At 71.2% G+C, this 56,975-nt stretch carries 49 protein-coding genes (1 of these 49 only partly in view); 21 read left to right on the top strand and 28 right to left on the bottom strand.

Going from position 1 to position 56,975, the window contains the following annotated elements:
* Positions 1-853, top strand: partial view of an acyl-CoA dehydrogenase gene (locus tag ACTWQI_RS07240; protein ID WP_443268516.1) — the 3' portion only. 974 nt of this gene lie to the left of the window's left edge; 853 of the gene's 1,827 nt are visible here — the last part of the coding sequence; the start codon falls outside the window, past its left edge; its stop codon occupies positions 851-853.
* A 202-nt stretch (positions 854-1,055) separates the two neighbouring features.
* Positions 1,056-2,186: a hypothetical protein gene (locus ACTWQI_RS07235; protein ID WP_443268514.1), complete on the top strand. Its 1,131-nt coding sequence runs from the start codon at positions 1,056-1,058 to the stop codon at positions 2,184-2,186.
* A 170-nt stretch (positions 2,187-2,356) separates the two neighbouring features.
* Here ACTWQI_RS07235 and ACTWQI_RS07230 read toward each other — a convergent pair whose 3' ends face one another.
* Positions 2,357-4,828, bottom strand: a complete 2,472-nt coding sequence (locus ACTWQI_RS07230; protein WP_443268512.1) for a SpoIIE family protein phosphatase — start codon at positions 4,826-4,828, stop codon at positions 2,357-2,359.
* Positions 4,829-5,212: 384 nt separating this feature from the next.
* Here ACTWQI_RS07230 and ACTWQI_RS07225 point away from each other — a divergent pair, with 384 nt between their 5' ends.
* From ACTWQI_RS07225 to ACTWQI_RS07200, 6 genes are all read left to right on the top strand, one after another.
* Positions 5,213-6,895 (top strand): LuxR C-terminal-related transcriptional regulator, encoded by a 1,683-nt coding sequence (locus ACTWQI_RS07225; protein WP_443268689.1) that lies wholly within the window; start codon positions 5,213-5,215, stop codon positions 6,893-6,895.
* Between the two features lie 136 nt (positions 6,896-7,031).
* Positions 7,032-8,417, top strand: a complete 1,386-nt coding sequence (locus tag ACTWQI_RS07220; RefSeq protein ID WP_443268510.1) for an FAD-binding oxidoreductase — start codon at positions 7,032-7,034, stop codon at positions 8,415-8,417.
* A gap of 82 nt (positions 8,418-8,499) precedes the next feature.
* Complete coding sequence (locus ACTWQI_RS07215; protein WP_443268508.1) at positions 8,500-9,852, top strand: M18 family aminopeptidase; 1,353 nt, start codon at positions 8,500-8,502, stop codon at positions 9,850-9,852.
* Position 9,853: 1 nt separating this feature from the next.
* A complete protein-coding gene (locus ACTWQI_RS07210) occupies positions 9,854-11,734 on the top strand; it encodes a BTAD domain-containing putative transcriptional regulator (RefSeq protein ID WP_443268506.1) in 1,881 nt (626 codons plus the stop codon).
* Positions 11,735-11,814: 80 nt separating this feature from the next.
* A complete protein-coding gene (locus ACTWQI_RS07205) occupies positions 11,815-12,525 on the top strand; it encodes a DUF4232 domain-containing protein (RefSeq protein ID WP_443268504.1) in 711 nt (236 codons plus the stop codon).
* 123 nt (positions 12,526-12,648) lie between these two features.
* Positions 12,649-12,879 carry a hypothetical protein gene (locus tag ACTWQI_RS07200; protein WP_443268501.1) on the top strand — a complete coding sequence of 77 codons (231 nt, stop codon included), beginning with the start codon at positions 12,649-12,651 and terminating at the stop codon, positions 12,877-12,879.
* 15 nt (positions 12,880-12,894) lie between these two features.
* On the opposite strand, the gene ACTWQI_RS07195 is transcribed toward ACTWQI_RS07200, so the two are convergent.
* Positions 12,895-14,751, bottom strand: a complete 1,857-nt coding sequence (locus tag ACTWQI_RS07195) for an NHL domain-containing thioredoxin family protein (protein WP_443268499.1) — start codon at positions 14,749-14,751, stop codon at positions 12,895-12,897.
* 63 nt (positions 14,752-14,814) lie between these two features.
* Positions 14,815-15,615 carry a carbon-nitrogen family hydrolase gene (locus ACTWQI_RS07190; protein ID WP_443268497.1) on the bottom strand — a complete coding sequence of 267 codons (801 nt, stop codon included), beginning with the start codon at positions 15,613-15,615 and terminating at the stop codon, positions 14,815-14,817.
* 159 nt (positions 15,616-15,774) lie between these two features.
* Between ACTWQI_RS07190 and ACTWQI_RS07185 the strand changes: the two genes are divergently transcribed.
* Positions 15,775-16,602 carry a maleylpyruvate isomerase family mycothiol-dependent enzyme gene (locus ACTWQI_RS07185; RefSeq protein ID WP_443268495.1) on the top strand — a complete coding sequence of 276 codons (828 nt, stop codon included), beginning with the start codon at positions 15,775-15,777 and terminating at the stop codon, positions 16,600-16,602.
* An 89-nt stretch (positions 16,603-16,691) separates the two neighbouring features.
* Here the strand turns inward: ACTWQI_RS07185 and ACTWQI_RS07180 are convergent, their stop codons facing one another.
* The 3 genes from ACTWQI_RS07180 to ACTWQI_RS07170 form a co-directional block, all read right to left on the bottom strand.
* Positions 16,692-18,266, bottom strand: coding sequence for an alpha/beta hydrolase (locus tag ACTWQI_RS07180; protein WP_443268493.1), 1,575 nt, complete (start codon positions 18,264-18,266; stop codon positions 16,692-16,694).
* A 260-nt stretch (positions 18,267-18,526) separates the two neighbouring features.
* A complete protein-coding gene (locus ACTWQI_RS07175; RefSeq protein WP_443268491.1) occupies positions 18,527-19,828 on the bottom strand; it encodes an MFS transporter in 1,302 nt (433 codons plus the stop codon).
* Positions 19,825-20,484, bottom strand: a complete 660-nt coding sequence (locus ACTWQI_RS07170) for a GntR family transcriptional regulator (RefSeq protein ID WP_443268489.1) — start codon at positions 20,482-20,484, stop codon at positions 19,825-19,827. The genes ACTWQI_RS07175 and ACTWQI_RS07170 overlap by 4 nt, the downstream gene beginning before the upstream one ends.
* Positions 20,485-20,508: 24 nt before the next feature.
* Between ACTWQI_RS07170 and ACTWQI_RS07165 the strand changes: the two genes are divergently transcribed.
* Positions 20,509-20,652: a hypothetical protein gene (locus ACTWQI_RS07165; RefSeq protein ID WP_443268487.1), complete on the top strand. Its 144-nt coding sequence runs from the start codon at positions 20,509-20,511 to the stop codon at positions 20,650-20,652.
* 95 nt (positions 20,653-20,747) lie between these two features.
* Here ACTWQI_RS07165 and ACTWQI_RS07160 read toward each other — a convergent pair whose 3' ends face one another.
* From ACTWQI_RS07160 to pdhA (ACTWQI_RS07150), 3 genes are read right to left on the bottom strand one after another with little or no spacing between them, the layout of a single operon-like run.
* On the bottom strand, positions 20,748-22,310 hold the full coding sequence (locus ACTWQI_RS07160) for a dihydrolipoamide acetyltransferase family protein (RefSeq protein WP_443268485.1): 1,563 nt from the start codon (positions 22,308-22,310) through the stop codon (positions 20,748-20,750).
* Positions 22,311-22,334: 24 nt separating this feature from the next.
* Entirely contained in the window at positions 22,335-23,315 is a 981-nt protein-coding gene (locus tag ACTWQI_RS07155; protein ID WP_443268484.1) for an alpha-ketoacid dehydrogenase subunit beta, read from the bottom strand.
* 1 nt (position 23,316) lies between these two features.
* Positions 23,317-24,483 carry a pyruvate dehydrogenase (acetyl-transferring) E1 component subunit alpha gene (gene pdhA, locus ACTWQI_RS07150; RefSeq protein WP_443268482.1) on the bottom strand — a complete coding sequence of 389 codons (1,167 nt, stop codon included), beginning with the start codon at positions 24,481-24,483 and terminating at the stop codon, positions 23,317-23,319.
* A 512-nt stretch (positions 24,484-24,995) separates the two neighbouring features.
* On the opposite strand from pdhA (ACTWQI_RS07150), the gene ACTWQI_RS07145 reads away from it, so the two are divergent.
* On the top strand, positions 24,996-26,021 hold the full coding sequence (locus ACTWQI_RS07145; RefSeq protein ID WP_443268687.1) for a phosphotransferase: 1,026 nt from the start codon (positions 24,996-24,998) through the stop codon (positions 26,019-26,021).
* Positions 26,022-26,084: 63 nt separating this feature from the next.
* On the opposite strand, the gene ACTWQI_RS07140 is transcribed toward ACTWQI_RS07145, so the two are convergent.
* On the bottom strand, positions 26,085-27,683 hold the full coding sequence (locus tag ACTWQI_RS07140) for a protein kinase domain-containing protein (RefSeq protein WP_443268480.1): 1,599 nt from the start codon (positions 27,681-27,683) through the stop codon (positions 26,085-26,087).
* A 326-nt stretch (positions 27,684-28,009) separates the two neighbouring features.
* On the opposite strand from ACTWQI_RS07140, the gene ACTWQI_RS07135 reads away from it, so the two are divergent.
* Entirely contained in the window at positions 28,010-29,719 is a 1,710-nt protein-coding gene (locus tag ACTWQI_RS07135; protein ID WP_443268478.1) for a protein kinase domain-containing protein, read from the top strand.
* A gap of 109 nt (positions 29,720-29,828) precedes the next feature.
* Here the strand turns inward: ACTWQI_RS07135 and ACTWQI_RS07130 are convergent, their stop codons facing one another.
* The 9 genes from ACTWQI_RS07130 to pdhA (ACTWQI_RS07090) all read right to left on the bottom strand — a co-directional run bounded on the left by ACTWQI_RS07130 (position 29,829) and on the right by pdhA (ACTWQI_RS07090) (position 39,979).
* Positions 29,829-30,395 carry a bacterial proteasome activator family protein gene (locus ACTWQI_RS07130; protein ID WP_443268476.1) on the bottom strand — a complete coding sequence of 189 codons (567 nt, stop codon included), beginning with the start codon at positions 30,393-30,395 and terminating at the stop codon, positions 29,829-29,831.
* 113 nt (positions 30,396-30,508) lie between these two features.
* Positions 30,509-31,138: a hypothetical protein gene (locus tag ACTWQI_RS07125; RefSeq protein WP_443268474.1), complete on the bottom strand. Its 630-nt coding sequence runs from the start codon at positions 31,136-31,138 to the stop codon at positions 30,509-30,511.
* Between the two features lie 354 nt (positions 31,139-31,492).
* Positions 31,493-32,470: an NAD(P)H-quinone oxidoreductase gene (locus tag ACTWQI_RS07120; RefSeq protein WP_443268685.1), complete on the bottom strand. Its 978-nt coding sequence runs from the start codon at positions 32,468-32,470 to the stop codon at positions 31,493-31,495.
* Between the two features lie 16 nt (positions 32,471-32,486).
* Positions 32,487-33,557, bottom strand: coding sequence for a potassium channel family protein (locus ACTWQI_RS07115; protein WP_443268472.1), 1,071 nt, complete (start codon positions 33,555-33,557; stop codon positions 32,487-32,489).
* Positions 33,541-35,244, bottom strand: coding sequence for a molybdopterin molybdotransferase MoeA (locus ACTWQI_RS07110; RefSeq protein ID WP_443268470.1), 1,704 nt, complete (start codon positions 35,242-35,244; stop codon positions 33,541-33,543). The genes ACTWQI_RS07115 and ACTWQI_RS07110 overlap by 17 nt, the downstream gene beginning before the upstream one ends.
* Positions 35,241-36,194 (bottom strand): NTP transferase domain-containing protein, encoded by a 954-nt coding sequence (locus ACTWQI_RS07105; RefSeq protein WP_443268468.1) that lies wholly within the window; start codon positions 36,192-36,194, stop codon positions 35,241-35,243. Before ACTWQI_RS07105 ends, ACTWQI_RS07110 begins: the two co-directional genes overlap by 4 nt.
* A 109-nt stretch (positions 36,195-36,303) precedes the next feature.
* Positions 36,304-37,722 (bottom strand): dihydrolipoamide acetyltransferase family protein, encoded by a 1,419-nt coding sequence (locus tag ACTWQI_RS07100; protein WP_443268466.1) that lies wholly within the window; start codon positions 37,720-37,722, stop codon positions 36,304-36,306.
* Positions 37,722-38,774: an alpha-ketoacid dehydrogenase subunit beta gene (locus ACTWQI_RS07095; protein WP_443268464.1), complete on the bottom strand. Its 1,053-nt coding sequence runs from the start codon at positions 38,772-38,774 to the stop codon at positions 37,722-37,724. The genes ACTWQI_RS07100 and ACTWQI_RS07095 overlap by 1 nt, the downstream gene beginning before the upstream one ends.
* Positions 38,771-39,979 (bottom strand): pyruvate dehydrogenase (acetyl-transferring) E1 component subunit alpha, encoded by a 1,209-nt coding sequence (gene pdhA, locus ACTWQI_RS07090; protein ID WP_443268462.1) that lies wholly within the window; start codon positions 39,977-39,979, stop codon positions 38,771-38,773. The genes ACTWQI_RS07095 and pdhA (ACTWQI_RS07090) overlap by 4 nt, the downstream gene beginning before the upstream one ends.
* Positions 39,980-40,177: 198 nt before the next feature.
* Here pdhA (ACTWQI_RS07090) and ACTWQI_RS07085 point away from each other — a divergent pair, with 198 nt between their 5' ends.
* Positions 40,178-40,666 (top strand): Lrp/AsnC family transcriptional regulator, encoded by a 489-nt coding sequence (locus tag ACTWQI_RS07085; RefSeq protein WP_443268460.1) that lies wholly within the window; start codon positions 40,178-40,180, stop codon positions 40,664-40,666.
* Between the two features lie 155 nt (positions 40,667-40,821).
* Complete coding sequence (locus ACTWQI_RS07080; RefSeq protein ID WP_443268458.1) at positions 40,822-41,232, top strand: VOC family protein; 411 nt, start codon at positions 40,822-40,824, stop codon at positions 41,230-41,232.
* A gap of 104 nt (positions 41,233-41,336) precedes the next feature.
* Here ACTWQI_RS07080 and ACTWQI_RS07075 read toward each other — a convergent pair whose 3' ends face one another.
* Both ACTWQI_RS07075 and ACTWQI_RS07070 read right to left on the bottom strand, forming a co-directional pair.
* Positions 41,337-41,933 (bottom strand): TetR/AcrR family transcriptional regulator, encoded by a 597-nt coding sequence (locus ACTWQI_RS07075; protein WP_443268456.1) that lies wholly within the window; start codon positions 41,931-41,933, stop codon positions 41,337-41,339.
* 2 nt (positions 41,934-41,935) lie between these two features.
* The gene (locus ACTWQI_RS07070; protein ID WP_443268454.1) at positions 41,936-43,453 is read right to left on the bottom strand and encodes a 3-hydroxyacyl-CoA dehydrogenase; all 1,518 of its coding nucleotides are present in this window, start codon (positions 43,451-43,453) and stop codon (positions 41,936-41,938) included.
* 159 nt (positions 43,454-43,612) lie between these two features.
* Here ACTWQI_RS07070 and paaN point away from each other — a divergent pair, with 159 nt between their 5' ends.
* A complete protein-coding gene (paaN, locus tag ACTWQI_RS07065) occupies positions 43,613-45,313 on the top strand; it encodes a phenylacetic acid degradation protein PaaN (protein ID WP_443268452.1) in 1,701 nt (566 codons plus the stop codon).
* A 24-nt stretch (positions 45,314-45,337) separates the two neighbouring features.
* Here the strand turns inward: paaN and ACTWQI_RS07060 are convergent, their stop codons facing one another.
* The 3 genes from ACTWQI_RS07060 to ACTWQI_RS07050 all read right to left on the bottom strand — a co-directional run bounded on the left by ACTWQI_RS07060 (position 45,338) and on the right by ACTWQI_RS07050 (position 48,008).
* Positions 45,338-46,000 carry a TrmH family RNA methyltransferase gene (locus ACTWQI_RS07060; RefSeq protein ID WP_443268683.1) on the bottom strand — a complete coding sequence of 221 codons (663 nt, stop codon included), beginning with the start codon at positions 45,998-46,000 and terminating at the stop codon, positions 45,338-45,340.
* Positions 46,001-46,089: 89 nt separating this feature from the next.
* Positions 46,090-47,328: an HTTM domain-containing protein gene (locus tag ACTWQI_RS07055; RefSeq protein WP_443268682.1), complete on the bottom strand. Its 1,239-nt coding sequence runs from the start codon at positions 47,326-47,328 to the stop codon at positions 46,090-46,092.
* 5 nt (positions 47,329-47,333) lie between these two features.
* Complete coding sequence (locus tag ACTWQI_RS07050; protein ID WP_443268451.1) at positions 47,334-48,008, bottom strand: DUF5819 family protein; 675 nt, start codon at positions 48,006-48,008, stop codon at positions 47,334-47,336.
* A 182-nt stretch (positions 48,009-48,190) separates the two neighbouring features.
* Between ACTWQI_RS07050 and paaA the strand changes: the two genes are divergently transcribed.
* The 6 genes from paaA (at position 48,191) to ACTWQI_RS07020 (ending at position 53,170) form a co-directional block, all read left to right on the top strand.
* Positions 48,191-49,150: a 1,2-phenylacetyl-CoA epoxidase subunit PaaA gene (gene paaA / locus ACTWQI_RS07045; RefSeq protein WP_443268449.1), complete on the top strand. Its 960-nt coding sequence runs from the start codon at positions 48,191-48,193 to the stop codon at positions 49,148-49,150.
* Entirely contained in the window at positions 49,147-49,437 is a 291-nt protein-coding gene (paaB, locus tag ACTWQI_RS07040) for a 1,2-phenylacetyl-CoA epoxidase subunit PaaB (protein WP_443268447.1), read from the top strand. Before paaA ends, paaB begins: the two co-directional genes overlap by 4 nt.
* Positions 49,434-50,153: a 1,2-phenylacetyl-CoA epoxidase subunit PaaC gene (paaC, locus tag ACTWQI_RS07035; protein WP_443268445.1), complete on the top strand. Its 720-nt coding sequence runs from the start codon at positions 49,434-49,436 to the stop codon at positions 50,151-50,153. The genes paaB and paaC overlap by 4 nt, the downstream gene beginning before the upstream one ends.
* An 11-nt stretch (positions 50,154-50,164) precedes the next feature.
* Complete coding sequence (gene paaD, locus ACTWQI_RS07030; protein WP_443268680.1) at positions 50,165-50,707, top strand: 1,2-phenylacetyl-CoA epoxidase subunit PaaD; 543 nt, start codon at positions 50,165-50,167, stop codon at positions 50,705-50,707.
* Positions 50,708-51,811 carry a 2Fe-2S iron-sulfur cluster-binding protein gene (locus ACTWQI_RS07025; protein ID WP_443268443.1) on the top strand — a complete coding sequence of 368 codons (1,104 nt, stop codon included), beginning with the start codon at positions 50,708-50,710 and terminating at the stop codon, positions 51,809-51,811.
* Between the two features lie 204 nt (positions 51,812-52,015).
* Positions 52,016-53,170: an acyl-CoA dehydrogenase family protein gene (locus tag ACTWQI_RS07020; protein WP_443268441.1), complete on the top strand. Its 1,155-nt coding sequence runs from the start codon at positions 52,016-52,018 to the stop codon at positions 53,168-53,170.
* 109 nt (positions 53,171-53,279) lie between these two features.
* Here the strand turns inward: ACTWQI_RS07020 and ACTWQI_RS07015 are convergent, their stop codons facing one another.
* The 4 genes from ACTWQI_RS07015 to ACTWQI_RS07000 form a co-directional block, all read right to left on the bottom strand.
* On the bottom strand, positions 53,280-53,624 hold the full coding sequence (locus ACTWQI_RS07015) for a rhodanese-like domain-containing protein (protein WP_443268439.1): 345 nt from the start codon (positions 53,622-53,624) through the stop codon (positions 53,280-53,282).
* A 75-nt stretch (positions 53,625-53,699) separates the two neighbouring features.
* The gene (locus ACTWQI_RS07010; RefSeq protein ID WP_443268437.1) at positions 53,700-54,560 is read right to left on the bottom strand and encodes a hypothetical protein; all 861 of its coding nucleotides are present in this window, start codon (positions 54,558-54,560) and stop codon (positions 53,700-53,702) included.
* Positions 54,561-54,595: 35 nt separating this feature from the next.
* Complete coding sequence (locus ACTWQI_RS07005; RefSeq protein ID WP_443268435.1) at positions 54,596-56,107, bottom strand: DUF2252 domain-containing protein; 1,512 nt, start codon at positions 56,105-56,107, stop codon at positions 54,596-54,598.
* 186 nt (positions 56,108-56,293) lie between these two features.
* Positions 56,294-56,947, bottom strand: coding sequence for a response regulator transcription factor (locus ACTWQI_RS07000; RefSeq protein ID WP_443268434.1), 654 nt, complete (start codon positions 56,945-56,947; stop codon positions 56,294-56,296).
* Positions 56,948-56,975 lie beyond the last annotated feature (28 nt).

The raw sequence follows: 56,975 nt of genomic DNA, 5'->3' as shown, positions 1-56,975 counted from the left end.
GCAGGGCCCGGACCTGGCCGCCTTCACGGACAAGACCGCGCCGCGCGTCACCATCACGCACCACCCGGACGTGCGCCGCTCGCTGATGACGCAGAAGGCGTACGCCGAGGGCATGCGGGCCCTCGTCCTCTACACCGCCTCCCTCCAGGACGAGATCCTGATCAAGGAGGCCGCGGGCGAGGACGCCTCCGCCGAGAACCGCCTGAACGACCTGCTGCTGCCGATCGTGAAGGGCTACGGCTCGGAGAAGTCGTACGAGCAGCTGGCCCAGTCGCTGCAGACCTTCGGCGGCTCGGGCTACCTGCAGGAGTACCCGATCGAGCAGTACATCCGGGACGCCAAGATCGACACCCTCTACGAGGGCACCACCGCCATCCAGGGCCAGGACTTCTTCTTCCGGAAGATCGTCCGCGACCAGGGCCAGGCGCTGACCACCCTCTCGGAGGAGATCAAGAAGTTCCTGGCCGACGCCACGGGCGGCGAGGAGCTCGCCCAGGCCCGCGAGGAGTTGGCCGAGGCGGCGGTGGACCTGGAGGCGATCGTCGGCGCGATGCTGACGGACCTCGCGGCCACCGAGAAGGACGTCAAGTCGATCTACAAGGTCGGCCTGAACACCACCCGTCTACTGATGGCCTCCGGCGACGTCGTGGTCGGCTACCTGCTGCTCAAGGGCGCGGCCGTCGCCGCCGAGAAGCTCGGCTCGGCCTCCGCGAAGGACGTCCCCTTCTACCAGGGCAAGATCGCCGCGGCGAAGTTCTTCGCGCACGACATCCTCCCGGGTGTCTCCGTGCAGCGCCGCCTCGCCGAGTCCATCGACCAGTCCCTCATGGAGCTGGACGAGTCCGCGTTCTGAATCGAGCCGAATCGAGCCGAACGCGATGGGCCCACCCTCTGGCCGGGGGTGGGCCCATCGTGGTTCGCGCCGGCTCAGGCGGCGGGCCGGAGCCCGGCGGTCCGCACAACCGTCGTGTGCGGTGACGAGTCTTCTCTGGGGTGACCATTCGACAGGGGCATTGCGTCGATCACGCTCGACGCCGCCCAGGGGGAGGACCGCAATGAGAACCAACACCCGTATCAGGACGACTGTGTTAACGCTGGTCGCGGTCGCGACCATGCTCGTCGCCCCATCCGCAGGTGCCTCACCGGCCACCGCGCGGGCGACCGGAGAGTCCCTCCACTGGGAGATCTCCTCGGCGGGCACCCTGTCATCAGGGGCCCACCTCAGCTCGGTGGCCTCGGCGGGCAGGCACGCGGCCTGGGCCGTGGGACACCAGAGGTTCGACGGGGTGGCCGACGGTGTCGTCCTGAAGTGGAACGGCAAGGAATGGAGCCAGGACCGCACGGCCGGCCTGCCGCAGGTCGATTACTGGCACTCGGTGAGCGCCGTGTCGCCCTACGACGTCTGGGTCTACGGCTGGAGCCAGACCGAGGAGACGGCGGCGCATTACAACGGATGGCGCTGGCAGCGCATCGACCTGCCGGAGCTGCCCGACGGAGCGATCCACGGCTTCTCCGAACTCGCCGCGGTGCACGGCCGCACCTGGCTCGCCGGCGACCACCGGATCAGCACGTATGCCAACGGGACCTGGCGCACGACCGACCTGGGCTCGGGCTTCGGCGTCACGGACATCCACGCCCGGTCGGCGTTCGACGCCTGGGCGGTGGGCGGATACTCCCGGGTCGGGGAGAAGTCGCGGCCGGTGGCGCTGCACTGGAACGGCAGGACCTGGAGCGAGGTGTCGCTGCCCGACGTCCGGCTGCGCCTGGCGAACGTCTACGCCGAGTCCCGCCACAGCGTCTGGGTGAGCGGCCACACCACCCCGATCGGCGATGACGGCTACCAGCCCAAGGTGCTGCACTGGAACGGAAAGACCTGGCAGGACGTCACGGGGCCGGTGGAAGGCCTGGCCCCCCAGGCGCTCAGCGGAGACCGCCACGGCAGGATCTGGCTCAGCGGCGACCCCGCCGGCTGGGAGGGCCCGCCGGTCTTCTGGCGCTACGACGGCAGGCGGTGGACCCGGATGCCCGGGGCGACGGTCCCCGGCGGCGAGACCCAGAGCTACACCGTCACCGACCTCGCCCCGATCGGCCACACCGGCCGGCACTGGGCCGTCGGCAGTTACGAGCTCCTCGACGGCCAAGGCGGCGCCGACAACTACGAGTTCATCCAGCGCGCCACGCGCTGACATCCGTCCCGCGCGGACCCGCGGTCCCGGCGCTGCGAGCACCATCCGGGGTGCGGGTCCGCTGCGTCGCAGACGACCTCCCGGCCGCCCGCCCTCTCCCAGCTACCGCTGGGTGTCGAGGAGTTCCTGACGGCCCGCCGGGGAGGACGGCGCTGATCCGGATCAGCTGCTCACCAGCCGGCGGCCAGGTTCACGCCGCCGATGCCGCGCGACCCCGGCGTGGCGGACAGCGGTTGCTCGGCCCAGATGGTCTTGCCGTCGTGCACGTAGCGGGTGCCCCACCGCTCTGCGATCTGAGCCACCAGGAACAGTCCGCGCCCGCCCTCGTCGGTGCTGCGGGCCTGACGCAGATGGGGGGAGGTACTGCTGGTGTCCGAGACCTCGCAGATGAGGTTGCGGTCGCGGATCAGCCTGAGCCTCAGCGGCCCGCCGCCGTACCGGTACGCGTTGGTGATCAGCTCACTGACGATCAGCTCGGTGGTGAAGACCATCTCCTCCAGCCCCCACTCGGTGAGCTGGGACGTCGCCACCGACCGGGCATGGGCGGCCGCGGTCGGCTCGGCGGGCATCTCCCAGGTGGCCACCGCGTGTTCGGCCAGGACTTGGGTCCGGACCATGAGGAGCGCGACGTCATCGTTCGGCTGGTGGGGCAGCAACGTACCCTCCACCGCCTTGCACGTCGCTTCCAAAGAGCGTGCAGGACCGCTCAGCACGCCGCGTAGCCGCGCCAGCCCCTCGTCCAGATCGCGGCGCCGGCCCCTGACGAGCCCATCGGTGTACAAGGTCAGCAGGCTGCCCTCGGCCAGTTCCAGTTCGGCGGTCTCGAACGGCAGCCCGCCGAGGCCGAGCGGCGGGCCTGCGGGCAGATCGGGGAAGTCCACCTGTCCGTCCGGCGTCACCATCGCGGGTAGCGGGTGGCCTGCGCGGGCGAGGGCACAGCGCCGGGAGATCGGGTCGTAGACCGCGTACAGGCAGGTCGCACCGACGATCTGCGGGGAACTTTCGTGCCCCTGTTCCTGCTCGGTGGCCAGCCGGTCCACGAGATCGTCCAGGTGGGACAGGACCTCGTCCGGAGGCAGGTCGAGGTTGGCCAGAGTGTGCACGGCCGTACGCAGCCGGCCCATCGTGGCCGCGGCGTGAATGCCGTGCCCGACCACATCGCCCACGACGAGCGCGACGCGGAGCCCGGAGAGCGGAATGACGTCGAACCAGTCGCCGCCGACGCCTGCGGTGACATCGGCCGGCAGGTACCGGTGGGCGATCTCGACGGCCGGATGATCCGGCATCTCGCGCGGCAGCAGGCTGCGCTGCAGGGCGAGCGCCGCCTGGTGCTGCTGGGTGTAACGGCGGGCGTTGTCGATGCAGACGGCGGCGCGGGAAGCGAACTCCTCCGCCAGCGTGAGGTCGTCCTCCTCGAACGGCTCGGGCTGCCGCCACCGCCACAGACTCACCACACCCAGGACGAGCCCTCGCGCGACCAGCGGGACCGCAATCAGCGAGTGGACCCCCAGGTCGAGGAAGCTTTCGGCCCGTTGCGGGTCGACGGATTGCCACCCGACAGGAATCCTCAGCTCCGGTTCGAGGATCGGGCGCCGCTGGGCCAGACTCCGCGCCCGCGCGGAGTCCGCGGGGAAGTGCACGACCTGGTCCACCGGATACATCACCCGCAACGCCTCGGGCGAGACGGCTCGGACAGCCATCCGGCACACCGGTCCGGACGCCTCCCGGGCGGGCTCCTCGCCACGGGTCACCGGCTCGAGCAGGTCCACGGAGACGCAGTCCGCGATGCCGGGCACCGCCACCTCGGCCAGCTCGCGCGTGGTCCGGGCTACGTCGAGGCTGGTCCCGATGCTGGCGCTGGCCTCGTTCAGCAGCGCCAGCCGCCGGCGGGCCTGGTAGCGGTCGGTGACGTCCTCGACCATCTGGGCAACCCCGAGGGTCCGGCCGGAGGAGTCCTCCATCCGGAACGCCGAGACGGACACGATCAGCTCCCTCTCGGGGTCGTGCCGCAGCCGGCAGGTCTGTTCGGTGAAGATCAAGGGATCGCCCGTCTCGAGCACCCGCCGCAGCCCCGACTCCACCGTCTCCGCGTCCTTACGGACGATGAAATCGCCGGTGCGCAGTCCGCGGTACTGGTCGGCCGGGACCCCTCCGAACCGGGCGATCGCCTTGTTCACCCGCAGGATGCTCAGGTCGGGAGCGAAGAGAGTGAAACCGATCGGGGCCCGGCGGAACATCCCTTCGATGGCCGACCGGTCCGTCTCCCACTGGAGCACCTCCTCCGCCGGGGCGCCGACGAGGAACCACTCGAGGCCGGCCTCCGTCCGCACGACCGCCCGGGCGCGGAAACCCAGCTCCACCCGGCTGCCGTCGCGGTGCCGGACCGGCACGATCCCGAACCAGCCCCGGTCGCGTACGCAAGCCGCCGCCGCTTCCCTGACGACGCCCTCGTCGCGGGGGTCCACCAGGACATCGCCCGCCGGCCGACCCAGCACCTCCTCGGGCGGGTAGCCGAGCAGTGACTCGGCCAGCTCGCTCCAGCCGACGACCCTCCCCTGGTCGTCCAGCACCGCCGAGGCCGCACGACGCAGTGCGAAGGGGTCGTCCGGCCCTTCGCTGAACGTCGTCACCGGTGTGTCCATCACCTACCACCCTCGTACCACCCGAGTGGAATCGCGCCTCGGCGCCGTGCGGTGCTCGTCGTGATCCACCCCGGTCCCCACCAGTATCGTCCAGGTGAAAGCACCCCGCGTCCGCTCGGGCGCACCCACCGGCAACAGCCGCGGCGCCCGCAGGAGCCCACACCAGGGCTCGCGACCCTACCTCCAGCCGGCGACCGCTGCCGGCGTATGCGTGGGCCCGTCCCATCGCAGCCGGGCCTGCGGCCTCCGTTCGCCGACAGCTCGGCGGCGACAGTCGGCACGTCGCCGCGGCGGCAGCGGCCGCCCGCCAAGGACGGGACGAGGGGTTGAGCCCACGGTGCCGCTCCTATCCTGGTGGAGAGGGAGCTGCACGTGACTGAGCAGATGTCCGGAACCGGGCGGATCCCGGGAATCCGGCAGGCGAGGGACGCAGTCGCCCGCGAGGCGTGGAGCGAAGCGTACGAGCTGCTCTGCGGCCTCGACCCGGCACTCCTCGGCCCCGACGATCTCGACGCGCTCGCCGACGCCGCGTGGTGGACCAGCCGAGTCGACGAGTCCGTCGTGGCGCGGACGAAGGCCTACGCCGGGTATGTGACGGCGAACGCCGGGCGCCAGGCGGGATACACCGCGTGGATGCTCTTCTACGAGCACCGGCTCGCGGGACGTACGGCCGCTGCCGCTGGCTGGCTCCGCCGGGCCCGGCAGCACCTCAACGGCGAGCCCGAGTGCGTCGAGCAGTGCTATCTCGCCTGGACCGAGGCCGAGGAGGCGCAAGAAGGGGGTGCTTTCGACGAGGCGATGGCCTGCGCCCGCCGGATGGCGGGCATTGCGCGGCGCTGCGGCAGCGCGGACCTGCTCGCCATGAGCATGCAGGTCCAGGCGGGCGTGCTGATGTCCGAGCACCGGGTCGCCGATGGTCTCGCGCTGCTCGACGACACCTTGTGCTCCGTCACGGCGGACGAGCTCAGCTCGTTCTTCACCGGCTGGACCTACTGCCTGGGGCTCCAGCAGTGCATGGCGGCCGCCGATCTCGAACGGGCCGCCCAGTGGACCGAAGCCGCCATGGCCTGGTGCGCGTCGATGCCCGAGGCGAACAACTTCCGGGGGCTGTGCCGGGTGCACCGGGTGGAGGTGCTCGAACTGCGCGGAGCCTGGTCGCAGGCCGAGACCGAGGCCGCCCTGACGTGCCGGGAACTGCTGCCCTACGAGGCCCGCATAGCCGCGGATGCGATCTATCTGACGGGAGAGATCCAGCGCCGCCGCGGGGACCTGGCCGCGGCCGAGGCGTCGTACGACCGCGCGCACGAGCTCGGCCGGGACCCGCAGCCCGGCCTGGCGCTGCTGCGCCTGGCGCAGGGCAAGGCGGACTCCGCCGCCGCAGCGCTGCGGCTCGCGCTGGCCGGTGAGAGCACCGGCGCAGGCCAGGACGCGGGCCCCGGGATCCTCGATCGCTGCCGACTGCTCGCCGCCCAGGTCGAGATCTCGCTCGCGCTGCGACAGCTCGGGACCGCCCGCGCGGCGGCCGACGAGCTGGCGGCGCTCGCCCGGGAGTGGCGGGAGCGGCGGAACGCCGGGACCACCGTGCCGCACGCGACAGCGGCGGCCGCCGACGGCGCGGTCGCGTTCGCCGAGCACGACCTGGATCGGGCGCTGCCCCGGCTCCACCGGGCACTGGGCCTGTGGCTGGAGCTGAGAGTCCCGTACGAGGCGGCGCAGGTCCGTATGACGCTCGCCGCCGCCTGCCGGACCGCCGGGGACCATGAAGGAGCGCGACTGGAACTCCAGGCCGCACGGGCGGCCTTCGAACGACTCGGCGCGGGTCCCGACGCGCGACGGGCGGCGGCCCTGCTGGGTGACGTGCGCCGCCGGCAGCCGGGCGGGCTCACGCCGCGGGAGGTCGAGGTGTTGCGGCTGGTCGCCGCGGGCCGGACCAACCGGAGCATCGCCACCGAGCTGGTGATCAGCGAGCACACCGTCGCCCGGCACCTCAACAACATCTTCGCCAAGCTGGACGTCTCGTCCCGCGCCGCCGCCACGGCGTACGCCTACACGCACGGCCTGGCCTGATCCCGGCCACATATGGGTCGTTCCGCCCATGCCCCGGACCGGCGAAATGGGTCGTCCACGCGATGAGGCCAGTGGTGCCCGGGCCTACAACGGACCTGTACCCGTTCTCCGACGACGCGGAAAGCCGGTGTCCGCCATGACGACCTACCTGCCGACCTTCGACGACAACCTGCTGGAGCGACTGCGAGGGGCCGTACGCGGCGACATCATCGAGCCCGACGACCCCGGCTACGACGAGGCCCGCAAGGTCTACAACGCTATGCACGACAAGCGGCCGGCGATCATCGTCCGGGCTGTCGACGCGGGCGACGTCATCGCCACCGTGGACTTCGCCCGGGAGCAGAATCTGCTGCTGGCGGTGCGCGGCGGCAGCCACAGCGTCCCCGGCCACGGCACCTGCGACGGCGGCGTCGTCCTCGACCTCGGCCGGATGCGCGGCATCCGGGTCGACCCCGAGGCACGTACCGTACGGGCCGAGGGCGGTTGCACCTGGGCAGACGTCAACCACGCCACGCACGCCTTCGGCCTGGCCACCACGGGCGGGGTGGTCTCAAGCACCGGCATCGGCGGGCTGACCCTCGGCGGCGGCATGGGCTATCTGGCCCGGCGCTGCGGTCTGTCCTGCGACAACCTGGTCTCGGTCGACCTGGTCACGGCCGACGGGCGGTTCCTCACGTGTACCGAGGACCACCATCCCGACCTGTTCTGGGCCGTTCGCGGCGGCGGCGGCAACTTCGGAGTCGTCACCTCCTTCGCATACCGGCTGCACCCTGTGGCCGACATCCTCGGGGGGCCGACGTTCTACCCGCTCGACGGCGATGTGATGCGGGGCTACCGGAGGCTCATCGCCGAGTCCGAGGAGAACCTCGGCGCCCTGCTCGTCGTCACGCTCGGCCCGCCGCTCCCGTTCCTGCCCGAGCGCTGGCACGGGCGCCCGGTCTGCGCAGTGATCACCTGCTGGACCGGCTCCGAGGCCGAGGACGACCGGGTCCGCGCCCGCCTCGCCGAGATCGGCCCGATCGTCGGGCAGCACGTCGGCCGCATTCCGTACCCGGTGATCAACACTCTCTTCGACGCGCTGCTGCCCGCCGGCCTGTACCACTACTGGAAGGGCCACTTCAGCCGGGGCCTGCCCGACCCGGCGATCGATGCGCACCTGACCTACGGCGCGACGATCCCGAGCCTGGAGAGCGCAACCGTGATCTTCCCGATCGACGGTGCCTGTCACCGGGTCGGGCCGGAGGAGACCGCGTTCGTCTACCGCGACTCCGACTTCGCGACCGCGCTCAGCCCGGCCCTCACCACCCGCGCCGACTGCGAGGCCACCATCGACTGGACGCGCGACTACTCCTCGGCACTCCAGCCGCATTCCGCGGAGGGCGGCTATGTGAACTTCATGGACCAGGACGACCAGGACCGGGTCCGGGTCAACTACCGGCAGAACTACGACCGCCTGACCGAGCTCAAGCAGCGCTACGACCCCGGCAACCTCTTCCGCCTGAACCACAACATCCGGCCGTGAGGGGCGGCCACGACCCGGCCCCGGGAGGCTCCCGCGGCGTCCGAGCGCCCCAGGGCGGGCAGCCCGTCTCTATGCTGGTCGCATGAGCGTGCACGCCCGCTTCGACCGCGGCCACACCGACGACCTGACCGCCTTCCTCGCCGAGAGCCCCTCGCCGTACCACGCCGTGGCGAGCGTCGCCGAGCGCCTGGAGAAGGCCGGGTTCCGGCAGGTCGAGGAGACCGCGTCCTGGGACGGATCGGCCGGCGGAAAGTACGTCCTGCGCGGCGGCGCGATCATCGCCTGGTACGTGCCGGAAGGCGCCCGGCCACAGACCCCGTACCGGATCGTCGGTGCGCACACCGACTCACCGAACCTCCGGGTCAAGCCCATACCGGACACCGGAGCGCACGGCTGGCGGCAGATCGCCGTCGAGATCTACGGTGGCACGCTCCTCAACACCTGGCTCGACCGCGATCTGGGCCTGTCCGGCCGGCTCACCCTCCGCGGGGGCACTCCCCCAGCTAACGCTGGGGGTGCCCCCACCCAGGCCGGAGGCTCTGGGGGAGGGGGCCACCGCCTCGTCTGCATCGACCGTCCGCTGCTGCGCGTGCCGCAGCTCGCCGTGCACCTCGACCGCTCCGTCAACACCGACGGCCTTAAGCTCGACAAGCAGCGCCATATGACGCCGGTCTGGGGCCTCGGCGACGTCGCCGAAGGCGACCTGATCCGGTTCGTGGCGGAGGAAGCGGACGTCCCCGCCGAGGAGATCGCCGGCTGGGACCTGATGGTGCACGGCGTCGAGGCCCCCGCCTACCTCGGACGGGACCGGGAGCTGCTCGCGGGCCCTCGTATGGACAACCTGCTTTCCGTACACGCCGGAACCGCCGCGCTGACCGCCGTGGCCGGCTCCGACAGTGACCTGACCTGCATCCCCGTGCTCGCCGCCTTCGACCACGAGGAGAACGGCAGCCAGTCGGACACCGGCGCCCACGGCCCCCTCCTCGGTAACGTCCTGGAGCGGTCCGTCTTCGCGCGGGGCGGCGGCTACGAGGACCGGGCCCGCGCCTTCGCGGGTACGGTCTGCCTCTCCTCGGACACCGGCCACGCCGTGCATCCCAACTACCCGGAGCGGCACGAGCCCGGACACCACCCCGTGCCCAACGGCGGCCCGATCCTCAAGGTCAACGTCAACCAGCGCTACGCCACGGACGGCAGCGGCCGGGCGGTCTTCGTCGACGCGTGCGAGCGCGCGGGGGTGCCGTGGCAGTCCTTCGTCTCCAACAACGCCATGCCCTGCGGCACCACGATCGGCCCGATCACCGCTGCCCGGCACGGCATCGCGACCGTTGACATCGGTGTCGCCATCCTCTCCATGCACTCGGCGCGGGAACTGTGCGGCGCCGAGGACCCGTACCTCCTGGCGAACGCGCTGACGGCCTTCCTGGGGGCATGAGTTGGAATTCTCGCTGCTTGGCCCGGTCGCCGTCAGCACCGGGTCCGGGGAGCTTCCGCTGGGGCCCGCCAAGCGCCGCAGCGTGCTGGCCCTGCTGTTGCTCCAGCCGGGCATCACGGTCTCCCTCGAGCAGCTGATCGCCTCCCTGTGGGAGGACGAACCACCCGCCCACGCCCGCACGGTCGTCCAGGGCCATGTGTCGCGGCTCCGCGCCACGCTGGCGGAAGCCGGTGCGGACGCGTACGGCATCGAGCTCGCCACGCAGGGCTCGGCGTATCTGCTGCGACTGCCCGAGGAGTCGATCGACGCCCATCGGTTCAGCGGACTGCTCGCCCTCGTGCGGCCCGAGACGGAACCCCGGGACGCCGTGTTCCTCCTCCGGGATGCGCTGAGCCTGTGGCGCGGACCGGCGCTGACCGGCACCGTGGCGAGCCCGCAGTTCGCCGCCGCCGCGCATGCGCTGGAGGAGCGGAGACTGACGGCCGTCGAAGCGCTGGCACGGGCCCATGGCGCGCTTGGCGAACACGACCAGGCCGCGGCCGTGCTCTACGCCGAGGCGGTCGCCAACCCGCTGCGCGAAGGGCTGGTCGCCGCCCTGATGCAGGCGCTGTACCGGGCGGGCCGGCAGTCGGACGCGTTCGGATGGTTCCACCGGACCCGGCAGCTGCTCGACGAAGAGCTGGGCGTCCGCCCCGGGGAGCGGCTCACCCGGGCGTACGAGGAGATCCTGCGCGCCGAAGCCGCCGCCCCGGCGTCGTACGTTCCCGACTACGGGCCGTCCCCGGGGCAGAGCGCACCCGCATCGGCCGCGTCCGGTCCCACGCCGGACACCGGCGTCCGCCCCGGCCACCGCACCCCCTGCCTCCTGCCCCGGCCCCCGGCGCGCTTCCTGGGCCGGGAGGCCCAGCTGACCGAGCTGACCCGGTGGGTCGGCGGCGCAGCGGCAGGCGAGAGCCCGATCGCCTTGGTGACGGGCCCGGCCGGAGTCGGCAAGACCGCCTGCGCCGTGCAGTGGGCGCATCTGCACGGCCACTCCTTCTCCGACGGGCAGCTCTTCGCCGACCTGCGCGGCTTCGGGGAGGGGGACGAGGCGACGCCCGCCGAGGTGCTGCGCGAATTCCTGCTCGGCCTCGGCACGCCGCCCGAACGCATCCCTCCCTCGGCTCAGGCCGCGTCCGCACTGTTCCGGTCGGTGGTCGCCGATCGCAAGCTGCTGGTGGTGCTGGACAACGCACGCAGTTCGGCACAGGTACGGCCGCTGCTGCCCGGGGGACCGGCCTGCGCCACGATCGTGACCAGCCGCAGTCGGCTCGACGGTCTGGTCGCCACGGACTGCGCCCGGCCGGTACCCGTTCCGGTGCTCGGGACGAGCGAGGGGGTGGCGCTGCTCGGCGCCATGCTCGGCCCCGAGCGGGTCGCCGACGATCCGGACGCCGCCCGCGAGTTGGTCGAGCTGTGTGAGGGGCTTCCGCTGGCACTGCGCGCGGCGACCGCCCAATTGACGGCTCGTCCACGGTGGCGGCTCGCCCGGCTGGCCGCGGCGCTCCGTGACGAGCGACGGCGGCTGGCGCTGCTGTCGGCCGAGGACACCGGTATCGCCGCAGCGCTGCGGATGTCCGTGGCGCGGCTCTCGGCGGACGACGCACGGCTGTTGAGCACGCTCGCCACGGGTTTCGACCGCAGGGTCAACGCCTCCGCGGCGGCCGCACTCGCCGGATCCGACCCCGATCGTACCCGGGACGGTCTCGACCGGCTCGCCGAAATGCACCTCGTCGACGAAGAGGCCACCGACCGCTACGTGATCAGCGCCCTGGTACAGCTCTTCGCGCGGGACGAGGAGCCGGGCGAGGCCGCCGGTCCCTCCGCAGCGGTTGAGCGTTAGGGAAAGGTTAGCGGTACGACAACGGGTGTCGTCAGGGTTGATCGTGCCCATCAATCACCCTCAGTACGGAGACAGCTGACATGCCGTCAAGCACCCCCACCCCTGCCGCCACCACCCACCGGTCCCGGTCGCTTCGCCTCGCCGCCGCATGCCTGACCGCTGCGGCAGCCCTCACCCTGACCGCCTGCAAGGGGGACTCGTCCGACCAAGGGGCCTCCAAGGTGTCCACGATCAACGAGTCGGCAGAGTCGTCCACGACCACGAAGAAGAGCGACAGCGACAGCTCGGGCTCAAAAGCCCAGGCGCCGGGCGGCCACGCGCAGTCCGGGTCCGCGACCACCCGGTGCACCATCGACAGCATGAAGAGCTTCATCGCCCCTTCCAACAGCCATGCCTCGGCCCAGAAGAAGGCGGTGGCCACCCTCTCCGTGACCAACTTCTCCGGCGAGACCTGCACCCTTCAGGGCTACCCGGGCGTCGCGATCCGCGACGACTCGGGCAAGACGTCGACCACGATCAACGCCAGCCGCAGTGGTGCGAAGCCGACCCTGATCACACTCCAGGACGGCCAGTCGGCCGCCGCGCAGTTGCTCTACGACGACGTGAACCGCGAGGGCAGCGCGAGCGGCCGCCTCGTCTGCCCCGTCGAAGCCGCCACGGCGCAGGTGACCCTCCCGGACACCAAGCAGACCGGGACCGTCCAGGTGGACAACCGCGACGGCGTGGGCGCCGACATCCTGAGCATCTGTGGCAAGGGCGTCACCGTCACGCCGCTCGCTCCGGCCAAGTGATCGTCACGTGATCGCCGATTTCCCCCGTGCCGAACGCTCCCCCCTGGCATGGCTGTTCCGGGCCCGGGTACCCGACAAAGGTCCCCAATCCGGAACAGCCGAGTGACAACGGAGGCGGACACCATGGGTATCGGCGGGTGCATTGTCCTGATCGCGGTGGGTGCCATCATCACCTTCGCGGCGGACTGGCACATGGCCGGAGTCAACCTCGACCTGGCGGGTCTGATCATGATGGCCACCGGCTTCATCGGGCTCGCCGCCTACGTGAGCATCCTCAAGCGGCGGCGCGTGCAGCCCCCGGCCCCGGGCGCGCCCGTGATCGAGGTCGAGGACCACAACCGCTACTACCGGTGAGCGGACGACCTGCTCCTACGCGTCCAACCCGGCGAGCACCAGCGGGAGTCGGGACGCACCGTCACCGGTCACCCGGACCGGGACACCCCAGTCCTGCTGGTGCACATGGCAGGCCGGGAACTCGTTCCCACCCGCGGCGGAGCCGCTGTCGGACGCTGTGTCGTCGCAGGAGGCGGCCATCGCGGAGACGTGCAGCACGCCCTCGGTGAGGCCGTCGGCGAGGACAAGATCCCGGCCCAGGTCCGTGCCCGTACCGGCGCCGTCCGCCAGCAGTTCCGGCGGGGAGGCGCTGACGATCAGCCGGGTCGACGGACCGTAGCGGTCGTCGAGCTTCTGCCCGGCGGGCGCGTGGAACACCACGTCCAACCGCAGCGTGCCCGGAGCGACATCGGTCGCCGCGCGCTGCGTGCGGTGGGCGACGGACTCGACCTGTACGGCCTCCTCCGGGAGGCGCAGCCGGGTCAGACGGTGCCTGGCGGACTCCACGACCACGATGTCGCCGTCGACGAGCACGGCGCCGGACGGCTCGCGCAGATCGGTCGCGAGCGTGCTGACCTTACCGGTCGACGGAACGAAGCGGCGCAGCGCGTGGTTGTACGTGTCGCAGACGGCGATCGAGCCGTCGGGAAGCGCGGTCACGCCCAATGGGTGCTGGAACAGGGCCTGTTCGGCGGCGCCGTCCCGGTGCCCGAAGTCGAACAGGCCGGTGCCGACGGCCGTACGGACCGCGAAGCGGTCCCCGTCGCGCTCCACCCAGCGGAGGGCCGAGGTCTCGGAGTCGGCGATCCAGAGGCGGTCCTCGGTCGCGGCGAGACCCGACGGCTGGGCGAACCAGGCCTCGCGGGCAGGGCCGTCGACCAAACCCTCGTTGGTGGTCCCGGCCGCGGCCTCGACGGTCCCGGTCACCGGATCGTACGTCCACAGCTGGTGGACGCCCGCCATCGCGATCCACAGCCGGTCCGCGAACCAGGCCACGTCCCACGGCGAGGAGAGGTCCACCTCGCGGGCGGGTCCGGAGGTGGGGGAGCCCTGCCACCACTGGGAGCCGGTTCCGGCGATCGTCGTGACCTCGCCGGTCGCCGGGTCGTACGCCCGTAGCGCGTGGTTGACGGTGTCGGCGACCGCCACCGTGCCGTTCGGGAGCAGCGCGAGTCCCTGCGGCTCACTGAACCGGGCCTGCTCCGGACCGCCGTCCGCCAGCCCGCGCTCCCCGGTGCCGATCCGGCGCAGCACCGTCTCGCCGTCCGCGTCGAGCTCCACCAGCCGGTGCCGCGTCGTGTCCGAGACGAGGAAGGTCCCCCCGGGGAGGAAGAGCGCCTTGCCGGGGAAGCGCAGCTCGGTCGCCACGGGCTCCGGGGCCAGGTACGGGCCGTCGCCGCGGCGCAGAGTGCCCTTGGCGGCGTGCTCGGCCTCAAGTTCCTCGACGAGCTTCTCGATGGCGTGGGCGTGGCCCTCACCGGCGTGCTGGGCGACGACATAGCCCTCGGGATCGATCACGACAAGGGTGGGCCAGGCACGGACGGCGTACTGCTTCCAGGTGGCCAACTCGGGGTCGTCGAGGACGGGGTGATGCACCTCGTAGCGCTCCACGGCGTCCACGACGGCCTGGTGCTCGGCCTCGTGCACGAACTTCGGGGAGTGCACCCCGACGATCACGACCGTGTCGCGGTGCTTCTCCTCCAGCTCCCGCAGTTCGTCCAGAACATGCAGGCAGTTCACACAGCAGAAGGTCCAGAAATCGAGAATCAATGTGCGACCTCGAAAGTCGGCGAGCTTGAGATCCTTGCCGCCGGTGTTGATCCATCCGCCCTTGCCGATCAGCTCGGGGGCGCGGACGCGGGGACGGCGCGGAGCGGGCGAGGCAGTCGTCATGCCTCCCAGGGTGCCATCCGCGACCAGGGCCCCCGCGACCAGTCGGCCGCCGCGCCCGGCGGACTACCGGCGGGGAGGCTCCGGCAGACCGAGGACGCGGTCGCGCAGGGCCGGGAACTCCTCGCGGGTCTTGGCGACCTTGCCCGGGTCGAGGTCCACCGTCAGGACCTCCTCGGCCTCGCCCGCCTCGGCGAGGACCTCGCCCCACGGGTCGACGACCTGGCTGTGCCCGGCCTGCTCGACCCCGGCGTGGGTGCCGGCGGAGCAACAGGCGAGGACGTACGCCTGGTTCTCGACGGCGCGGGCGCGGGCGAGCAGGGTCCAGTGCTCGCGGCGGCGCGCGGGCCAGCCCGCCGGCACGATGAGGAGCCCGGCCCCCGCGTCGGTCAACTGCCGGAACTGCTCGGGGAAGCGCAGGTCGTAACAGGTGGCAAGACCGGCGACGAGGCCGGGCAGTGCGATGGTCGCGATCTCGTCGCCCGCGCCCATCAGCACCGCCTCGCCCGAGTCGAAGCCGAACCGGTGGATCTTGCGGTAGGTACGGCGCAGTGCGCCGTCCGGGCCGAAGACGAGCGAGGTGTTGTACAGGGTGCCGTCGGGGGCGCGCTCGACGATCGACCCGGCGTGCAGCCAGACCTTCGCGTCCGCCGCCGCGGCGGACATCGCCACAGCCGTGGGGCCGTCCCCGGGCGTCTCCGCATACGCGTCGAAGGCCTCGTACGCGAAGGCGCCGACGGTCCACAGTTCGGGAAGCACGACAAGATCCGCGCCGGCCTGCTCGCGGACGAGCCCCGCCACGCGCTCTCGACGGAATCGCACAGCTTCGTCCGGATTCACATCGATCTGGAGCAATGAGGCGCGCACACTACCACCACATCCACGGTTCGAGCGTTCGATTCGGCCTGCATTGGGGCCTACGATCAGTCGCGAAAGCACTGCCGGGGTGCCCGTGCGCAGCGTAACTTAACTGCCAGAGCCGAGGCTCGAGCACCCAGCCCGCGTACGAACCGCCCGAGGGGTCACGTGACCGTCCACCCAAGCCTCAACTCCTACATCGACGCCTGGACTCACTCGATCGAAGCGATATCCGACCTGGTGACACCCCTCGCCGACAGCGAGTGGAACCGCGCGACCGCATGTCCGGGGTGGTCCGTGCGCGATGTCGTCTCCCATGTCATCGGCGTCGAGTGCGAGATGCTCGGCGACCCCCGCCCCATCCACAGCCTGCCGCGCGACCTCTACCACGTGACGGACGAGCTGACCCGGTACCTGGAGGTTCAGGTCGACGTCCGCCGCTGCCACACCGCGCCGGAGATGACGTCGGAGCTGGAGTACACGATCATCCGGCGCTCGCGGCAGCTGCGCAATGAGACGCGCGATCCGGAGACGATCGTGCGCGGCGCGCTGGGCGGCGCCGAGCAGCCGCTGGGAGAGGTATTGCGCCACCGGGCGTTCGACGTCTGGGTGCACGAGCAGGATCTGCGACGAGCCCTGCGCAAGCCGGGCAATCTCGACTCTCCGGGCGCGATCGTGACCCGGGACGTCCTGCTGGACGCGCTGCCGAAGGTGGTCGCGAAGGATGCCGGCACCCCCGCGCATTCGGCGGTCGTCTTCGACGTGCACGGGCCGGTGGAATTCATGCGCACCGTCCGGGTCGACGCCGAGGGGCGCGGTTCCATCGACGGCAGTCCATCACTCGGTCCGGCGGTGACGCTGGCCCTGGACTGGGAGACGTACGTACTGCTGGCCTGCGGGCGGACGAATCCGGAGGCGGTGGCGGAACGGGTGAAGATCGAGGGCGATCAGGATCTGGCCCAGGCGATTCTGCGCGCGTTCGTCGTCACACCGTGACCTCGCCGGCGGGCCGGAGCGGCGCCACACCGCGGCCCTAGGGGGCTTTCCGGTCAGCGGAAAGCCCCCACATCATGTCCTGGACCGGGTCAGGAGCGGTCGTGCGTCCCCGGAATCCCCGGAGGCGTGGGGATCGGAAGCCGGCGAGCGTCCTGCGCCTGCCCAGCGGGAGCTCGACAGGTCAGGTCCTTGGCAGGGAGCTTGCCGGTGGTCAGGTAGGCGGTGGCGGTCTTGTCGGCGCACGACTTGGTGCCGTAGATGCCGTGTCCCTCGCCCTCATCGACCGTGACCATCCGCGAGCCGCTCAGGGTCCGGTGCAGGCCGAGGCCACTGGACAGAGGCGTCTGGGAGTCCCACTCGTTCTGCAGGATGAGCGCGCCGACCTTGTTGTTCACCTTCGTGGCGGGCTCACTGCCGTTCCCCCAGAACGCGCACGGCATGATGTTCGACGCGAAGTCGCCGTACAGCGGATACCGGGCTTTGTCCCGGACCGCGTCGCGACGGTACTGCTCCGGGTCGCGTGGCCAGGAGCGCGTGTCGGCGCAGACGACGGACCAGAAGCTCGCGGTTTGGTTGTCCGAAGGGACGGCCCGGCCGAAAGACGGCGGAGCGGGGCGCGGGGTCACCCTGGGTGTGCCGGTGAGAGCCGGCTGCCTGCCCTCGGCGGCCTTCTTCAATGCGACGACCCTCTCGGCGGCGTCGCGGACACTGAAGAACATGGCCCGGCTGCCGGCACGGAGGTCGTCCCCGGTAAGGCGCTGCCCTTCGAATTCGATGGGCTCGCGATCGGCTTGGGCGACCAGGTCCCAGAAGGTCTTGCGAACCTCCTCCGGAGTGTCACCCAGCTTGTACGTCGCGGCACGCTGAGCGGTCCACTCGCTCCACCTCGTGAACGCGGGTTCCGCCCCCTCGGCCCACACCTGGATCATGCCCCGCCAGACCCGCTCGGGATCGACGGCGCTGTCCAGCACGAAACGGTCGGCGTGCTGGGGAAACATCTGCGTGTAGACGGCGCCGAGGTAGGTGCCGTAGGAGTACCCCAGGTAGGAGATCTTCTTCTCGCCCAGCACGGTCCTGATCACGTCCATGTCGCGGGCGGTGTTGCGCGTGGTGAGGTGCCGCAGCTTGCCGCCTCCCTTGGCGCGGCACTTTTCGGCGACAGTGCGGGCCCACCTCACGTCCTTGTCAAACGTGTTGGGCTTGTACGGGCGCTGCCAGTCGGCTTCCTTGTCGGTGAGGCCGCAGCTCACCGGGGAGCTTTGCCCAACACCTCGGGGATCGAATCCGACGAGGTCGTAGTGTCTTTTCACGGACTTGGGCAATTCGGCGGCCATGTTCAGCGGCATGCTGAGGCCTTCCCCGCCGGGGCCGCCCGGGTTGAGCAGCAGAACGCCATGACGCTCACCGGTGGCCCTCGTCTTCATCCGCGATATCGCCAGCTCGATCTTCTTGCCGTCGGGGCGGCTGTAATCCAGCGGCACCTTGATCGTCGCGCACTGGTAGTTGGCGGGAGATTTGTTGTCGCAGCGGTGCCACTTGGGCTTCTGCTGGAGGTACTGCTTCATGGGGCTTGAAGCGGCGGAGGCCGTGGCGGGGGTGAGCGCAGGAATGAGGGCGGCGACGGCGCCCACCGCCAGAAGGGGTGCTATTCGTCGACTTCGCATGTGGTCGGTCCTTCTGAAGGAGTGCGTTGTGACGCAGAGACCTTCTCGCGCAAAGGAGTTCGAGCGAATCCATCAACGGGGCAGGACTATGTCCAACCGTGGATGTACGGGACGCATGGCACATGGCCCCCAGGTCGTAGGGGACGACGTAGTCCTCGTCCAGGAGGTGACCCAGTGGCCGGCCGAACGCACGGCGCGGCGCCGCGCTTTGTGACGACAGGACCGCCACGAATGTCCGGGCCGGAGGTGAAAGAGCAGCCCTACGCCGGGACGTGGACGGTCTCCACGCGGCTGGCCACGACCCGTTCCCGCTCGCGACGCTGTGCCCGGCCCCGAAGGCGGAGGATCTGGACCACGCCCAACGTCTCCAGGGCGAAGACGGAGGCGAAGGCGATCCGGTAGTCGCCGCCGGTCGCGTCGAGCAGCACACCGATGGTGAGCAGGGTCGTCATCGAGGCGACGAAGCCACCCATGTTGACGATGCCCGAGGCGGTGCCGAGCCGCTCCGGCGGGTTGGCGGGACGGGCGAAGTCGAAACCGATCATCGAGGCGGGACCGCAGGCACCGAGCACGCTGCACAGCAGGATCAGCAGCCCCATCGGCGCGTGGCCGCTCGGCCAGGCCAGGACCGAGCCCCAGACCAGGGCCGTGACACCCACCGTGCCGAGCGCGAGCGGCGTGCGGGCCCGGTGGTGGCGGGCGATGATCTGCCCGTAGACGAGGCCGATGGCCATGTTGGACAGCACGACCAGCGTGAGGAGTTCACCGGCCGTGGCACGGGTCAGCCCCTGCGCCTCGACCAGGAACGGCATGCCCCACAGCAGCAGGAAGACCATGGCCGGGAACTGGGTCGTGAAGTGCACCCACATGCCGAGCCGGGTCCCGGGCTCCCGCCAGGCCGCGGTGATCTGCCGCCGTACGAAGCCGGGGGCATGGTGGTGCGCGGCGGGCTCCGGCTCGTACCCCTCGGGGTGGTCCTTGAGGAAGAGCAGCAGCAGGACGAGGACGACCGTGCCGCCGATGGCGCTTCCCGCGAAGGTCGGCGTCCAGCCCAGGGTGTGCAGCAGACGGGCCAGGACGATCGTGGAGATCAGATTGCCGGCCATCCCGATCAGCGCGGCCACCTGCGCGATGAGCGGACCGCGGCGAGCCGGGAACCAGCGCGAGCCGAGCCGCAGCACGCTGATGAAGGCCATCGCGTCACCGCAGCCGAGCAGCGCGCGGGAGACGAGGGCGGTGGGGTACGAGTGGGAGAGCGCGAAGCCGAGCTGCCCGACGGTGAACAGGACCGCGCCCAGCCCCAGGACCTTCTTGGTGCCGAGCCGGTCGACCATCAGTCCGACGGGGATCTGCATCCCGGCGTAGACGAGCAGCTGGAGGATGGAGAAGGTCGACAGGGCGGAGGCGTTGATCTCAAAGCGGTCGGCGGCGTCGAGACCTGCCACGCCCAGGCTCGTGCGGTACGTGATGGCGACGAAGTAGACGGCGACGCCGATGCCCCAGACGGCGACCGCCCGGCGGCCGCCGGGCGGATCGCCGGCAGGCCGTATGTCCGAGCTCACCGCTCATCACCCCGGACCAGGACGCGTACCCAGCTGACGTGCTGGTGCACGGCAGCCGCCGCGGCCTGGGCGTCACCGGTGCGGAGGGCATGCAGGATCTCGGCGTGCTCCGTGATGTTCTTGGCGATCCGGTCCGGGTGGGCGTGCATCACGGCGACGCCCATCCGCAGCTGACGGTCGCGGAGTTGGTCGTAGAGCCGGTCGAGGATCTGGTTCCCGGCGCTGCGGACGATCTCGGCGTGGAAGCAGCGGTCGCTGACGGCCACGGCGGCCAGGTCGCCCTCGGCCGCGTACCGCCGCTGCTCCTCCAGCAGCTCCTCCAGGCGCGCGATGAGCCGGGGCGAGGCGGGCACGGCCTTACGGGCGGCGTGCTCCTCGACGAGCAGCCGGGTCTCGACGACGTCCCCGATCTCCTGCGCGGAGACGGGCAGCACCAGCGCGCCCTTCTTCGGGTAGAGCTTGATCAGCCCCTCGACCTCGAGCCGCAGCAGGGCCTCGCGCACGGGCGTACGGGAGACGCCGACGGCATCGGCGAGGTCACCCTCGGTGAGCAGGGTCCCACCCTCGTAGCGCCGGTCGAGCACGGCTTGCTTGACGTGGGCGTAGACCCGCTCGGCGGCGGGCGGCTGCTTGGCGGTGGCGGCTGCGGAGGGCATGTGCACATCTTAGATACAACAGGTATGCGTGCCGCAGACATGTCCGCATCGCGGACGGAGCCTGCCGACGTCGCCCTGGCCGAGCATCTGGACGCCCCGCTGATCACCCGCGACGCCGAGTTGCAGCGTGGCTCGGGTGTGCGCTGCGCCATCGACGTCATCCACTGAACGGGACGGTCCGGGCGCGCGCGCAACTCGGGGAACGGCCGGAGCCCGGACGCGTGCGTGCGTCCGGGCTCCGGCTGTGGCGATCGCGGGGGGCGTCAGCCCCAGGTGAGGAGTTTTCTGGGCTGTTCCAGAATCGCCGCGATGTCCGCGAGGACCTTGGAGCCCAACTCGCCGTCGACCAGACGGTGGTCGAAGGAGAGCGCCAGGGTGGTGACCTGGCGGGGCTTCACCTTGCCCTTGTGGACCCACGGCTGGAGCTTGACCGCGCCGAAGGCCAGGATCGCCGATTCCCCGGGGTTGAGGATCGGGGTACCGGTGTCGACGCCGAAGACGCCGACGTTGGTGATCGTGACCGTTCCGCCCTGCATCGCCGCAGGGGAGGTCTTGCCTTCGCGCGCCGTGGACACCAGCTCGCCGAGCGCGGCGGCGAGTTCGGGCAGGGCCTTGGCGTGGGCGTCCTTGATGTTCGGGACGATGAGGCCGCGCGGCGTGGCGGCGGCGATGCCCAGGTTCACGTACCCCTTCTGCACGATCTCCTGGTTGGCCTCGTCCCAGGCCGCGTTGACCTCCGGGTGGCGTCTGATCGCGATCAGGAAGGCCTTCGCGACCAGGAGCAGCGGGTTGACCCGCAGGCCGGCCATATCCGGGTCCTGCTTCAGTTCCTGTACGAGCTTCATCGTGCGGGTCACGTCGACCGTGATGAACTCCGTGACGTGCGGCGCGGTGAAGGCGCTGGCGACCATCGCCTGGGCGGTGGCCTTCCGTACGCCCTTGATGGGCACGCGGGTCTCGCGCGCGGCCGCCGGGGCGGCCTCGGGCACCGGCGCGACGGCGGCGGGGGCTGCCGGCGCGGCCGCAGCCTCCGCCGCCGCGTGCACGTCCTCGCGGGTCACGATCCCGTCCGGGCCGGTCGGGGTGACGGTCGCGAGGTCGACGCCGAGGTCCTTGGCGAGCTTGCGGACGGGCGGCTTCGCCAGCGGCCGCGCCTCCGGCGCCGCCTGACTCACGGCAGCGGCACCGGCCCGGCCGTTCAGCTCCGCTTGGATCGCCGCAGCGGTCGGCTGCGCCTGAGCCTGGGCCTGCGCCTCAGCCTGCGCCGGAGGCACGCCGGTGCCGCCGAGCGCGGCTCCCGCGCCCGGGACGGCGGGGCTCTGGCCGGGCTGAGGCTTGCGCGGGCGGCGCTTCGTCGAGGAGGCGGAGACGCCGTAGCCGACGAGCACCGGCTGGCGGCCGGAGGCCTCCGCACCGCCTGCCGCGGTGCCCGGCACGGTCGGGGTGGGCGCCGGGCCCGGCTCGGCCGCCTCGCGCGCCGCGCCTTCCGCCGTGGACGGGTGGGAGGCCGCCCCGGCCTCGCCGGATGCGGCGGAGCCGCCGGGCTCGGTGTCCACCGTGATGACCACGGTGCCCACATCCACCGTCGCCCCCTCGGGGAAGCGCAGTTCGTGCACCACCCCGTCGAAGGGGATCGGCAGCTCCACGGCTGCCTTCGCGGTCTCGACCTCGCAGACGACCTGACCGTCGGTCACGGTGTCGCCGGGCTGGACGTGCCACTTGAGGATCTCGGCTTCCGTGAGTCCCTCGCCCACATCGGGCATCTTGAACTCGCGAATGCGGGTACCCCCGGACGGAGTCTGGGGGAGCGTCGGCTTCTCAGTCATCGTTGTCACGATCTCCTCGGCCCCTCAGTACGCCAGCGCGCGGTCGACGGCGTCCAGCACCCGGTCGAGCCCCGGCAGGTAGTCGTCCTCCAGCCGGGCCGGCGGATACGGCGCATGCATGCCGCCGACCCGTAGCACCGGGGCCTCCAGGTGGTAGAAGCACCGCTCGGTGATCCGCGCGGCGATCTCCGACCCGGTTCCCAGGAACACCGGGGCCTCGTGGACGACGACCAGCCGCCGGGTCTTCTCGACCGACTGCTGCACCGTGTCGAAGTCGATCGGCGACATCGAGCGCAGGTCGACGACCTCCAGGGACTTGCCCTCCTCGGCGGCCGCATCGGCCGCTTCGACGCAGACCTTCACCATCGGCCCGTACCCGGCCAGCGTCAGATCGGTGCCCGGCCGGACGACCCGGGCCGCGTGCAGCGGGCCGGGGATGGCAGCGGTGTCCACCTCGGACTTGTCCCAGTAGCGCCGCTTCGGCTCGAAGTAGATGACCGGGTCGTCGGACTCGATGGCCTGCTGCATCATCCAGTACGCGTCGGCCGCGTTGGACGGCGAGACCACCTTCAGACCCGCCACGTGTGCGAAGAGCGCCTCCGGCGACTCGCTGTGGTGCTCGACCGCGCCGATGCCGCCGCCGTAGGGGATGCGGATGACGATCGGCAGCTTGACCTTGCCCAGCGCCCGCGCGTGCATCTTGGCGAGCTGCGTGACGATCTGGTCGTACGCGGGGAAGACGAAGCCGTCGAACTGGATCTCCGCCACCGGCCGGTAGCCGCGCAGCGCGAGGCCGATCGCGGTGCCGATGATGCCGGACTCGGCAAGGGGGGTGTCGATGACCCGCTCCTCGCCGAAGTCCTTCTGCAGGCCGTCGGTGACGCGGAAGACGCCGCCGAGTTTGCCGACGTCCTCCCCCATGATCAGGACCTTGGGGTCGGTCTCCATGGACGTGCGGAGCGATTCGTTGATCGCCTTGGCGAGCGAGAGCTTCTCGACGGCCATATCAGTGTCCCTTCCCGGCGGGCTCCGCCTCGTCGGCGAATGAGGCCTGGTATGCCGCGAACTGCGCGCGCTCCTCGTCGACGAGCGCGTGCCCGTCGGCGTAGACGTTCTCGAAGATCGCCATGGGGTCCGGGTCGGGCATGGCGCGTACGGCGTCGCGGACCCGCCTGGCGAGCGCGTCGCTCTCGCTCTCCAGCTCGGAGAAGTACGCCTCGTCGGCGAAGCCCTCCTTCTCCAGGTAGACCTTCAGCCGCTTGATCGGGTCCTTGGCCTCCCAGGCCGCGCGCTCGTCGTCGAGCCGGTAGCGGGTCGGGTCGTCGGAGGTGGTGTGGGCGCCCATGCGGTAGGTGAAGGCCTCGACGAGGGTCGGGCCCTGGCCGCTACGGGCCCGCTCCAGCGCGGAGCGGGTGACGGCGAGACAGGCCAGCACGTCGTTGCCGTCCACCCGGACACCCGGGAAGCCGAAGCCCTGGGCCCGCTGGTAGAGCGGTACCCGGGTCTGCCGCTCGGTGGGCTCGGAGATCGCCCACTGGTTGTTCTGGCAGAAGAAGACCACAGGGGCGTTGTAGACCGCGGAGAAGGTGAAGGCCTCGGCGACATCGCCCTGGCTCGAGGCACCGTCACCGAAGTAGGCGATCACGGCGGAGTCCGCGCCGTCCTTGGCGACGCCCATCGCGTATCCGGTCGCGTGCAGCGTCTGCGAGCCGATCACGATCGTGTACAGGTGGAAGTTGTTGCCGGTCGGGTCCCAGCCACCGTGGTTCACCCCCCGGAACATGCCGAGGAGGTTGGTGGGGTCGACACCGCGGCACCAGGCGACGCCGTGCTCACGGTAGGTCGGGAAAACGTAGTCGTCGTCGCGCAGCGCCCGGCCGGAACCGATCTGGGCGGCCTCCTGACCGAGCAGCGAGGCCCACAGGCCCAGCTCGCCTTGGCGCTGCAGGGCGGTGGCCTCGGCGTCGAAGCGACGAGTCAGCACCATGTCCCGGTACAGGCCACGCAGCTCTTCCGGGGTCAGGTCGATGGAGTATTCGGGGTGCTCGACCCGCTCGCCCTCCGGCGTCAGCAGCTGTACGAACTCCGGCCGGTCGGCCGGCGGCTTCTTGGCCACGGCGCGCTTGCCGCTGCTGCGGCGCGGTTTCCGCGCGGCAGTGCTCTCCACGGTCACGGTTGCTCCTCCGTCTGTCCGGCCCCCGGGATCCGCCGGTGGCCAGTTGGGGCTCACCCGCTTCGAACGGCGCACGGGGTATGTGCGGCGCGGCCGAACCGGGCGTGACAGGCGCCCGGACTGTGGCTGCAATAGGCACGTTACCCAGTGCTCCACATCTCTGCGAAAGCCCTCCTGACCTGCGATTTTGCTTGGATTTCCAAGTAAGTCGCGACACCGGGGGAAACAGCACTGGTCACAGCCTTGCAAGCCTGCCGGACAACGGCACGTTATCCCGGAGTACGAGACACGGGGAAGAGTTCCCTGGGAGGCCGATTCGGAGCGCGCAGCGGGGGAGGCAGCGGGAAGGGCAGCTGCCGACGGCCGTGGGGTGGTCGGCCGCGGGTCCATCAAGCGGCCACCTATTACCGCACGGGTACACCTCTGCGCCAGCACCGGCACGCTGTGTGACGGAGTGATCTAACATCTGCCGGGTGCCGCGCTCATCTGACGCCCCCGCTGGCCTCGCCACCGTGCCACCGCCCCGGACCGCCCCCGACGGCAGCACCCTCGGCACCCTGCTGCGCCGGTACGTGGGCGCCGGCGAGCCGCTGTCCTGCGAGCCCGTCGCGGAGGGCCTGCTCAACCGCGGCTACCACCTGGCCACCACCCGCGGCCGCTACTTCCTCAAGCACCATCTCGACGGCGACAGCGCCGCGATCACCCGCCAGCACGGCGCGACCGCACGCCTCGGCGCCATGGGCCTCCCCGTCGCCCCGCCGCTCGCCGACACGGACGGGCGTACGGTCGCGGTGATCGGCGGCCGGTGCTACGCCCTGCACCCCTGGGTCGACGGCAGGCACCGGGACGGCGGTGAGCTCAGCCGCGCCCAGTCGCGGCGGCTGGGAGCGCTGCTGGGGGTCGTCCACACCTGCCTGGAACGGGTCATGCTCCAGTCGCCGGTCCCGGAGGCCGAGGCCCGGGTGGCGAGCGCCGATCCGTCCGACACCTACGAGCTGATCGAGGAGCTGCTGCGGCTGGCACGGGAGCAGCGGCCACGGAGCAGTTTCGACGGGCTGGCCGAGGAACGGCTGGTCGAGCGCCGGGCCCTCCTGGAGCGGCACGCCCACCGGCGCCCGGAGGCGGGCGCCGAACCGGCCACCGGCTGGGTGCACGGTGACTTCCACCCACTGAATCTCCTCTACCGGGGCGCCGAGCCCGCGGCGATCCTCGACTGGGACCGACTGGGCGTTCAGCCTCGCGCGGAGGAGGCGGTGCGGGCCGCGGCGATCTTCTTCGTACGGCCCGGGGGCACGCTGGAGCTGTCCAAGGTCCGGTCGTACGCCCGCGCCTACCGCTGCGCCACCGGTGCCGACTCGGAGGAGCTGGCGGCTGCCGTGCACCGGGTGTGGTGGGAGCGACTCAACGACTTCTGGATGCTGCGCTGGCGCTACCAGCTGCGGGATCGGCGCGCCGATCCGCAGTTTCCGGCCGCGGCGGCGCTCGTGGTCTGGTGGACCCGCGAATACGAGGCGGTGCGGGACGCGTTCACGGACTGATGGGCACTCCGCCGACTGAGCCTGACGCACCGCCGGACCGGACCGGCGGGCGCGGTGGCCGGGTCAGTCGTCGCCGTTGCCGCTCGGATCGGTCGTCGGGCCCGGTTCGCCGTTGCCGCCGTCCGACGTACCGGTCTCGCCGTCGGTCGGAGCGGGGGTCGACCCGGTCCCGCCGTCCGTCGTGCCGCCGGTCGAAGGCTCGCTGGGCTCTCCGGTCGGCGTCGTCTGCGACGGCGTCTCGGAGGGGGTCTGGCTCGGCTCTTCGGTGGGGGTGTAGGAGGGCGTGTAGTCGTCCTGGCCGCCGACGACGGCACCGGGATCCGGGTCCTCCGTCGTCTCCTCGTCCTCGGACTTCGTCGGCGTCTCCTTCGGCTTCGTGGCCGACGTGGACGGGTTCGGATCCTGCCTCGTCTTCTCGCCCGTGTTGTCCAGCGCGAAGACGATGCCGGCGGTGATCGCGATGACCGCGAGCGCCACGAACAGCCAGACCTTGCCCCGGCCGCCACGCCCGCCCGGACCGCCGGGCCGGCGGCCCTCGAAGCCGCCGTCGTCCGCCCTGGCGCCGGGCAGCAGAGGGCCCGGGCCGGTCCGGTCGGGGTGCATCCCGAAGGTCGGCGGGGTGTCACCGTGGTTCGGGTGCGGCAGGACGGTCGTACCGGCCGTGCCCATCGCCGGGGTGGAGGCACCGGCGTGGGTCACCGGTCCGGTGTTCCAGACGCCGGTGTGCCCGCCCTTGTCCTCCAGCATCTGCAGGGCGTACTGGACCAGGCCGCGCATCTCCTCGGCGCTCTGGAACCGGTCGTCGGGGTCCTTCGCCAACGCCCGCATCACCAAGCCGTCCAGCTCGGGCGGCACCACGTCGGAGACCTCGGACGGCGGGACCGGGTCGTCCTGGACGTGCTGGTAGACGACCGAGAGCGGGGTCTCGCCGGTGAACGGCGGCCGCAGCGCGAGCAGTTCGTAGAGCAGGCAGCCCGTCGCGTACAGGTCGCTGCGGTGGTCGACGGCCTTGCCGAGGGCCTGCTCGGGGGAGAGGTACTGCGGGGTGCCCATGACCATGCCGGTCTGGGTCATGGTGGACTGCGCGCCGTGCAGCGCACGGGCGATGCCGAAGTCCATCACCTTGACGGCGCCGTTGTCCGTGATGATCACGTTCGCGGGCTTGATGTCGCGGTGCACAATGCCGTGGTGGTGGCTGTAGGACAGCGCCTCCAGCACCCCGGAGACGATGATCAGCGCCTGGTCCAGCGGCGGCGCCTCCGCGTTGAGCAGCAGATCGCGAATCGTCCGTCCCTCGACCAGCTCCATGACGATGTACGGCACAGTGCTGCCGCCGACGGCGTCCTCGCCGGAGTCGTACACCGCGACCACGGCATGGTGGTTGAGGCCGGCCACCGACTGGGCCTCGCGCGTGAAGCGGGCCTTGGAGACCGGGTCCTCGGCGAGATCGGCACGGAGCAGCTTCACCGCAACCGTTCTGCCGAGCCGTACGTCCTCCGCAGCGAAGACCTCGGCCATGCCGCCGCGCCCGAGCCGGCGCGTAAGACGGTAGCGGCCGTCGCCGACCAGCCCGCCGATGCCCCAGTTCTCCGGTACGTCGTGAGATCCCCCGCCGGAGGCGTCGGGTTCGGACGGGCCCTGGGCGCGCTGCGTCTGTGCCATCGGTCCTCGCCGTCGTGTCTGTCCGCGTCCTGTGTGCGGCGTCCTACGGTCTTCCGCTAAGGCACGCTACAGGGTCGGGGCGGCGCGCCGGTTGGTGATGGACCGGCCATCCAACCCGCAGCCACCACGCGGATGCAAATCCCATGGTGGCCGCGTGGTGGGGCGGTAACGCTTGAGAGTCGCTTCTTGCCCATCCGGTCACGGAACGGGCATGCGGCTTGACGTGTCCACACCCTGGGGCAGACTTGGCCGAGAATCATTGGGAGAGGGATCAGTGCATCCGGGCGGCAGTGCAGGACCGTGTGCGCCACGGGGGGAGCAGACAGATGAGCCAGGACGGCGCTCAGGGCCGTTATGAGGGCCGTTCGGTCGGCGGCGGCCGGTACCAGCTGCGCGACCTGCTCGGCACGGGCGGCATGGCGTCGGTGCACCTGGCGTACGACTCCGTGCTCGACCGGCAGGTCGCGATCAAGACCCTGCATACAGAACTGGGGCGGGAGCAGTCCTTTCGCGAGCGGTTCCGCCGCGAGGCCCAGTCCGTGGCGAAGCTCTCCCACACCAACATCGTCTCGGTCTTCGACTCCGGAGAGGACGCGGTCGACGGCGCACTGGTGCCCTACATCGTCATGGAGTACATCGAGGGCCGGCCGCTGCGCTCGGTGCTCGACGCGGATGTCGCGCAGCACGGCGCGATGCCGGCCGAGAAGGCCTTGAAGATCACTGCGGATGTGCTGGCCGCCCTCGAGGTCAGCCACGAGGTGGGGCTGGTGCACCGGGACATCAAGCCCGGCAACGTGATGATGACCAAGCGTGACGTGGTCAAGGTCATGGATTTCGGCATCGCACGGGCCATGCAGTCCGGCGTCACGTCGATGACCCAGACCGGCATGGTGGTCGGCACGCCGCAGTACCTCTCACCGGAGCAGGCGCTAGGGCGCGCCGTGGACGCGCGCTCCGACCTGTACTCGGTCGGCATCATGCTCTTCGAACTGCTCACCGGTCGGCTGCCCTTCGACGCGGACTCGCCGCTGGCCATCGCGTACGCCCATGTGCAGGAGGAGCCGCCGCAGCCCTCGTCCATCAACCAGTCGATCACCCCGGGGGTGGACGCGCTGGTCGCCCGGGCCCTGAAGAAGAACCCCAACGAGCGCTTCCCGACGGCCGAGTCGATGCGTGACGAGTGCGCGCGCGTGGCCGGGAGCGGGCAGACCGGTACCGCGCCGATCATCATCAGCGGCGGGCCGCCGGCGCGCAGCGGGGCGGGGGTCGGCGCGGCGGTCTTCCCGCCGGTGAACCAGCAGAGCCCGGCGCCGCCGCCGAACGTGCAGACGCCGTACCAGCCCCATCCACAGCCGCAGCCGCAGCCGCACGCGGGGCAGGTCGGCGGTTTCGGGCCCTCCACGCCACCACCGCCTTCGCACCCGTTGCAGCAGCAGGGCTTCCAGGCCCCGGCCCCGCCGCCGGCTCCGTACGGCAGCGGCGCGCACACCCCACCGCCGTACACGATCTCCCCGAACCCCGCGCGGCCAGGCGGCGGTGCAAGGGTGGCAGTGATCGTGATCGCGGCCGTCGTGGCGCTGGTCGTGCTCGGCGTGGTGATCGCCGCGATCGGGGACTCGGAGAACCACCGGGTCGCCACGGACAGCGACGCGACCCGGTCGTCCGAGCCGTACGAGACATCCGACCCGACCGACGACCCGACGCAGCGACCGGCCGCCACGGGCGGCGGCGGGGAGTCCGACTTCAACCCGGGTGACAAGACCAAGGTCATCAAGCAGGAGAGGTGCACCGACGCGTACGAGTCCTTCGAGGACAAGACCAAGGTCAGTGCACCGCAACTGCAGTTCTACGACCTCACGTCGGTGAAGCAGTGCCTGAACGCCGCGGGCTGGCGGTACAGCGTGGAGTACGAGGACGAGAACGTCTGGGGCAAGGACATCGTGATCCGTCAAACCCCGCTGGCCGGTGACGCGTTCGACCCGAACGACAAGACGGAGAAGTTCGTGCTGACCGTCTCCACGGGCAAGCCCGCGTGATCTGCCGGGTTGTGGGCAGTCGTTCCGCACAACCCGGCCGACCACCAGCCCGCAGACGAACGGGGTCCAGGGGTGAAGCCCCTGCTCACGGGAAAGGGGCTGGGCCGGGCTAGAGGTACGGGCCGGAGCGGGCGCCGCCCTGGTGGGCCCGGTCCTCGTCGCTTTCCTCGCCGGTCAACACACCCGGCGGGAGCGCCCGCCGCATCTGCTCCAACTGCGCCCGCGCCGCCATCTGCTGGGCGAAGAGCGTCGTCTGGATACCGTGGAACAGCCCCTCCAGCCAGCCGACCAGCTGAGCCTGCGCAATCCGCAGCTCCGCCTCGGTCGGGACCGTCTCATCGGTGAACGGGAGGGACAGCCGCTCCAGCTCCTCCACCAGCTCGGGCGCCAAGCCGTCCTCCAGCTCCTTCACGGAGCTGTGGTGGATCTCCTTGAGCCGGACCCGGCTCGCCTCGTCCAGAGGTGCCGCCCGGACCTCCTCCAGAAGCTGTTTGATCATGCTGCCGATGCGCATGACCTTCGCGGGTTGTTCGACCATGTCCGTCACAGGTACCTCGCGCGACTCTTCGTCGCCCTCCCCGTGGCCGGGGTTGGCGTTGCCGAGAGCCATTCCGTCCGGTCCCACGACCAGGACGTGGGGGCTCTCCTGCGACCGTTCGTTCCTCGGCATCTCCATGCCGCCATTGTCTCGCACACGTGCCTGGTCGAGGTTGTGCCCCCTGAGATCGCTGATCCACCCTCCTGCAGAAACGTTCAGCCTCAGGGGGAGAAACGTTCAACGGGAGGTGTTCAGCGTTGCCGCAGCCGGATGCCGATGAAACCCAGTCCGAAGCCCATGAGCGCCAGCCCCGTGCCGATCGGCAGCACGCGCAGCAGCGGTCCGGTGGGCTGCGCCGCCGCCTGGCCGTCGGATATCTCCCCGGCCGAGTCGCCGGCATCCGCGTCGTGAGGCTCTTCGGCCGGGGGCTCGGCCAGCTCCGTCCAGACGGGATCGCGCGGCTCCTGCTCGTACGGCAGCGGGGCGTCCGTTCGTCCCGCCTCGAGCTCGTCCCAGCCCGGCGGAGGTGGCACGTTCGGTGACCGGTGCGGGGCGGGCCGCTCGGAGGGCGGCACGTCGCCCAGGCCCGGGACGGCGGCGGACGGAGCGGTCGACGGCGCCTCGGGCGCGCCGGAATCCGCCGTGTGCGGCGGGACGGAGGCCTCGGGCCGACCGGGCCGCTGCCGGCCCTCCCCCGCGCGCCGCCCGGCTGACGAGCGGTGCCGGTCGTCATCCGGGTGCCGGTGTCCGACGGAGCCGGCGAGCCGGGCGGCTCCGCCGGGTACTCCGACGCCGGCATACGGCTGGGGACGGGCGGCCGGGGCCTTCGCCTTCCCGGGGAAGGAGGCGTGATCGAGAGCGAGAACAGGGGAAGCAGGCAACAGGGCGGCTCCCACAAGGAGCCCCATGGCGAATCGCAAACGCAGCGCTGGAGCCACGGCGGTGACCCCCTCCCGTGCCGAGCTGTCACGATGACCGTGCTCAGCGTCCCATGTCGGGACGAATCTGGCATGTCGATCGATTACTCACAATCCACCTCATATGAGGCCAGTTGCGGTACGGCGCCACCTGAATTGGGCCCTCAGCGGGTGGTGCGGCCAACGCATCGCACGGCGAGCTGCGGGCCCGAGCCCTGCAGCGACGGTGAGTAATCGGGCACGCCGGTGCCCGCCACCGCAAGCGACGTCCGTCCTCCGCGGCGGGCCGGACCGCGCGGGCGGACCGGCCCTGGGAGGTCAGACCTTCAGCAGCACCTTTCCCACATGACCGCTGCCCTCCAGCACCCGGTGGGCCTCCGCCGCGTCCTTCATCGGGATCGTACGGTCCACCACAGGACGTACCCGCCCCGTGGCGAACAGTGGCCAGACGTGTTCCCGCACGGCCGCCACGATCGCCGACTTCTCCGCGAGCGGACGACCACGGAGGGTGGTCGCGGTGACCGCACCCCGCTTGGCGAGCAACGCCCCCAGATTCAGCTCGCCCTTGCGTCCGCCCTGCAGACCGATGATCGCCAGCCGGCCGTTCACGGCGAGGGCCTGGACATTCCGGTCGAGGTACTTCGCGCCGACGATGTCGAGGATCACGTCCGCGCCCTCTCCGTCCGTGGCCTTGCGCAGTTCCTCGACGAAGTCCTGCTCGCGGTAGTCGATCAGGATGTCCGCGCCCAGCTCGCGGCAGCGTTCGAGTTTCTTCGGGCCGCCCGCCGTCACCGCGACGCGCGCCCCCACGGCCTTCGCCAACTGGATGGCCATGGTGCCGATGCCGCTCGATCCGCCGTGCACCAGCAGCGTCTCACCGGGGCGGAGGTGAGCGATCATGAAGACGTTCGACCAGACCGTGCACACGACTTCGGGCAGCGCCGCCGCGGACAGCAGATCCACGCCCGCCGGGACGGGCAGCAGTTGCCCGACCGGGACCGCGACCTTCTCGGCGTAGCCACCGCCGGAGAGCAGCGCGCACACCTCGTCGCCAACCGCCCAGCCCGAGACGTTCGGCCCCAGTGCCGCGATACGGCCGGAGCACTCCAGGCCGGGGTACGGCGAGACACCGGGCGGCGGATCGTAGAAGCCCTTGCGCTGCAGCAGGTCGGCACGGTTGACGGCGCCGGCCACGACCTCGACCAGCACCTCTCCCTCGCCTGGTACGGGGTCGGGGACCTCGGCCCACACCAGAGCTTCGGGTCCGCCGGGTTCGGGGATGGTGATCGCGTGCATAGACATGGCCGCGAGGCTACTCCGCGGCGACGCCCGGAGGCTTCGCCCGGACGATGGCGATGATGCGGTCCGTCGCCTCCAGCGGGCTCGCCTTCGGGTCGTCGTACCCGAGCAGGCGGTGCCCGCGCAACACCGAGACGACCAGGTCGTCCACCTCTCGTACGGACCGGCCGACCTCGGACTTCACCACCGGCCGTTCGATCACGTCCAGGCCGGTGCCCTGCTGGATCAGGTCCTCCATAACCCGCGCCGAGCTGGGGCTGATCAGGGACAGACCGAGGAGGCGGCCCGCGGCGCTGGAGCTGGTGATGACGGCGTCGGCGCCGGACTGGCGCAGCAGCGGCGCGTTCTCCTCCTCCCGGACGGCCGCGACGATCCGTGCGCCACGGTTGAGTTGACGGGCCGTCAGGGTGACCAGCACGGCGGTGTCGTCCCGCTGTGTGGTGATGATGATCTTTCCGGCCCGCTGGGTTTCGGCTTGCAGCAGCACATCGCTGCGGGTCGCGTCCCCGATGACGCCGACGAGACCTGCGGCGTTGGCCGCGTCGACGACCTGCTGGCTGGGGTCGATGATGACGACCTTGTCCTTCGAAAGGCCCTTGGCGGTCAGGGTGTTCAGGGCGCTGCGGCCCTTGGTCCCATAGCCGACGACGACGGTGTGATCGCGCAAAACGGACCTCCAGCGGGTCAGCCGCCATTCCTCGCGAGTGCGCTCGGTGAGAGCTTCGAGGGTGGTGCCGACCAAGATGATCAGGAAGAGCACGCGCAGCGGCGTGACGAGCAGGGCGTTGACGAGCCGGGCGCCGTCGCCGAACGGGACGATGTCGCCGTAGCCGGTGGTGGAGAGGGTGACCGTCGCGTAGTAGACGCAGTCGAGGAAGTCGACTTTCCCGTCGGCGTTGTCGTGGTACTCGGCGCGATCCACGTAGACGATGAACACCGTTGCGACGAGGACCGTCAGGGCCATCAGCAGTCGTCGGCCCACCTGTTGGAGCGGGCTGCGGAGGGCGCGCCGAGGGAGCTGGATGCGGTGATGCCCGTCGTCGAGGACCGCGCGGGCGGCGGCGTCTTCACTGGGGAGTTTCATGGACACCGCCCCTCGGTTCGTCCGTCGCGGTCTTCAGGGTCCCGATGCCGGTGCCTGGGCCGGAGGCCTGCCAGGGGAGCTCCAGGATCCGCGCCTCGGTTCCGGCCGCCGCGCCACCGGGCGGTACCACGGCGAGTCCGTCCGAGGCGGCGATGCCGCGGAGCATGGCCGGTCCGTTGAAGTGCAGCGGAACGGCCCGCCCCGCGCGGAAGGCGACCGGCACCAGCCGGGTGTCGTGGGGGTGACCCTGGACCGGCGCGGCGAGAGGTGCCGTCGCATACGTCGCCTGGCCTCGGCCCGAGAGCGTACGCAGCAGGGGATCGGCGAGAGTCAGCAGACCGGAGACCGCGGCGAGGGGATTTCCCGGAAGCCCGACCAGATGCCGTCCGGGGGCCAGGCGCGCCAGCAGCATCGGGTGGCCGGGGCGTACGGCGACTCCGTCCACCAGCAGCTCGGCACCGGCGCGACGCAGGGTGGGGTGGACGTGGTCGACGGGCCCGCCGGCCGTACCCCCCGTGGTGACGACGAGGTCTGCGGTGGAGGAGGTCACCGCGGCATGGAGGACGTCGGCGTCGTCGCGGAGGTGGCGCGTACCGACCACATCCGCCCCGAGCGCCTGCAGCCAGGGGCCGAGCATCGGGCCGAGCGCGTCACGGATCCGGCCGTCGCGAGGAAGGCCGCGATCCAGCAGCTCGTCGCCGAGGACGAGCACCTCGACGCGCGGGCGGGGGACCGTGCGCAGCTCGTCGTAGCCCGCGGCGGCGGCGAGGCCGAGGACGGCCGGCGAAACGACCGCACCGGCGGGCAGCAGACGGTCGCCGCTGCGGCACTCCTGACCGCGCGGGCGGATGTCCTGGCCGGGCGCGACCGGTCCCCGGCCGGGGAGAACGTGCAGCCAGGCGTCGCGTGGTCCGGGGGTGGGAGCCCCCTCCGCTGCGTCGCCCGCAGACTGCTGCGCTTCGCCGTGCGCCGCGTGCGGCGGCAGGTTCGGCGGCGCTGCTTCCCGGGTCTCAGGCTGTGCCGGGGCCGGCCCGGCCTCGTTCCCTGCGTCCGCTGCGTCCGCTGCTTCCCCTGCGTTGCTTCGGGCGCTGTGGGCGCTGTGGGCGCGCTCTCGCACCTCGCCGTGTTCGCGACGCAGCACCGCCGTCGTACCGGCCGGGACGCGGGCGCCGGTGGCGATGCGAATCGCCTGCCCGTCGGGCAGTGGCTTGGGCTCGTCCTGCCCGGCGAGAATGCCGTCCCCCGTGCCCGGCGCGATGCGCCAGGGGCCGGGTCCGGCCAGAGCCCAGCCGTCCATGGCGGACGTGTCGAACGACGGCAGGTCGGTGAGCGCGACCAGCGGCTCCGCGAGGACCTCTCCGTGCGCGTCGGCGAGGCCGCGTACGACGCTCGGCAAGGGGGCGGACGCGGCCTGCGCGGCGACGGCCCGGGCCTCCGGCCAGGGCGTGGCCCGATGGGATCGCCCATGCCGGGGCGCCTCACCGGCTTCGGCCGCCGACCCGTCCCGGGCCGGCGCAGCGTCCTGCGCGACGATGGCGAGCGCTTCCTCGACCTCAAGGTCGCGGTCACTGGTGGGACCACAGGCGGCACCAGGGCCGAAGTGACGGTCGGCATCATGGCTCGAAGGGAGGTCGACGGCGGGGTCAATGCCCCGGTCGCCCGCGCGGTCCACGCCCGAATTCGTCATTCCGCCGACTTCCCCGGGCCATTTCCGGGGCCGGTCGCCGAGCCGGTCCCCGGGCCGGTCTCCGGGCCGCTGCGTGAGTCCTGGGGCGACTCCTCGGCTGCCCATCGCTCGGCGAGCCCCGCGGCCTTACGAGCGGCGGCCGCCACCTCGGCGGGAGTGCCGCCTGCCCGCCCCGCGGCATAGCCCACCAGAAACGTGGTGAGTGGCGCGGCCGGCCGGGCCACACCGTGCGCGGCGTCGCGGGCGAGGTCGAGCAGGACTTTGGTGTCCACGTCCAGCTCGATCCCGAGTTCGTCCTTGACTGCGGTGATCCATTCGTCCAGCACGTTCCCATGCTCCCTGATGTGGGCCCGGGCCGCCGCGACGTCCTCCCAGGTGTCGCAATCGAATGACGCGTCGGAGTCCGGGGCGGCGAGACGGCCGAGAGTGAGCTCGGCCGTAAGTGCACGGAGGGGAAGGTGAGCGAGGCCTCCGTGCTCCGCGGCGAAGAGGGCGAGTTCACGGCGCAGCGGCTCGGTGCGGTACGCGGCGAGCAGGGGCTGATCCCTCCCGTCGGCATCGACGAGCAGCACCCCCTCGGTGCTCCTGTCCGCACCGCCGCCCGGGGCCCTGTCGTCGAGCGCGGCGAGCAGCGCGCGCACCGTACCGGCCGTGAGGAAGGGCAGGTCGGCGGAGAGCACCAGCACCACCGGCGCTGTCACCTGCCGCAGACCCGCCTCCAGAGCCGCCAGCGGACCGGCACCCGGCGGCTGCTCGCGCGCCCAGCGCACCGACCGTACGGTCGGGCGGCGGGAGCCGACGACGACCGTCTCCGCGGCATCCGCGCATGCGCCCAGCACCCGGTCCAGGAGCGGGCGGCCGCCGACGTGCAATCCGGGCTTGTCGGCGCCGCCCAGCCGCTTCGCGGCGCCTCCTGCCAGCACCACGGCGTCGTACACATGCGCAGTCATGCTCCGAGTATGGCCGGGGCCCTCCCGGTCATACGCAAGGGCACCTGGCCGCATTCTCGTCACCCGGCGCGCAGCAACCTCCCGTCAGAGGGTGCGCAGCATCGTCCCGTCACACCGTGCGCAGCAGCACCGCCGGCTGTTCGACGCAGTCCGCGACGAAGCGGAGGAAGCCGCCGGCCGTGCCGCCGTCGCAGACCCGGTGATCGAACGTGAGCGACAGCTGTACGACGTGCCGGACGGCCAGCTCGCCTTCATGTACCCATGGCTTCGGGACGATGCGTCCGACGCCGAGCATCGCCGCCTCGGGGTGGTTGATGATCGGTGTGGATCCGTCGACTCCGAAGACTCCGTAGTTGTTGAGCGTGAAGGTGCCGCCGGTCAGCTCGGCGGGTGTGAGGGCGCCCGCCCGCGCGGCCTCGGTGAGCCGGGCGATCTCCTCCGACAGCTGGGCCGTTGTGCGGATGTGCGCGTCCCGTACGACCGGCACGATCAGGCCCCGGTCGGTCTGCGCCGCGAACCCGAGGTGCACCGCAGGCAGCCGGACGACCTCCCGGGCCTCGGTGTCCACTGTGGAGTTCAGCTCGGGCCAGCGGGCCAGCGCCGCCGTGCAGATCCGGGCAAGCAGTGCAAGCAGCGAGACCTTGGGTCCCCCGGCTGCGTTCATGGCCCGGCGAGCGGCCATGAGTTCGGTGGCGTCGGCGTCGACCCAGCAGGTCGCATCGGGGATCTCCCGCCTGCTCCGGGACAGCTTGTCGGCAACCGTCCCGCGTACCCCGCGCAGCGGTACGCGCTCGGCAGCCGACGACGCGCCGGTCTCCCCACCGGTCCGCGGACCGCCGACCGCCAAGGGGGCGGGCCCGGAACCGGTCGTCCCGGCGGCCGCGTACGGGGCCTCCTCGCCACGCGCGGCCCAGCCTCTCGGCGCCGCGGCCCGCACGGCCTCCTCCACGTCCGCCCGCAGGATCAGCCCCTCGGGCCCGGAGCCCCGCAACTCCCGGAGGTCGATGCCGTGCTCCCGCGCGATCCGCCGGACGAGCGGCGAGATCACCGGGACGGGCCCCGGTCTGACGGCGCGGCCGGGTGCCGTTCCCGAGGCGGGTCGGCGGGACATGGCGCTCGCAGGGATAGCCCTGCGGCGGCGTGCGGCCGGCGCGGTCGTGCCGTAGCCGACGAGGACGTTCCCCGAGCCCTCGTCCGCGGCCGCCGCGCCGCCCTCGGTGCCGTTCGTGGCCGCGCCCGGGCCCGCGGGTCCCGGGGGCGGGGGTCCCGGGGCAGGGGGCTCCGCACCCACGGCGACGGTCAACAGCGGTGCGCCGACCGGCAGTTCCGTGCCTTCCTCACCGAAGCGCGCAGTCACCACACCGCCGTACGGGCAGGGGACCTCCACCACGGCCTTCGCCGTTTCCACCTCGACGACCGGCTGGTCGACGGCCACGACGTCGCCCACGTGCACCAGCCAGCGGACGATCTCCGCCTCCGTCAGGCCCTCGCCCAGGTCCGGCAGCGTGAACTCCCGCACCACGGCCATCAGCTCGCCCCCTTCGACTCGGTCCAGTCGGACTCCCACTGGAGCCGGGCCACCGCGTCGAGGATGCGGTCCACGCCCGGGAGATGGTGCCGTTCCAGCATCGGCGGCGGATACGGGATGTCGAATCCGGCGACCCGCAGGACCGGCGCCTCGAGATGGTGGAAACACCGCTCCGTCACCCGTGCGACGATCTCCCCTCCAGGACCGCCGAAACCGGTGGACTCGTGGACGACGACCGCCCGACCCGTCCGGCGGACCGAAGCGCACACCGCCTCGTCGTCGAAGGGCACCAGGCTGCGCAGATCGATGACCTCGAGGTCCCAGCCGTCCGCGAGCGCCGCCTCCGCCGCCTCCAGGCAGACCGGCACTGAGGGCCCGTAGGTGACGAGGGTGGCGCTGCGGCCGGTACGCCGGACCACGGCCCGTCCGATGGGCGGCACCGGCTCCGGCTCGTCCGGCGACCAGTCGGCCTTCGACCAGTACAACCGCTTGGGCTCGAGGAAGACGACGGGGTCGTCGGAGGCGATCGCGGCACGCAGCAGCCCGTAGGCGTCCGCCACCGTCGCCGGGGCGACGACGTGCAGCCCCGGGGTCGCCATGTAGTACGCCTCGGAGGAATCGCTGTGGTGCTCGACGCCTCCGATCCCGCCGCCGTACGGCACCCGTACGGTGATGGGCAGCGGGAGCGCCCCCCGGGTGCGGTTGCGCATCCGGGAGACGTGGCTGATGAGCTGCTCGAAGGCCGGATACGCGAACGCGTCGAACTGCATCTCGACGACCGGCCGCAGCCCGTACATCGCCATCCCGACGGCACTGCCCAGGATTCCGGCCTCCGCGAGCGGCGTGTCCGTGCAGCGGTCGTCGCCGAACTCCTTCGCCAGGCCGTCGGTGATCCGGAAAACCCCGCCCAGCGTGCCGACGTCCTCGCCGAGTACGTGCACGGACGAATCCTCGGCCATCGCGTCGCGCAGGGCGCGCCCGAGAGCCTGTGCCATCGTGGCGGGCTTGCGGACGCGCGCGCGTGTCCCGGCGGCGGCTGGTGCGGTGGTCACTGCTCGGCCCCCCTGTGCTGATCGTCCTCGTGCTGGTCGCCCCCGTGCTGGTCGTGCTCGTGCTGGTCGTGCTCGTGCGGGTCGTGCTCGGCGGCGTCGAGCTCGGCACGCAGCTGCTCCGCCTGCTCGCGCAGCTGGGCGGTCTGCTCCGCGTAGACATGGGTGAACAGGTCCATGGGGTCCAGCACCGGGTCCTCGTTCATCCGCGCCCTCAGATCGGCCGCGGTCCGCTCGGCGGCCTCACGCGCGGCCTCCACCGTCGTGTCGTCCAGCAGCCCCTGATCCCGCATCTCGCGCTCCAGCAGGGCTATCGGGTCGTGCTCACGCCACTCCTCGACCTCGGAGTCCGCGCGGTAGCGGGTGTCGTCGTCCGCGTTCGTGTGGGCCTCCACGCGGTAGGTGACCGCCTCGACCAGGGTCGGCCCGCCACCGCCACGGGCACGCCGCACGGCCTCGGCGAGCACCTCGTGAACCGCGACCGCGTCGTTGCCGTCGACCAGGCGTCCCGGCATGCCGTACCCCACCGCCTTGTGGGCGAGCGACGGCGCGGCGGTCTGCTTGGCGAGCGGCACGGAGATCGCGAAGCCGTTGTTCTGGACCAGGAAGACGACCGGGGCCTGCCAGACCGCGGCGAAGTTCAGCGCTTCGTGGAAGTCGCCCTCGCTGGTGCCGCCGTCACCGACCAGGGCGAGCACGACCACGTCGTCCCCCTTGAGACGGGCGGCGTGCGCCAGACCGACGGCGTGCGGGAGCTGGGTGGCGAGAGGCGTGCAGAGCGGTGCGACACGGCGCTCGCGCGGGTCGTAGCCCGTGTGCCAGTCACCGCGCAGCAGGGTGAGTGCCTCGACGGGGTCGAGACCGCGCGCGACGGCCGCCAGAGTGTCGCGGTAACTGGGGAAGAGCCAGTCCTGCTCCTGGAGCACGAGGGCCGCGGCGACCTGGCAGGCCTCCTGACCGGTGCTGGAGGGATAGACGGCCAGCCGCCCCTGCCGGGTGAGAGCTGTCGTCTGCGTGTTGTACCGCCGGCCGCGCACCAGCTCTGCGTAGAGCCGCTTGAGCAGGGCGGGGTCGGCGTCACGGGCGGCAGAGGTGCCGAGCAGCCGGTACGGCTCCGCGTCGGGCAGCAGCGGAGCGGCGTCGACGCGGGGCCGCCAGGAGGGCGGCGGGGCCGGGTGGTACGAACCGGGCTGTTCGAGGACCGTCATATCGAGCACCTCCTGGGACTCCCGTGCCGGTGGGCGGGGATGGGCAGGGCTTACCGGCGGACGCGGTGTGGTACGTCACACCTACCGATTGTTCGGTCGTTGGCACATTTTGGCTACGGGTGACCTCAGCCTGTGGACAAACGGTTCTCCACAGCCTGAGATGAGGACAGGACGTCCATGAGAGAAGGGCCGGGGCGGATGACATCTGAACGGATGGCCGAAGAAGGCCGGATTCCGCCCACGCGCCCCCTGGACTCGGTCGACCGGGACATCCTGCAGATGCTCCGCACGGACGGGCGGGCGTCGATACGTTCCGTGGCCGAGCGGGTGCACATCTCGCGCGCCAATGCCTACGCCCGCATCAACCGCCTTATCGAGGACGGTGTCATCCGGGGCTTCAGCGCCCGCGTCGACCAGGAGCGGGCCGGACAGGGCGCGTCCGCGTACATCACCCTCAAGATCGTTCAGAACTCCTGGCGCACGGTCCGCGAGCAGCTCAAGGAATTGCCGGGCGCCGCCCATATCGCCCTGGTCAGCGGCGATTTCGATGTGCTGCTGCTGGTGCACACCGAGGACAACCGGGCACTGCGCGAGCTGGTTCTCACCCGCATACAGTCGATCCCCGAAGTGCTGAGCACCCGGACACTGCTGGTCTTCGAGGAGACCGATCTCTGGCCTGAGGAGTAGCCCCTCGCGCCACCACGTGCCCGTACGTGCGGCGCAGCCGTGCCTGTCCATCCCTCGAAGAATCTGGGCGGCCGCCGATGAGTTCTCCGCGGACGCACGGTCTACCTCTTCGAAAGCCTCACCACACACCAGGCATAAGAGAGAAGAGACGTCACATGTCCACGAAGATCTTCGTCAACCTCCCCGTGAAGGACCTCGGCACGTCGATCGAGTTCTTCACTCGGCTCGGCTTCTCGGTCAATCCGCAGTTCACCGACGACAAGGCGGCATGCCTGGTCATCAGCGACGACATCTACGCGATGCTGCTCTCGGAGCCGTTCTTCAAGAACTTCACCAAGAAGGAGATCGCGGACGCGAGGACGAGCACGGAGGCCATCGTGTGTCTGGGGGTCGAGAGCAAGCAGCGGGTCGACGAGCTGGTCGACAAGGCGCTCGCCTCCGGCGGTCAGCCCTCGAACGAGCCGATGGACGAGGGCTTCATGTACGGGCGGAGCTTCCAGGACCCGGACGGTCACCTCTGGGAGGTCATGTGGATGGACCCGGCCGCGGTGCCGGAGCAGTGCTGACGTGCTGACCTGCGACTCCCGGCAGGACGTCCGGCCCGCTGCCTGAGCGGTGGGCGTCCGGCCGGGCCTGGCAGAGACCGAGGAGGCGGGAGGAACCGCCTCTCTCAGCCGGTGCGCAGACCCGCGAAGGCCATCCGTACGACCGCCTCCGCCACATCCTGGTCGTCGGGGTGAGCCGCATGGCCGCCGTGCGGCCGATACCACTCCGCAATCGAATTGATCATGCCGAAGAGCAGCCGGGTGGCGAGCCGTTCGTCCACGTCGTCACGCAGGTCCCCGTCGGCCGCAGCCTGCTTCAGCAGCTCGGCGACCTGCTGGTCGAACTCCCGGCGGCGAGCCATGGCCCAGCGCTCGGTGGCGGTGTTGCCCCGCACCCGCAGCAGCAGCGTGACGTACGGCAGCTCCGCCATCAGCACCTCTGCCGTACGGCGCGTCACGTACTCGAGCCGGTCGATGGCCCGGCCCTCAGTCGCCCCCGGCTCCTGAAGGATCGCGAACAGCCCGTCCAGGGCGCGGGCTATCGCAAGCCGGAGCAGCTCCTCCTTGCCCCGGACGTGGTGGTAGATCGACGACTTGGAGATCCCCGCGGCCCGGGAGAGGTGTTCCATGGACGTGCCGTCGTAGCCGCGCTCGTTGAACACCTCCACGGCGACCGCGAGCAGCGATTCGGGCGTGTACGTGTCGCGCTTGGCCATGGTCATGATTAGAGCAGTTTCTCTTGGGCGGCCGCGCGGCGGCACAGGAGCCGAGAGGGGGCGTAGCGCCCGGTGGGGTACGCGCCGTCGAGGGCGCGCAGCAGATCCCGCACCCAGCGGGCGCCGAGCTCGCTTCCCCACTCCAGCGGACCGCGCGGATAGTTCACTCCGAGCCGCATCGCGGTGTCGACGTCCTGCGGGCTCGCCACCCCGCGTCCGACCGCGTCGGCGGCGAAGTCCACCAGCATCGCGACGGTACGGGCGACGATCAGGCCCGGGACGTCGTCGATCACGCTGACCTGCATACCGAGCGCCTGGAAGAGGCCGATCGCCGACCGGAGGGACTCGGGGCCGACACTCACCGCCGGGGCGAGCGCGATACGCGTGGCGGTGCGGTAGTCCAGCGCGAGGTCGAAGTGGATGGCGCGGCCGGACGGATCGTCGGTGGCGGGTGAGCCGTCGGTCAGCGCCAGTCGCGTGCCGTCGGGCAGGACGATACAGGCCCTCGTCCCAGGGGGCGTACGGTCCGGTGTGATCTCGATGCCCGCCTCGGCGATCATCTCTCGGACCGCCTCGGCCGGTCCCAGATCGGCGTGGATCCCGACCGTCCGCGGGGCCGGGCAGGGCTCCGCCGTGTGCGGTTCCGGCCGCCTCGCGCCCTCCGCGTAGTCGAACCAGCCACGGCCCGACTTTCGCCCGTGCAGTCCCGACTCGACGAGTCTGCGCTGGGCGAATGAGGGGGTGAACTTCGGATCCTGGAAGAACGCCTCCCACACGGACCGGGTGACGGCCTCGTTGACGTCCTGGCCGATGAGGTCCGTCAACTCGAAGGGACCCATCGTGAATCCGCCGCACTCGCGCAGTACCGCGTCGATGGTGGCGGGGTCGGCGACCCGCTCCTCATGGAGCCGGAAGGCCTCGGCGTAGAAGGGCCGGGCGACCCGGTTGACGATGAAACCGGGGGTGTCGGCGCAGCGGACCGGGGTCTTGCCCCAGGAGGCGGCCGTGTCGTACGCGCGCGTGGCCGCGGTCTCGTCCGTGGCGAAGCCGCTCACCACCTCGACGAGCGGGAGCAGCGGCGCCGGGTTGAAGAAGTGGAGTCCGACGGCACGGCCCGGGTGGCGCAGGGCGCCTGCGATGCCGGTGACGGACAGCGAGGAGGTGTTCGTGGCCAGGAGACAGTCGTCGGAGACCACCGTTTCCAGCGCGCTGAACAGCTGCTGCTTGGCGCCCAGCTCCTCGAGGATCGCCTCGACGACGAGCTGCGCATCCGCCAGTCCCGCGAGTTCGGTGATGGCGCTGAGGCGGCCGCAGGCCGTGTCCCGGTCGGCGGGCGTCAGCTTGCCCTTGTCCACCAGCCGGTCGAGTCGGGCGGTGATGGCGTCGGCGGCCATCTCCGCGCGCCCGGGGGCCACGTCGTAGAGCCGGACCGGGTGCCCGGCGACCAGCGCGACCTGGGCGATTCCCTGACCCATGGTTCCGGTGCCGACGACGGCGACGATGCCGGTCCGGTCGATTGCGGTCATGGCGGAGATCCTCCCCGAAGAGGTCTGGCCGGACGGGAGCGGGTGGCGTTGCCGGGAGTTTTCCACAGGCACGAAAGGCCCCCTTGTCCCGACCGATCGTTCGGTTACTCTAACCCTGTTGCCCCTTCCCGGCCCAGCTCAACGAGGAGTTGGTCAGTCATGGCCGCCAGTCTCACCGCCGTCCAGCTGATCGAGAAGCACCGCCCGACGCTCGACCAGGCGCTCGAGGCGATCCGCACGCGCGCTTACTGGTCACCGCACCCGGAGCACCCGAAGGCGTACGGGGAAAGCGCGGCAGGTGACGGCCAGGCCGCCTTCGACGCCCTGCGCGGCGAGCGGCTCGACCTCGACCAGTCGGGCACCGACGACTGGGTGGGTGACGAGGTCTCGCCGTACGGCCTGGAGCTGGGCGTGAAATATCCGCACCCCGATGTCGACGTGCTGCTCCCGGCCATGCGCGCCGCGATGCCCGCGTGGCGCAAGGCCGGACCCGAGGCGCGGGCCATGGTGTGCCTGGAGATCCTGTCCCGGATCAGCGCCCGCACCCATGAGTTCGCGCACGCGGTCATGCACACCAGCGGCCAGGCGTTCATGATGGCCTTCCAGGCGGGCGGGCCGCACGCGCAGGACCGCGGTCTGGAGGCGGTGGCGTACGCGTACGTGGAGCAGGTCCGCACCCCGGACACTGCGGAATGGTCCAAGCCCCAGGGCAAGCGGGACCCGCTGAACCTCAGCAAGCAGTTCACCGCCGTCCCGCGCGGTGTGTCGCTGCTGATCGGGTGCAACACCTTCCCGACCTGGAACGGCTACCCCGGCCTGTTCGCCTCCCTGGCCACGGGCAACGCGGTGCTCGTCAAGCCGCACCCGAGGGCGGTCCTCCCCCTGGCGCTGACCGTCGCGGTCGCCCGCGAGGTGCTGGCCGAGGCCGGTTTCGACCCGAATCTGGTCGCCCTGGCAGCTGAGCGTCCCGGCGAAGGGCTGGCGAAGACGCTGGCCGTGCGTCCCGAGATCCGCATCATCGACTACACCGGCTCGACCGCCTTCGGCGAATGGCTGGAGGCCCATGCCCGCCAGGCCCAGGTCTTCACGGAAAAGTCCGGGGTCAACACCGTGGTCGTCGACTCGACCGACGACTACCACGGCATGCTGGGCAACCTCGCCTTCTCCCTGTCCCTCTACAGCGGCCAGATGTGCACGACCCCGCAGAACCTCCTGATCCCCCGCGAGGGGATCGACACCGACGCGGGCCACAAGTCCTATGACGAGGTCGTCACCGATCTGGCGGGTGCGGTGGAGCGCCTGCTGGGCGACGACGCGCGGGCGAACGCGTTGCTGGGCGCCATCGTCAACCCACAGGTGGGGGAGCGGATCGAGGCGGCCGCGGGGGTGGGCGAGGTCGCGCTCGCGTCCCGCGCCGTGCCGCACCCGGACTTCCCCGGCGCCACGGTCCGTACGCCCGTGATCGTCAAGTTGGAGGGGGCACGGAAGCAGTGGGAGAACGGCGCCGACGACGATGCCCCGTACCTCTCGGAGTGCTTCGGCCCGGTCTCGTTCGCGGTCGCCATGGACTCATCGGCTGACGCGGTGGACCTGCTGCGTCGTACGGTCCGGGACAAGGGTGCGATGACGGTCGGCGCGTACACGACCTCGCCCGAGGTCGAGCGGCTGGTCGAGGCGGCCTGCCTGGAGGAGTGCGCCCAGCTGTCGCTGAACCTGACCGGTGGGGTGTATGTGAACCAGACGGCCGCCTTCTCGGACTTCCACGGATCGGGGGGTAACCCGGCCGCGAACGCCGCACTGTGCGACGGCGCATTCGTCGCGAACCGCTTCCGTACGGTCGAGGTGCGCAGGCCGGCGTAGCTCCTCAAGCCCTTCGCGGCGGCGCTACGGGGCCTCGATGCAGGCGTAGCGGCTGATCCAGGCGTGCATGGCGATGGCGGCCGCCGCGCCGGCGTTGATCGAGCGAGTAGAGCCGAACTGCGCGATCGAGCACACCATCGCCGCGTGCCTCCGGGCCTCCTCGCTCAGCCCTGGCCCCTCCTGCCCGAACAGCAGCACGCAGCGACGTGGCAACTCGGTCGTCTCCAGCGGCACGGCGCCGGGGAGGTTGTCGATCCCGATGATCGGCAGCCCCTCGGAGGCCGCCCATGTGGTGAGCTCGGCGGTGTCCGGGTGGTGACGGACGTGCTGGTAGCGGTCGGTCACCATGGCGCCGCGCCGGTTCCAGCGCCGACGGCCGACTATGTGGATCTCCTTCGCCAGGAAGGCGTTGGCGGTGCGCACGACCGAGCCGATGTTGAAGTCGTGACCCCAGTTCTCCACGGCGACATGGAAGTCATGACGGCGGGTGTCGAGGTCGGCGACGATCGCCTCGCGGGTCCAGTAGCGGTAGCGGTCCACGACATTGCGGCGATCGCCGTGGGCGAGCAGCTCGGGGTCGTAGTGGTCGCCCTCCGGCCACGGCAGGGGGTGCGGGCCGACGCCGACCTCGGCAGGGCCGTGCCCGTCGTCGTACTGGATGGTCTCTGGAGGCACCACTGGAGGCACTCCCCCTGCCTTCGGTGGGGGTACCCCCACCCGGCCGAAGGCTGGGGGAGGTAGCTGGGGGGCCTCGACGGGCCCGGTGCTCTCGATGCTCACCCGACGAGGGTATGGCTGTCGCCGCTGCCCCGCAGACGGTCCGGCTCCGCGCCGTCGTTCCCCCCGGACTCCCGGGCCGCCGTCCGCAGCGGCAGCCTGCACAGGCCCGAGACCCAGGAGCCGATCCGCCGGAGGAATCCGGTCGGCAGGAACACCGCGTCCGCCGCGATCATCGCGAGCGAGAAGAACGGCAGCCCGAGCGCGATCGCGAACGCCAGGTGCTCGGTCATCATCAGCGCGAGCAGGACGTTCTTGACCCGGCGGTTGAGGAGCGTGAAGGGGAAGGCGACCTGCACGATCACCGTGCCGTAGGTGATCAGCATGACCAGCGCACCGCTGCTGCCGAGCAGGTCGGAGATCGCGGGCCAGGGCGAGAAGTAGTCCAGGTTCACCGGGTAGTGGACCGCGGTGCCATCCTGCCAGCGCGATCCCTGGATCTTGTACCAGCCGGCGGTCGCGTAGATCAGGCATACCTCGGCCATGATCACCAGAAGGGCGCCGTTGTGGACGACGTTGGCGATGGCGTCCAGGACCGTGGTGGCCTCGCGCGCGGCGGGCCCGCCGTCGCGGGCCCGGCGGCGCACCGCCGGCGCCACGCCGTGGACCACCCACAGACCCCAGAAGACGAGCGCCCAGCCCCAGCTCAGCCGGTCCAGGACGGTGACGAGCCCGAGGGCGGCACCGAGGACCGACCACAGCACCACGCCGGCGGTGTCCCGGTCGGGCTCTGCTTCGCCCCCCGGGCGGCCGGGCCTCTTCCGGCGCCGGGCGTCCAGCGACCACACCTGGCCGCATCGGGTGAGGACCAGGTAGATCGCCATGAGGTGGATGACGTTGTCGCCGCCGTCGCCCATGAAGATGCTGCGGTTCTGCAGCGAGAGCACCCCGGCCATGAAGAGCACGGACATGGTCCGGGTGCGCCAGCCGAGCATCAGCAGGGCGCTCGTCACAAGTGCGAAGAGATAGCCGAACTCGAACCAGAGTCGCCCGTCGGACCACATCAGGGCGGTGAAGGCACCGTTCCCGTCGATCAGCCGACGTGCCATGTCCCAGTTCCAGGGACCGTCGGGGCCGTACAGCTCATGGCGGTGCGGCCACTCGCGCAGCAGGAAGAACAGCCAGGTGAAGGAGAAGCCGATCCGGACTACGGCGGTCTGATAACGGCCCAGAGCTTCGCCGGTGACGCGGGCGACGCCTTGAGCGATCCCGCGCTCGAAGCGGCGGGAAGCGACGATCGGAGTCACTTGCTGCCAGCCCCCTCGGGGAGGTCGGCGCCGGTGACCGTCCACCAGGGCAGGACGCGGTGGACCGTCTTGGTGTCGACCTTCTCGTCGCTCCACCGGGGCGGGGCGACAGGTGCCGTGGCCGACCGCACCTGCACCCGTTCCACGGTGCCGCCGTCCCGCTCAGGACCGAAGCGCAGCATGACGATCCGCCGGATGTACTGCTCGGAGAGGTGGCCGCGCAGGCCGTTCGGCCGGTTCTCGTCGTCGTGCGAGCCGACGAAGAAGTCCCAGGCGCGGCGGAGCTCGTTCTGCTGGGTATGGCTGGGGAGGAGGCTGTGCTGAATCGCCGCTCCGTCCTGGGCGGAGAGGTCGGTCCAGTCGGTGGTCGCGAGGGCGCCGTCCGCCGTTCGGATCTCGGCGCGGGCCTGAACGGCGATGTTCTGCTGGAGTGGATTGGGAGCGAAGAGCTTCCAGTTCTGCTCGAACTCCGGATAGACGTACTCGTCGATCGCCGCGCCGTGCTGCTTCGAGATGGTGTTGGAGGGGGCGACGTGCAGAAAGATCATCGACAGATGCACCGCAGCGGTGACCGCGACGACGGCCACCGCCACCGACACCGCTATTCGCGAGGGCAGCGAGAGCGCGGCGAGCCCGCTCGGCACCGCCGCCCCGTTCTCGTCCTGCTCCATACCGCCTCCCGACTCCCCGGCACTTCGAGGAACGGTACTCAGCGCGCCCCGTCGGGCACAGCGATGTGCGGTTATCCACAGCCTTGACACCCTACGATCGCCGACAGCACCATTGAACCGAACGATCGGTCGGTCGGGCGGATGGCCGCCTATCGACAGAGATCGGCAGAGAGGGGCGCCTGGTGACAACGGTGGTGGCGACCGAGAGCGACGCGAGCGGATACGCCGCGGCGTTCGACGCGTCGGTCGCAGCGGACGAGCGGATCGAGCCCCGCGACTGGATGCCGGACGAGTACCGCGCGACGCTGGTGCGACAGATGGCGCAGCACGCCCATTCCGAGATCATCGGTATGCAGCCCGAAGCCAACTGGATCGCCCGCGCACCGTCACTGCGGCGCAAGGCGATCCTCATGGCCAAGGTGCAGGATGAGGCGGGGCACGGGCTCTACCTCTACAGCGCCGCCGAAACGCTGGGCACGGGGCGCGACGAGCTGCTCGACAAGCTGCACTCCGGTCGGCAGAAGTACTCCTCGATCTTCAACTACCCGACGCTGACCTGGGCCGATGTTGGGGCCATCGGATGGCTGGTGGACGGCGCGGCGATCACCAACCAGGTGCCGCTGTGCCGCTGTTCGTACGGACCCTACGCCCGCGCCATGGTCCGGATCTGCAAGGAGGAGTCCTTCCATCAGCGGCAGGGCTTCGAGCTGCTGCTCACCCTCAGCCGTGGCACCGCGGCGCAGCGCGCGATGGCGCAGGACGCCGTGGACCGCTGGTGGTGGCCGTCGCTGATGATGTTCGGCCCGCCCGACGACCAGTCTGCGCACTCCGCCCAGTCCATGGCCTGGAAGATCAAGCGCCACTCCAACGACGAGCTGCGACAGCGCTTCGTGGACATCTGCGTCCCCCAGGCGGAGACCCTTGGACTGACCCTCCCCGACCCGGACCTGAAGTGGAACGAGGAGCGCGGGCACTACGACTTCGGGCCCATCGACTGGGACGAGTTCCGTGAGGTGCTGCGGGGCAACGGCCCGTGCAACGCCGAGCGGATCAGCCAGCGACGTCAGGCACACGAGGAAGGTGCCTGGGTGCGCGAGGCAGCCTCGGCCTACGCCGCCAAGCACGGGGAGGGCAGGGCATGAGCGGAACCGCTGACTGGCCGCTGTGGGAGGTGTTCGTGCGCAGCAGGCGGGGCCTGTCCCACACCCACGCAGGCAGCCTGCACGCGCCGGACGCCGAGATGGCGCTGCGGAACGCCCGGGACCTCTACACCCGGCGCGCCGAGGGTGTCTCGATCTGGGTGGTGCCCTCCACCGCGGTCACCGCCTCCTCGCCGGACGAGAAGGATCCGTTCTTCGAGCCGGCCGCCGACAAGCCCTACCGCCACCCCACCTTCTACGAGATCCCGGAAGGGGTGCGGCACCTGTGACCGTGGCGACCGAGGCGACGGCAGCGCTGGCACTGGGCGACGACGCGCTGGTGCTCTCCCACCGGCTGGGGGAGTGGGCCGGGCGCGCCCCGGTGCTCGAGGAGGACGTCGCTCTCGCCAATATCGCGCTCGACCTGCTCGGTCAGGCGCGGGTACTGCTGTCGATGGTGGGTGACGAGGACGAGCTCGCCTATCTCCGCGAGGAGCGCGCGTTCACGCATGTGCAGCTCGTCGAGCAGCCGAACGGCGACTTCGCGCACACCATTGCCCGCCAGCTCTACTTCTCCACTTACCAGGAGCTGCTGTACGGGCAACTGGCTCTGGGGGACGGTGTCTTCGCCCCGCTCGCCTCGAAGGCGGTCAAGGAGGTGGTCTACCACCGGGACCATGCCGAGCACTGGACGCTGCGGCTGGGCGACGGCACCGACGAAAGCCATGAGCGCATGCAGCGAGGACTGGACGCGCTGTGGCGGTTTACCGGCGAACTGTTCCAGCCGGTCGCAGGGCTGACCGTGGACGCGGACGCGCTGCGCGAGGAATGGCTGGGGTCCCTCACGTCCGTGCTGGAGCAGGCGACCCTGACCGTACCCGCCGGGCCGCAGCTGGGGGCGTGGACAGCGGGCGCAGGGCGTCAGGGCCTGCACACCGAACCGTTCGGGCGGATGCTCGCGGAAATGCAGCATCTGCACCGGAGCCACCCGGGAGCGACGTGGTGAAGGGCGACGTGATGAACGGCGACGTGGTCACCAGCAGCGCGGCGGGCGGCGGCGTGACGACAACCGCGCTCGAGGACGAACTGCGCCGGCTCGCGGGCTCGGTCCCGGACCCGGAGCTGCCGGTGCTGACGCTGGAAGAGCTGGGCGTGCTGCGTGGACTGCAGGTCCTCGGCCCCGGCCGGGTCGAAGTGGAGCTCACCCCGACCTACACCGGCTGCCCCGCGATCGAGTCGATGTCGGAAGACATCGAGCGGGTGCTGCACGAGCACGGGGTGCCGGACGTCACGGTCCGTACCGTGCTCTCGCCGCCCTGGACCACGGACGCCATCAGTGCCGAAGGGAGGCGCAAGCTCGAGGAGTACGGGATAGCGCCGCCACGCCCCGGTGGCCCTGCCTCCGCAGGGGGGCCGGTCATGGTCGAACTGTCCGTGCGCTGTCCCCACTGCGGATCGACCGACACCACGCTGCTGAGCCGTTTCTCCTCCACCGCGTGCAAGGCACTGCGCCGCTGCGAGTCGTGCCGTGAACCGTTCGACCACTTCAAGGAGTTGTAGATGGCGACGCAAACGGACCGCCCTGCTCCGGCCGTCCGCCATGGTGCGTTCCACATGCTCCGGGTGGCAGCGGTCGACCAGCTGACCGACGACTCGGTCGCCGTCACGTTCGCGGTGCCACCCGAGCTGCGCAGCACCTACCGCTTCCTGCCGGGTCAGCATCTCGCACTGCGCCGACGGGCCGTGGACGGCTCGGAGATCCGCCGTACCTACTCCATCTGCGGACCCACTCTGGCCCCGGACGGACCGGAGACGCTGCGGGTGGGCGTACGTCTGGTCGAGGGGGGTGAGTTCTCGACCTTCGCACTCAAGGAGCTCGCGGTCGGCGACACCGTGGAGGTAATGGCACCGGCCGGACGCTTCGTCCTCGAACCGAAGCCGGGGCACTTCGTCGCCGTAGTGGGCGGCAGCGGCATCACGCCCGTTCTGTCGATCGCGTCAACACTTCTGGCGCACGAGCCCTTGGCCCGTTTCTGCCTGATACGCAGCGACCGGACCGCCGCATCGACGATGTTTCTCGAAGAGGTGGCCGATCTCAAGGACCGCTACCCCGACCGGCTCCAACTGGTGAACGTCCTCTCACGGGAGGAGCAGCAGGCCGGTCTGCCGTCGGGGCGCCTCGACGAGGCGCGGCTCACCGAGCTGCTGCCCGCGCTGCTGCCCGTGGAGTCGGTCGACGGCTGGTTCCTCTGCGGGCCCTTTGGGCTGGTTCAGAGCGCAGAGCGGGCGCTGCGCGCGCTCGCCGTGCCGCGCAGCCGCGTCCACCAGGAGATCTTCCATGTGGACGATGCGGTCTCCCCTGCTCCTGTCACTGTCGCGGCTCCCGCGCACAGTTCGGTGACCGCGACACTGGACGGCCGCTCCGGCACCTGGCCGGTGGAGGACGGTGAAACCCTGCTGGAGGCCGTGCTGCGCAACCGCGGCGACGCGCCGTACGCCTGCAAGGGCGGGGTGTGCGGGACCTGCCGGGCCTTCCTGGTCTCGGGTGAGGTGCGGATGGACCGGAACTTCGCGTTGGAGCCGGAGGAGGTCGAGGCCGGCTTCGTACTGGCCTGCCAGTCCCACCCCGTCACCGAGCAGGTGGAGTTGGACTTCGACCGCTGAGGACCGACCCCTGCGCGTCACCGAACTGAGATGGGACCGGGCTCGGAGCCGCAGCACTATTCCCCATTCCTGCAACCTGTTCTACCTTGACGCCTCGTCAGGAAAAGCCATCGGCGGTTCCTCCCCAGCTTCGGCCGGGTGGGGGTACCCCCGCCGAAGGCAGGGGGAGTGCCCCCAGGCGCGGCGCACGGGAGGACGGGCAGAGTGGACTTCACCTTCACCGAGGAACAGCAGGCGGCCGTCGAGGCGGCCACAGCGGTCTTCTCCAAGGTCGCACCCGACGGCGTCCCCAGCCCGGCGCTCACCCCCGGGGCCGTCGCCGAGGATTTCGACCGCCCGCTGTGGCACAAGCTCGCCAAGGCGGACCTCCTGAGCCTCGTCCTCGATCCCCGGCACGGCGGCGCGGGGCTCGACCCTGTCGCGCTCTGCCTCGTCCTGCGCGAGTCCGCCAAGGTGCTGGCCCGGGTGCCGCTCCTGGAGACCGGCGCCGCCGCGCTCACCCTGCGCAGGTACGCCACTTCGGAGCTGTGTGACGAGCTGCTCCCCCGGGTCGGATGCGGCGAACTCGTGCTGACAGTCGCCTCCAGCGGCCGCACCGGTCACGATCCGGCCGAGCTCGCCGTCGAAGCCCGCGAGGACGGCGAGGACTGGATCTTGGACGGCGTGCAGACAGCCGTGCCGTGGGCACACACCGCGGACCTGGTGCTGATCCCGGCCCGCACCGGCGACGGCCGCACGGTGCTCGCACTCACTCCCCGGCTGCACGACGGCGTCACTCTCGCCGAGCAGGTGTCCACCAACGGCGAGCGGTACGCCGAGGTGAGCCTGGAGGCCGTACGGCTCGGCGACCGCGACATGCTGACCGCCGACGGCGCCTGGGAGTGGCTACGCGACCTCCTCACCACCGGCGTCTGCGCGCTCGCCCTAGGCCTCGGCGAGGGCGTGCTGGGCATGACGAGCGACTACACCGCCAAACGAGAGCAGTTCGGCTTCCCCGTGGCCACATTCCAGGCGGTCGCCGTCCAGACCGCCGACCGCTACATCGACCTTCGGGCCATGGAAGCCACCCTGTGGCAGGCCGCGTGGCGGCTCGCCGCATCTCACCCAGGCGCGACCGGGGGTGCCGGAGGCCCCCTCCCACCCGCCGGCGACGTCGCCGTCGCGAAGATCTGGGCGTCGGAGGGCGTACGGCGGGTCGTCCAGACCGCCCAGCATCTGCACGGCGGCTTCGGCGCCGACGTCGACTATCCGCTGCACCGCTACCACGCGTGGGCCAAACAGCTGGAGCTGTCACTGGGCCCGGCAGCCGCACACGAGGAGGCTCTCGGCGATCTGCTCGCCGCGCACCCCCTCGCGTGACACCCCTCGCGTGACACCCCTCGCGTGACACCCGCAGACCCGTACAGGCCGCGGACCGCGCGCCGGCGGACCGCAGCAGCCCTTGGCTCGTGGTTACCGGACCCCGTGGTTACAGGACGAAGGGCTGGTCCCCGCTCTCGGAGACCAGGGGGCGGCCCGCGGCCTCCCAGCCGAGCATTCCGCCCTCCACGTTCACCGCGTCCAGCCCCTGCGCGATGAGGTACTGGGCAACCTGCGCCGACCGGCCGCCGACCCGGCACACGACATGCACCTGGCGGCCGTCGGCCACGGCCTCGGTCAACTCATCCAACCGCAGCACGACCTGCCCCATCGGCAGATGCAGCGCGCCCTCGGCATGACCGGCCGCCCACTCGTCGTCCTCCCGCACGTCCAGCAGGAAGCCGTCGGAAGGTACCGCCGCGGCATCCACCGTGGGCAGCTGGGCGAAGTGCATGAGGTCAGCCTCTCTCCATCGCGTACGGCCGGGGATACGCCCCGGGCGGGCACGGCCGGTGCCGTGCGTCGCACGTTACCCGGCCAGCTCGGCCAGCCGGGCCTCCCGCTCGGCGACCTGGGCAAGGAGCTGTTCCGCGATCTCCTCGAGCAGGGCGTCCGGGTCGTCCGGAGCCATCCGCAGCATGGCCCCTATGGCACTGTTCTCCAGCTCCTCGGCGACCGCGGCCAGCAGTTCCTTGCGCTGGGCCAGCCACTCCAGGCGGGCGTAGAGCTCCTCGCTGGGGCTGGGCCCCGGCTTCTCGCCCTGCGATCGCGCCGCCCACTCCTCGGCGAGCGTGCGCAGCTCGTCCTCGTTCCCGGCCGCGTAGGCCCCGTTCACCCGCACGATGAACGCGCTGCGCCGGTCACGCTCCGCATCGTCGCGCGCCAGGTCCGGATGAGCCTTGCGGACCAGCTCGCGGAAGACCCGGCGGGCCTCCTCGCTCGGCCGGACCCGCCCCGGCGGCTGCACCGGCCGCTCGGTGAGCATCGCCATCGCCTCCGGAGACAGACCTTCCGAGTCGATCCAGCCGTGGAACAGCTCATCCACGCCCGGCATCGGCAGGACCATGCCCCGGGCCTGCTCCGCCTTGCGAATGTCGTCGGGATCCTTGGTACGCTCCGCGACCGCCTCGGCGATCAGGGCGTCCAGCTCATCGAGCCGGCCGTACATCGGACCGAGCCTCTGGTGGTGCAGCCGGGAGAAGTTCTCCACCTCCACCCGGAAGGTCTCCACCGCGATCTCGAACTCGATCAACGCCTGCTCGGCGGCGCGCACCGCCTGCTCCAGCCGGGCCTCCGGCCGCGCGTCCTCCTGCGGCCCGGCCCGCCCTTCCTCGCGCTGCCCGGCATCGGCCTTGCCCTGAAGATCGGTCCGCTCAGCTTCCGGATTCATCACTCGCCCAGGCTAATGGCCCTGCCCCTGCGCCGTCAGACGCCCAGCTCAGCGGCTATGCGCCCGCTCCGGACAGCCGCCACCAGCGCCGCGTGATCCGCCTCCGTGCGATCCGCGTACGCCACCGCGAAGGCCGCCACCGCCTCATCCATTTCCTCCCCCTTCCCGCAGTAGCCGGCGATCAGCCGCGGGTCGGCGCTGTGCGCATGCGCCCGCGCCAGCAGGGCTCCGGTCATCCGCCCGTAGTCGTCGATCTGGTCGGCGGCCAGCACCGCCGGATCCACGCTGCCTTTCCGGTTCCGGAACTGCCGCACCTGGTAGGGGCGCCCGTCGACGCTCGTCCAGCCCAGCAGAATGTCGCTCACGACCTGCATCCGCTTCTGCCCGAGCACCACCCGGCGCCCCTCGTGCCCGGGCTCCGGCACCGCGAATCCCGCCTTCGTCACATGCGGCAGCAGGGCCGATGCGCGGGCCTCCTTCACCTGCAGCACCAGCGGCTCGCCCCGGTGGTCCAGCAGCAGCACCACGTACGAGCGCATGCCCACACTGCCCGTGCCGACCACCCGGAACGCGACGTCGTGCACCGCGTAGCGCGCGAGCAGCGGCAGCCGGTCCTCCGGCAGCGTCTCGAGATACCCGCCCAGGGCCGTCGCCACGGCTGCCGCCTCGGCGTCCGGCACCCGGCGCAGCACCGGCGGCGCGTCCGTGAAGCGGCGGCGGGGAACACCCGCCGTCTCCTCGCCGTCCAGCACCGTCTCCGTGGCCCGCGCCGCGAACCGGGCGCTCGTGTTGCGCCGCGCCTTCTCCGCGACCCGCTCCAGCGTGCCGACCAGATCGCGCGCGTCGGTGTGCGAGACGAGCTCCTCGTCGGCGATCGCGTTCCACGCGTCCAGCACCGGCAGCTTCGCCAACAAGCGCATCGTGCGCCGATACGCGCCCGTGGCGTCGTACGCCGCCGCACGGCAGGTGTCCTCGTCAGCCCCTGCCTCCCGGCCGGCCAGCACCAGCGAGGCCGCCAGCCGCTTCACGTCCCACTCCCAGGGACCGACCAGGGTCTCGTCGAAGTCGTTGATGTCCATCACGAGGCTGCCGATGGCGTCCCCGTAGAGCCCGAAGTTCGCGGCGTGCGCATCCCCGCAGATCTGCGCGCCGACGCCGGTCACAGGCGTCTCCGCCAGGTCGAATGCCATCAGACCGGCGGTTCCGCGCAGGAAGGCGAAAGGAGTCGCGGCCATCCGGCCGACCCGTATCGGGGCCAGCTCCGGCAGGCGCCCGGCGCTGGACTCCGCCACCGCGGCGACCGCGTCCGGCCTGCCGGGGCCCACCCTCAACGCCGCGTGCGCGGACCGCGGCACCCGGTCCCTCAGCGCCTTCCCCTGCCGCCTCGGCGCGGCCCGGTCCTGGGGCCACCGTGCGAACCCCGGCACACCCGGAATCCGCTCGCCCGCACGCGGGGCCGAGTCCTGGTCCGAATCCTCGCTCCGGGGCCGCACCACTGCTCGGTCCTGTGCCGGAAACCGCCCCCGCATCCGCTCGTCGGCCACCATGCGCTCTCCCCCGTCACCGTCCCGACACCAACTGGCCATGACCGTACCGCCCATGGCCGAACAGCCGCACACCCCTGTGGATAACTCCCAACGGCCCACCTCGGAAGCCCCCTTCGCGACCAAGCCCCCCGTAAAACTCTCCGGGGCCCGCCACGGGTGCCGAACCCATGGGGCCCTCCCCGCGGGCTACTCCCCGAGCCCGGCGTCCCGCGCCAACAGCGCCGCCTGGACGCGGTTCTCGCACCCGAGCTTCGCCAGGATCCGGCTCACATACGTCTTCACCGTCGCCTCGCTCATATGGATCCGCTCACCGGCGTCCGCGTTCGACAGACCCTCGCCGAGCAGCGCCAGCACCTCGAGCTCCCGCTCTGTCAGCGCCTCCAGGCGACGTCGGGCCTCCTCGCCGCGCTCCGCCGCCCGGCCCGAAGCGAGCGAGTCGACGACGTGCCGCGTGGCCCCCGGCGACAGATACGCGTCTCCGCCCGCTGCGGCCCGTACCGCCCCGATCAGCTCGCCCGGCGCGGTGTCCTTCAGCAGGAATCCGGCACCGCCGGCGCTCAGGGCGCGCAACACGTTCTCCCGTTCGCCGAAGGTGGTGAGGATCAGCACCCTGACGGCCGGGGCGGCTCGGCGCAGCTCCGCGAGCGCGGACAGCCCGTCCATCAGCGGCATCTGGATGTCGAGCAGCGCGACGTCGACCGTACGCGCCCGGGCCAGGTCCACCGCCTCCCGGCCGTTCGCGGCCTCCGCGACCACCTCGATGTCATCGGCCGAGGTGAGGATCATCCTGATGCCGGCCCGTATGAGCGGCTCGTCATCGGCGACGAGGACCCTGATCACAGCTCTCCTGCGCATGGTCGAAGGGACA

It is taken from the genome of Streptomyces sp. KR80 (genome assembly GCF_052245555.1).
Taxonomy (GTDB): domain Bacteria; phylum Actinomycetota; class Actinomycetes; order Streptomycetales; family Streptomycetaceae; genus Streptomyces.
This window is presented reverse-complemented; position numbering and strand designations above follow the sequence as displayed.

What these genes read in the sequence shown, in the direction of transcription:
- ACTWQI_RS07165 (WP_443268487.1), top strand. Translation starts at nt 20,509, where the DNA reads ATGCGTGCCGCAGACATGTCCGCATCGCGGACGGAGCCTGCCGACGTC.
- paaN (WP_443268452.1), top strand. Translation starts at nt 43,613, where the DNA reads ATGGCCGCCAGTCTCACCGCCGTCCAGCTGATCGAGAAGCACCGCCCG.
- ACTWQI_RS07105 (WP_443268468.1), bottom strand. Translation starts at nt 36,194, where the DNA reads ATGACTGCGCATGTGTACGACGCCGTGGTGCTGGCAGGAGGCGCCGCG.
- ACTWQI_RS07215 (WP_443268508.1), top strand. Translation starts at nt 8,500, where the DNA reads ATGAGCGTGCACGCCCGCTTCGACCGCGGCCACACCGACGACCTGACC.
- ACTWQI_RS07115 (WP_443268472.1), bottom strand. Translation starts at nt 33,557, where the DNA reads ATGAAACTCCCCAGTGAAGACGCCGCCGCCCGCGCGGTCCTCGACGAC.
- ACTWQI_RS07080 (WP_443268458.1), top strand. Translation starts at nt 40,822, where the DNA reads ATGTCCACGAAGATCTTCGTCAACCTCCCCGTGAAGGACCTCGGCACG.
- ACTWQI_RS07170 (WP_443268489.1), bottom strand. Translation starts at nt 20,484, where the DNA reads ATGCCCTCCGCAGCCGCCACCGCCAAGCAGCCGCCCGCCGCCGAGCGG.
- paaB (WP_443268447.1), top strand. Translation starts at nt 49,147, where the DNA reads ATGAGCGGAACCGCTGACTGGCCGCTGTGGGAGGTGTTCGTGCGCAGC.
- ACTWQI_RS07050 (WP_443268451.1), bottom strand. Translation starts at nt 48,008, where the DNA reads ATGGAGCAGGACGAGAACGGGGCGGCGGTGCCGAGCGGGCTCGCCGCG.
- ACTWQI_RS07220 (WP_443268510.1), top strand. Translation starts at nt 7,032, where the DNA reads ATGACGACCTACCTGCCGACCTTCGACGACAACCTGCTGGAGCGACTG.
- ACTWQI_RS07180 (WP_443268493.1), bottom strand. Translation starts at nt 18,266, where the DNA reads ATGCGAAGTCGACGAATAGCACCCCTTCTGGCGGTGGGCGCCGTCGCC.
- ACTWQI_RS07075 (WP_443268456.1), bottom strand. Translation starts at nt 41,933, where the DNA reads ATGACCATGGCCAAGCGCGACACGTACACGCCCGAATCGCTGCTCGCG.
- pdhA (WP_443268462.1), bottom strand. Translation starts at nt 39,979, where the DNA reads ATGACGGTCCTCGAACAGCCCGGTTCGTACCACCCGGCCCCGCCGCCC.
- ACTWQI_RS07235 (WP_443268514.1), top strand. Translation starts at nt 1,056, where the DNA reads ATGAGAACCAACACCCGTATCAGGACGACTGTGTTAACGCTGGTCGCG.
- ACTWQI_RS07160 (WP_443268485.1), bottom strand. Translation starts at nt 22,310, where the DNA reads ATGACTGAGAAGCCGACGCTCCCCCAGACTCCGTCCGGGGGTACCCGC.
- ACTWQI_RS07195 (WP_443268499.1), bottom strand. Translation starts at nt 14,751, where the DNA reads ATGACGACTGCCTCGCCCGCTCCGCGCCGTCCCCGCGTCCGCGCCCCC.
- ACTWQI_RS07085 (WP_443268460.1), top strand. Translation starts at nt 40,178, where the DNA reads ATGACATCTGAACGGATGGCCGAAGAAGGCCGGATTCCGCCCACGCGC.
- ACTWQI_RS07015 (WP_443268439.1), bottom strand. Translation starts at nt 53,624, where the DNA reads ATGCACTTCGCCCAGCTGCCCACGGTGGATGCCGCGGCGGTACCTTCC.
- ACTWQI_RS07155 (WP_443268484.1), bottom strand. Translation starts at nt 23,315, where the DNA reads ATGGCCGTCGAGAAGCTCTCGCTCGCCAAGGCGATCAACGAATCGCTC.
- ACTWQI_RS07200 (WP_443268501.1), top strand. Translation starts at nt 12,649, where the DNA reads ATGGGTATCGGCGGGTGCATTGTCCTGATCGCGGTGGGTGCCATCATC.
- ACTWQI_RS07140 (WP_443268480.1), bottom strand. Translation starts at nt 27,683, where the DNA reads ATGGCACAGACGCAGCGCGCCCAGGGCCCGTCCGAACCCGACGCCTCC.
- ACTWQI_RS07070 (WP_443268454.1), bottom strand. Translation starts at nt 43,453, where the DNA reads ATGACCGCAATCGACCGGACCGGCATCGTCGCCGTCGTCGGCACCGGA.
- ACTWQI_RS07005 (WP_443268435.1), bottom strand. Translation starts at nt 56,107, where the DNA reads ATGGTGGCCGACGAGCGGATGCGGGGGCGGTTTCCGGCACAGGACCGA.
- ACTWQI_RS07225 (WP_443268689.1), top strand. Translation starts at nt 5,213, where the DNA reads ATGTCCGGAACCGGGCGGATCCCGGGAATCCGGCAGGCGAGGGACGCA.
- ACTWQI_RS07010 (WP_443268437.1), bottom strand. Translation starts at nt 54,560, where the DNA reads ATGAATCCGGAAGCTGAGCGGACCGATCTTCAGGGCAAGGCCGATGCC.
- paaD (WP_443268680.1), top strand. Translation starts at nt 50,165, where the DNA reads ATGAACGGCGACGTGGTCACCAGCAGCGCGGCGGGCGGCGGCGTGACG.
- ACTWQI_RS07025 (WP_443268443.1), top strand. Translation starts at nt 50,708, where the DNA reads ATGGCGACGCAAACGGACCGCCCTGCTCCGGCCGTCCGCCATGGTGCG.
- ACTWQI_RS07120 (WP_443268685.1), bottom strand. Translation starts at nt 32,470, where the DNA reads ATGCACGCGATCACCATCCCCGAACCCGGCGGACCCGAAGCTCTGGTG.
- ACTWQI_RS07130 (WP_443268476.1), bottom strand. Translation starts at nt 30,395, where the DNA reads ATGGAGATGCCGAGGAACGAACGGTCGCAGGAGAGCCCCCACGTCCTG.
- ACTWQI_RS07230 (WP_443268512.1), bottom strand. Translation starts at nt 4,828, where the DNA reads ATGGACACACCGGTGACGACGTTCAGCGAAGGGCCGGACGACCCCTTC.
- ACTWQI_RS07100 (WP_443268466.1), bottom strand. Translation starts at nt 37,722, where the DNA reads ATGGCCGTGGTGCGGGAGTTCACGCTGCCGGACCTGGGCGAGGGCCTG.
- ACTWQI_RS07135 (WP_443268478.1), top strand. Translation starts at nt 28,010, where the DNA reads ATGAGCCAGGACGGCGCTCAGGGCCGTTATGAGGGCCGTTCGGTCGGC.
- ACTWQI_RS07110 (WP_443268470.1), bottom strand. Translation starts at nt 35,244, where the DNA reads ATGACGAATTCGGGCGTGGACCGCGCGGGCGACCGGGGCATTGACCCC.
- ACTWQI_RS07205 (WP_443268504.1), top strand. Translation starts at nt 11,815, where the DNA reads ATGCCGTCAAGCACCCCCACCCCTGCCGCCACCACCCACCGGTCCCGG.